At 63.1% G+C, this 57,671-nt stretch carries 45 protein-coding genes and 1 tRNA gene (2 of these 46 running past the window's edge); 31 read left to right on the top strand and 15 right to left on the bottom strand.

Annotation, left to right across the window (positions count from 1 at the left end; all coding sequences use genetic code 11):
* Positions 1 to 1,114, top strand: partial view of a methyl-accepting chemotaxis protein gene (locus tag ACMFWR_RS05675; RefSeq protein WP_413194035.1) — the 3' portion only. The gene continues 437 nt to the left of window position 1, outside the view; only the last 1,114 of its 1,551 coding nucleotides appear in the window; its start codon lies off the left edge, out of view; its stop codon occupies positions 1,112 to 1,114.
* Between the two features lie 50 nt (positions 1,115 to 1,164).
* Here the strand turns inward: ACMFWR_RS05675 and ACMFWR_RS05670 are convergent, their stop codons facing one another.
* Together ACMFWR_RS05670 and ACMFWR_RS05665 are read right to left on the bottom strand one after the other, a co-directional pair.
* On the bottom strand, positions 1,165 to 2,322 hold the full coding sequence (locus ACMFWR_RS05670; RefSeq protein ID WP_413194034.1) for an acyltransferase family protein: 1,158 nt from the start codon (positions 2,320 to 2,322) through the stop codon (positions 1,165 to 1,167).
* An 11-nt stretch (positions 2,323 to 2,333) separates the two neighbouring features.
* Positions 2,334 to 3,731, bottom strand: a complete 1,398-nt coding sequence (locus ACMFWR_RS05665; protein WP_413194033.1) for an undecaprenyl-phosphate glucose phosphotransferase — start codon at positions 3,729 to 3,731, stop codon at positions 2,334 to 2,336.
* 773 nt (positions 3,732 to 4,504) lie between these two features.
* On the opposite strand from ACMFWR_RS05665, the gene ACMFWR_RS05660 reads away from it, so the two are divergent.
* From ACMFWR_RS05660 to ACMFWR_RS05605, 12 genes are all read left to right on the top strand, one after another.
* Positions 4,505 to 5,521, top strand: a complete 1,017-nt coding sequence (locus ACMFWR_RS05660; RefSeq protein ID WP_413194032.1) for a helix-turn-helix domain-containing protein — start codon at positions 4,505 to 4,507, stop codon at positions 5,519 to 5,521.
* 114 nt (positions 5,522 to 5,635) lie between these two features.
* Positions 5,636 to 6,820: a polysaccharide biosynthesis/export family protein gene (locus ACMFWR_RS05655; protein ID WP_413194031.1), complete on the top strand. Its 1,185-nt coding sequence runs from the start codon at positions 5,636 to 5,638 to the stop codon at positions 6,818 to 6,820.
* A 115-nt stretch (positions 6,821 to 6,935) separates the two neighbouring features.
* Entirely contained in the window at positions 6,936 to 9,257 is a 2,322-nt protein-coding gene (locus ACMFWR_RS05650) for a polysaccharide biosynthesis tyrosine autokinase (protein WP_413194030.1), read from the top strand.
* A 1-nt stretch (position 9,258) separates the two neighbouring features.
* Positions 9,259 to 11,352 carry a right-handed parallel beta-helix repeat-containing protein gene (locus ACMFWR_RS05645; RefSeq protein ID WP_413194029.1) on the top strand — a complete coding sequence of 698 codons (2,094 nt, stop codon included), beginning with the start codon at positions 9,259 to 9,261 and terminating at the stop codon, positions 11,350 to 11,352.
* 72 nt (positions 11,353 to 11,424) lie between these two features.
* Positions 11,425 to 13,398, top strand: a complete 1,974-nt coding sequence (locus ACMFWR_RS05640; RefSeq protein WP_413194028.1) for an acyltransferase family protein — start codon at positions 11,425 to 11,427, stop codon at positions 13,396 to 13,398.
* A gap of 1 nt (position 13,399) precedes the next feature.
* Positions 13,400 to 14,878 carry a lipopolysaccharide biosynthesis protein gene (locus ACMFWR_RS05635; RefSeq protein ID WP_413194027.1) on the top strand — a complete coding sequence of 493 codons (1,479 nt, stop codon included), beginning with the start codon at positions 13,400 to 13,402 and terminating at the stop codon, positions 14,876 to 14,878.
* A 91-nt stretch (positions 14,879 to 14,969) separates the two neighbouring features.
* Entirely contained in the window at positions 14,970 to 15,965 is a 996-nt protein-coding gene (locus tag ACMFWR_RS05630; protein ID WP_413194026.1) for a glycosyltransferase family 2 protein, read from the top strand.
* Positions 15,962 to 17,191 (top strand): glycosyltransferase, encoded by a 1,230-nt coding sequence (locus tag ACMFWR_RS05625; protein ID WP_413194025.1) that lies wholly within the window; start codon positions 15,962 to 15,964, stop codon positions 17,189 to 17,191. Before ACMFWR_RS05630 ends, ACMFWR_RS05625 begins: the two co-directional genes overlap by 4 nt.
* 112 nt (positions 17,192 to 17,303) lie before the next feature.
* Positions 17,304 to 17,816 (top strand): acyltransferase, encoded by a 513-nt coding sequence (locus ACMFWR_RS05620; RefSeq protein WP_413194024.1) that lies wholly within the window; start codon positions 17,304 to 17,306, stop codon positions 17,814 to 17,816.
* Entirely contained in the window at positions 17,816 to 19,027 is a 1,212-nt protein-coding gene (locus ACMFWR_RS05615) for a glycosyltransferase (protein WP_413194023.1), read from the top strand. The genes ACMFWR_RS05620 and ACMFWR_RS05615 overlap by 1 nt, the downstream gene beginning before the upstream one ends.
* The gene (locus ACMFWR_RS05610) at positions 19,024 to 20,424 is read left to right on the top strand and encodes a glycosyltransferase (protein WP_413194022.1); all 1,401 of its coding nucleotides are present in this window, start codon (positions 19,024 to 19,026) and stop codon (positions 20,422 to 20,424) included. Before ACMFWR_RS05615 ends, ACMFWR_RS05610 begins: the two co-directional genes overlap by 4 nt.
* Positions 20,421 to 21,038, top strand: coding sequence for a hypothetical protein (locus ACMFWR_RS05605; protein ID WP_413194021.1), 618 nt, complete (start codon positions 20,421 to 20,423; stop codon positions 21,036 to 21,038). Before ACMFWR_RS05610 ends, ACMFWR_RS05605 begins: the two co-directional genes overlap by 4 nt.
* A 165-nt stretch (positions 21,039 to 21,203) precedes the next feature.
* Here the strand turns inward: ACMFWR_RS05605 and ACMFWR_RS05600 are convergent, their stop codons facing one another.
* From ACMFWR_RS05600 to gmd, 3 genes are read right to left on the bottom strand one after another with little or no spacing between them, the layout of a single operon-like run.
* Positions 21,204 to 21,917: a putative colanic acid biosynthesis acetyltransferase gene (locus tag ACMFWR_RS05600; protein WP_413194020.1), complete on the bottom strand. Its 714-nt coding sequence runs from the start codon at positions 21,915 to 21,917 to the stop codon at positions 21,204 to 21,206.
* Positions 21,918 to 21,938: 21 nt separating this feature from the next.
* A complete protein-coding gene (gene fcl, locus ACMFWR_RS05595; protein ID WP_413194019.1) occupies positions 21,939 to 22,913 on the bottom strand; it encodes a GDP-L-fucose synthase in 975 nt (324 codons plus the stop codon).
* 3 nt (positions 22,914 to 22,916) lie between these two features.
* On the bottom strand, positions 22,917 to 24,029 hold the full coding sequence (gene gmd / locus ACMFWR_RS05590) for a GDP-mannose 4,6-dehydratase (RefSeq protein ID WP_413194018.1): 1,113 nt from the start codon (positions 24,027 to 24,029) through the stop codon (positions 22,917 to 22,919).
* Between the two features lie 314 nt (positions 24,030 to 24,343).
* Here gmd and ACMFWR_RS05585 point away from each other — a divergent pair, with 314 nt between their 5' ends.
* The 6 genes from ACMFWR_RS05585 to ACMFWR_RS05560 all read left to right on the top strand — a co-directional run bounded on the left by ACMFWR_RS05585 (position 24,344) and on the right by ACMFWR_RS05560 (position 29,708).
* Positions 24,344 to 25,648 (top strand): glycosyltransferase WbuB, encoded by a 1,305-nt coding sequence (locus ACMFWR_RS05585; protein WP_413194017.1) that lies wholly within the window; start codon positions 24,344 to 24,346, stop codon positions 25,646 to 25,648.
* Positions 25,629 to 25,817 (top strand): hypothetical protein, encoded by a 189-nt coding sequence (locus tag ACMFWR_RS05580; RefSeq protein WP_413194016.1) that lies wholly within the window; start codon positions 25,629 to 25,631, stop codon positions 25,815 to 25,817. The genes ACMFWR_RS05585 and ACMFWR_RS05580 overlap by 20 nt, the downstream gene beginning before the upstream one ends.
* Positions 25,818 to 25,855: 38 nt before the next feature.
* Positions 25,856 to 27,262 (top strand): UDP-glucose dehydrogenase family protein, encoded by a 1,407-nt coding sequence (locus ACMFWR_RS05575; RefSeq protein WP_413194015.1) that lies wholly within the window; start codon positions 25,856 to 25,858, stop codon positions 27,260 to 27,262.
* 78 nt (positions 27,263 to 27,340) lie between these two features.
* A complete protein-coding gene (locus tag ACMFWR_RS05570) occupies positions 27,341 to 27,523 on the top strand; it encodes a hypothetical protein (protein ID WP_413194014.1) in 183 nt (60 codons plus the stop codon).
* A 1-nt stretch (position 27,524) separates the two neighbouring features.
* Complete coding sequence (locus tag ACMFWR_RS05565) at positions 27,525 to 29,021, top strand: mannose-1-phosphate guanylyltransferase/mannose-6-phosphate isomerase (protein ID WP_413194013.1); 1,497 nt, start codon at positions 27,525 to 27,527, stop codon at positions 29,019 to 29,021.
* Positions 29,022 to 29,192: 171 nt separating this feature from the next.
* Positions 29,193 to 29,708, top strand: a complete 516-nt coding sequence (locus ACMFWR_RS05560) for a GDP-mannose mannosyl hydrolase (RefSeq protein WP_413194012.1) — start codon at positions 29,193 to 29,195, stop codon at positions 29,706 to 29,708.
* A gap of 167 nt (positions 29,709 to 29,875) precedes the next feature.
* On the opposite strand, the gene ACMFWR_RS05555 is transcribed toward ACMFWR_RS05560, so the two are convergent.
* A complete protein-coding gene (locus ACMFWR_RS05555; protein ID WP_413194011.1) occupies positions 29,876 to 31,117 on the bottom strand; it encodes a hypothetical protein in 1,242 nt (413 codons plus the stop codon).
* Between the two features lie 395 nt (positions 31,118 to 31,512).
* Between ACMFWR_RS05555 and ACMFWR_RS05550 the strand changes: the two genes are divergently transcribed.
* The 4 genes from ACMFWR_RS05550 (at position 31,513) to ACMFWR_RS05535 (ending at position 37,909) form a co-directional block, all read left to right on the top strand.
* Positions 31,513 to 32,589, top strand: coding sequence for a flagellar brake protein (locus ACMFWR_RS05550; protein ID WP_413194010.1), 1,077 nt, complete (start codon positions 31,513 to 31,515; stop codon positions 32,587 to 32,589).
* Between the two features lie 307 nt (positions 32,590 to 32,896).
* Positions 32,897 to 34,465 (top strand): hypothetical protein, encoded by a 1,569-nt coding sequence (locus ACMFWR_RS05545; protein WP_413194009.1) that lies wholly within the window; start codon positions 32,897 to 32,899, stop codon positions 34,463 to 34,465.
* 405 nt (positions 34,466 to 34,870) lie between these two features.
* On the top strand, positions 34,871 to 36,304 hold the full coding sequence (locus tag ACMFWR_RS05540) for a purine-cytosine permease family protein (RefSeq protein WP_413194008.1): 1,434 nt from the start codon (positions 34,871 to 34,873) through the stop codon (positions 36,302 to 36,304).
* Between the two features lie 204 nt (positions 36,305 to 36,508).
* Positions 36,509 to 37,909: an FAD-binding oxidoreductase gene (locus ACMFWR_RS05535; RefSeq protein ID WP_413194007.1), complete on the top strand. Its 1,401-nt coding sequence runs from the start codon at positions 36,509 to 36,511 to the stop codon at positions 37,907 to 37,909.
* A gap of 141 nt (positions 37,910 to 38,050) precedes the next feature.
* Here ACMFWR_RS05535 and ACMFWR_RS05530 read toward each other — a convergent pair whose 3' ends face one another.
* The 5 genes from ACMFWR_RS05530 to ACMFWR_RS05510 form a co-directional block, all read right to left on the bottom strand.
* Positions 38,051 to 39,412, bottom strand: coding sequence for an NAD-dependent succinate-semialdehyde dehydrogenase (locus tag ACMFWR_RS05530; protein WP_413194006.1), 1,362 nt, complete (start codon positions 39,410 to 39,412; stop codon positions 38,051 to 38,053).
* Between the two features lie 41 nt (positions 39,413 to 39,453).
* Complete coding sequence (locus tag ACMFWR_RS05525; protein ID WP_413194005.1) at positions 39,454 to 40,341, bottom strand: sugar phosphate isomerase/epimerase family protein; 888 nt, start codon at positions 40,339 to 40,341, stop codon at positions 39,454 to 39,456.
* A complete protein-coding gene (locus tag ACMFWR_RS05520; RefSeq protein ID WP_413194792.1) occupies positions 40,338 to 41,471 on the bottom strand; it encodes a dihydrodipicolinate synthase family protein in 1,134 nt (377 codons plus the stop codon). Before ACMFWR_RS05520 ends, ACMFWR_RS05525 begins: the two co-directional genes overlap by 4 nt.
* Positions 41,472 to 41,662: 191 nt before the next feature.
* Positions 41,663 to 42,838, bottom strand: coding sequence for a Gfo/Idh/MocA family protein (locus ACMFWR_RS05515; RefSeq protein WP_413194004.1), 1,176 nt, complete (start codon positions 42,836 to 42,838; stop codon positions 41,663 to 41,665).
* A 346-nt stretch (positions 42,839 to 43,184) separates the two neighbouring features.
* Entirely contained in the window at positions 43,185 to 43,934 is a 750-nt protein-coding gene (locus ACMFWR_RS05510) for a TetR/AcrR family transcriptional regulator (protein WP_413194003.1), read from the bottom strand.
* Positions 43,935 to 44,175: 241 nt separating this feature from the next.
* On the opposite strand from ACMFWR_RS05510, the gene ACMFWR_RS05505 reads away from it, so the two are divergent.
* The 5 genes from ACMFWR_RS05505 (at position 44,176) to ACMFWR_RS05485 (ending at position 50,802) form a co-directional block, all read left to right on the top strand.
* Positions 44,176 to 45,711, top strand: a complete 1,536-nt coding sequence (locus tag ACMFWR_RS05505) for a sugar ABC transporter ATP-binding protein (RefSeq protein WP_413194002.1) — start codon at positions 44,176 to 44,178, stop codon at positions 45,709 to 45,711.
* Positions 45,708 to 46,730 carry an ABC transporter permease gene (locus tag ACMFWR_RS05500; RefSeq protein ID WP_413194001.1) on the top strand — a complete coding sequence of 341 codons (1,023 nt, stop codon included), beginning with the start codon at positions 45,708 to 45,710 and terminating at the stop codon, positions 46,728 to 46,730. The genes ACMFWR_RS05505 and ACMFWR_RS05500 overlap by 4 nt, the downstream gene beginning before the upstream one ends.
* Entirely contained in the window at positions 46,727 to 47,716 is a 990-nt protein-coding gene (locus ACMFWR_RS05495; protein ID WP_413194000.1) for an ABC transporter permease, read from the top strand. Before ACMFWR_RS05500 ends, ACMFWR_RS05495 begins: the two co-directional genes overlap by 4 nt.
* 168 nt (positions 47,717 to 47,884) lie before the next feature.
* Entirely contained in the window at positions 47,885 to 49,036 is a 1,152-nt protein-coding gene (locus ACMFWR_RS05490; RefSeq protein WP_413193999.1) for an ABC transporter substrate-binding protein, read from the top strand.
* A gap of 17 nt (positions 49,037 to 49,053) precedes the next feature.
* Positions 49,054 to 50,802, top strand: a complete 1,749-nt coding sequence (locus tag ACMFWR_RS05485) for a GMC family oxidoreductase (protein ID WP_413193998.1) — start codon at positions 49,054 to 49,056, stop codon at positions 50,800 to 50,802.
* 21 nt (positions 50,803 to 50,823) lie between these two features.
* Here ACMFWR_RS05485 and ACMFWR_RS05480 read toward each other — a convergent pair whose 3' ends face one another.
* Together ACMFWR_RS05480 and ACMFWR_RS05475 are read right to left on the bottom strand one after the other, a co-directional pair.
* Positions 50,824 to 51,942, bottom strand: coding sequence for a glycosyltransferase family 4 protein (locus tag ACMFWR_RS05480; RefSeq protein ID WP_413193997.1), 1,119 nt, complete (start codon positions 51,940 to 51,942; stop codon positions 50,824 to 50,826).
* A 324-nt stretch (positions 51,943 to 52,266) separates the two neighbouring features.
* The gene (locus tag ACMFWR_RS05475; protein WP_413193996.1) at positions 52,267 to 52,707 is read right to left on the bottom strand and encodes a hypothetical protein; all 441 of its coding nucleotides are present in this window, start codon (positions 52,705 to 52,707) and stop codon (positions 52,267 to 52,269) included.
* 255 nt (positions 52,708 to 52,962) lie between these two features.
* Between ACMFWR_RS05475 and ACMFWR_RS05470 the strand changes: the two genes are divergently transcribed.
* Positions 52,963 to 53,037: transfer RNA gene (locus ACMFWR_RS05470), tRNA-Gly, on the top strand.
* A 101-nt stretch (positions 53,038 to 53,138) separates the two neighbouring features.
* On the opposite strand, the gene ACMFWR_RS05465 is transcribed toward ACMFWR_RS05470, so the two are convergent.
* Positions 53,139 to 54,395: a Fic family protein gene (locus tag ACMFWR_RS05465; RefSeq protein ID WP_413193995.1), complete on the bottom strand. Its 1,257-nt coding sequence runs from the start codon at positions 54,393 to 54,395 to the stop codon at positions 53,139 to 53,141.
* Positions 54,396 to 54,774: 379 nt separating this feature from the next.
* Between ACMFWR_RS05465 and ACMFWR_RS05460 the strand changes: the two genes are divergently transcribed.
* The gene (locus ACMFWR_RS05460; RefSeq protein WP_413193994.1) at positions 54,775 to 55,152 is read left to right on the top strand and encodes an N-acetyltransferase family protein; all 378 of its coding nucleotides are present in this window, start codon (positions 54,775 to 54,777) and stop codon (positions 55,150 to 55,152) included.
* Positions 55,153 to 55,313: 161 nt separating this feature from the next.
* Here the strand turns inward: ACMFWR_RS05460 and ACMFWR_RS05455 are convergent, their stop codons facing one another.
* Positions 55,314 to 56,891 carry an amidase gene (locus ACMFWR_RS05455; protein ID WP_413193993.1) on the bottom strand — a complete coding sequence of 526 codons (1,578 nt, stop codon included), beginning with the start codon at positions 56,889 to 56,891 and terminating at the stop codon, positions 55,314 to 55,316.
* A gap of 260 nt (positions 56,892 to 57,151) precedes the next feature.
* Here ACMFWR_RS05455 and trmB point away from each other — a divergent pair, with 260 nt between their 5' ends.
* Positions 57,152 to 57,671: the 5' portion of a tRNA (guanosine(46)-N7)-methyltransferase TrmB gene (gene trmB / locus ACMFWR_RS05450; RefSeq protein ID WP_413193992.1), read on the top strand. 278 nt of this gene lie beyond the right edge of the window; 520 of the gene's 798 nt are visible here — the first part of the coding sequence; it begins with the start codon at positions 57,152 to 57,154; its stop codon lies off the right edge, out of view.

Below are 57,671 nucleotides of genomic sequence, written 5' to 3'. Positions count from 1 at the left end.
GCTGATCGCTCGTCAGCTGACAGGTCCCTACAACGACGTAGCCGATGGCATCGCCAAGCTGCAATCCATGCAAGAACGGCAAGCGAAAGCGCTCTATCAAGGCGCGCAGGACCGCTTCCATATGATCATGACGATCACGGGCGTCGGCTTGCTGGTGGGCCTTGCACTGGCCTTCTTCGCCTGGAGCACCCTGCGCAAGGCGATCGCCCAACCGCTCGACGCCGCGCTGGGCCATTTCCGTGCGATTTCCGCAGGCGACCTCACGCAGCAAGTCGACGTGCGTTCGCACGATGAAATGGGTCAATTGCTCGACGGCATCAAGGGCATGCAGCAGAAGCTGACGTCGACGCTGGTCGCCGTGCGCGACGGCGCGCAATCGATCGCCACGGCGACCGCGCAGATTTCCGCGGGCAACACCGATCTGTCGCAACGCACGGAAGAACAGGCGGCATCGCTTGAAGAAACGGCATCCAGCATGGAACAGCTGACGTCCACCGTGCGTCAGAACGCCGACAACGCGCGCCAGGCGACCGAACTCGCGCGCTCCGCATCGAATGTCGCGAATCAGGGCAGCACCGTGGTTTCGCAGGTCGTCGACACGATGGACGGCATCAACGGCAGCTCGCGGCAGATCGCCGACATCATCGGTGTGATCGAAGGCATCGCGTTCCAGACGAACATCCTGGCGCTCAACGCCGCCGTTGAAGCGGCGCGTGCGGGGGAACAGGGACGCGGCTTTGCAGTGGTAGCCGGTGAAGTGCGTACGCTTGCTCAGCGTAGCGCAACGGCTGCCAAGGAAATCAAGGCGCTGATTCACGAGTCGGTCGAGCGCGTGGGCAACGGCACCGAACTCGTCGGCCGCGCAGGCCGCACGATGAGCGAGATCAACGATGCGGTGCGTCGCGTGACGGACATCATGGCCGAGATCGCCGCTGCATCAGAAGAACAGAGCGACGGCATCGAGCAAGTCAACAAGGCCGTGACGCAGATGGACGAAGTGACTCAGCAGAACGCAGCGCTCGTCGAAGAGGCGGCTGCCGCAGCAGTTTCACTCGAGGAACAAGCGACGCGCATGACCGACACGGTCAGCGTGTTCCGCATGAAGGCAGCCTGATAAGGCATTGCCCCGATGTCCGGCGACCGCCGGACATCGCCTCGAAATCGTTACACGCCGGTACGTTCCGCCGCGACGACCGCAGGGTTCTGTCCACGCGAGGACGCCGGAAACAGCGCATCGCGCAGCCGCAGGAACGGGAACTCGATCGCACGCGTGGTCACGTAGCCGATCGTCACGCCAATCACCATCTGCGCCACCAGTGCGGCGATCCAGATCGGCACCGGCGAAAGGCCGGCTTGCGTCATGTGCGTGATCAGGGCCTGCCCTGGCGCAAGCGCCAGCGAATGCCACAGATAGATGCCATACGAATACACACCGAGCCATGCGATGCCGCGATACAGGCGCGCACGCGCCAGCGCGCCGCTATGCTCGCTGACCAGCACAATCAACGCGCTATAACCGACGGCCTGAATCGTGTAGCCGATGGTCTCGTTCCAGTCGGGCCGGCGATGCGCGAACGCGATCCACGCGACCGTCAGCGCGACCAGCACGCACAACACCACGCGCCGGTTCGCGAACGCCGCATAGGTGCGCGGCTTGAGCCAATACAATGCCGCGAGGATCACACCCGCAAGCAGGCTGTCGATCCGGTACTGCGTAAACATTGCCGCCGCATGCAACTCGCCTTCATAGACGACCACACAGCGCGCGGCGAGCACAACCGCGCAGACGCCGAGCAATGCCTTGATCAACGCAGATGACCCGACCCGCCACTTCGCTGCGAGCAGCAACACAGGCGGCAGGATCAGATAGAAATGCTCCTCGATCGCAAGACTCCACGTCTGCGTGATCGAAGAACCAAAGAAGTTCTGCACGTGAAACGCGTTCTGCCACAGGAACGAGTCGATCGGATGCCGTCCGGCGATCACGTGGAATATGAGCAGCACGTAGTACGCGGGCCAGATCTTGAAGATCCGCCGCACGATAAAGCGCCAGGCGTCGATCGTGCCCTTCTCGGCCAGTTGCTTGAGCAACAGACCGCCGACCAGAAAGCCACTGAGCGTAAAGAACAGATTGACGCCTTCGAGCCCGAACTCCCGGAACGCCACGTCGAACGCATCGAACACGGGCACGCCCGTCGACACGCTGACGAAGTGATCGAGCATCACCGCGAGGATCGCGAGACCCCGCACGAAATCCAGCTCGACCCGCCGGCCCTGCATATTGGGGCGCGTCAGACGCGCCGCGTCGGCTTCAATACTCATGGGCACCCGGCTCAATACGCATTGGCGCCGATAAACCCGCGAGCGAGCGTCATGAACACAATCTTGACGTCGAACCAGAACGTCCAGTTGACCATGTAATAGAGATCGCAAGCGACGCGGCCCGCCATCTTTTCGACGCGGTCGGTCTCCCCGCGAAAGCCGTTGACCTGTGCCCAGCCCGTGATGCCCGGCTTGATCCGGTACCGGTACATATAGTTCTGCACGAGGTCTTTATATTGTTCGTCGTGCTCGACGGCATGCGGACGCGGCCCGACCACCGACATGTCGCCCTTGAGCACGTTGATGAATTGCGGCAGCTCGTCGATGCTCGACTTGCGCAGGATCGCCCCCACGCGCGTAATCCGCGGATCGCCCTTGGTCGCCTGCTTGATCTTGCCGACTTCGGGCTTGTGCATGCGCATCGAACGGAATTTGTAGATCCAGAATTCATTGCCGTCGACGCCCTTGCGCTTCTGCTTGAACAGCACCGGGCCTTCTGACGACAGCTTGACCGCGATGGCCACCACCAGGAACACCGGCGCCAGCATCAGCAGCACGCACGCGGCGAACGCACGGTCGAACATGTCTTTCTGGATCAGGCTCATGCCCGAACGCGGCGCGGCGACCAGATTGATCGACGGCAGACCCAGCACGTCGACGGTGCCGAGATTTGCGAGTGCGAGGTGATCGAGGTCGGGCAGCAGGCGGATATTGACGAAGTCGTGCTTGAACTCGCCGATATAGCGATCGCAGGGGTGCGGTTCCGACGGACGCCCCGTGAGCCAGAGTTCCGTAATCCCCGATTCGCGGATCAGGCGCGTCAGCGCCTCCCAGCCGTTCAACACCGGCACACCCGCCGCTTCGGCAATCGCGCCATGTGTGTCGATGGCCGCTACACTCGCGGTTTCGTCGTAGATCGCCACCGGCAGGTAGCCGGCATGCGGTGCGCCGGCCATCCGCTGAACGAGACGGTAGGCATCCGGCGTCGAGCCGACGATCGCCACGCGCTTCTGGTTGTAGCCTGCGCTGCGCAGACGTCCCAGTGCGGTCGCGATGATCTGACGCGACACGATCAGCAGCACGCCCGTGAACACCGTCCACCAGACGAGCCACGCATGCGGCACATGGGAGACGCGATGAAGCATCGCGTAGGCCGCGACGCCGATGATTTGGGCAACGAACCATCCGGCCAGCGCAGGCACGCTCAACTGCAACGCAGTCTTGCCGCGCCACGACTGGTACGCGTTGAACATCGGGAAGATCAGCGTAACGAGCGCAGCATCGAGCGCGATCATCATGCCGCGGGCATCGATCAGGCGCGGATCGATATCAGGGACGAGCGTGTAGGCGATCAACGCACCCAGCACGACGATTACCAGATCTAGCAACTGGCGGACGGCGTCGAACATGACTCATTCTCCAGAAGGCCGGTCCGGTGGACCGGCGCCCCATCGGGCAGGCGAATGACAGCGCTCGGCGAACGAGACCTGGTTTGATCGACCTCCAACGAACCCCGACGGCCGTACCAAACGCATTTACTGTCTTATGCGTTGAATCATAACGACGCGGAATGCGGGCAAATTTGCCGTGACTGAATAAGCAGAGATGTTGGCGGAATGCGCAGCGCACCCAATTCAATTTACTCCCGCACCGCATCATTTTTCCGCCAGCTCGGCAAATTTACCGCTTATCAAACGTGCAACTTAAACAAGCGTGTTGGCGTATTACGACGATGTTGCGGCTATTACGTTTGGACATATCTTTTTCAGACGGACACGGAAGCGTTACGAGATGTGTGTGCCTTGCCCGGCGGCCCCCTCCGACACTTCAAACATGCGCTTTAACTGCCGATTAGTTATATCGATAGACAAATGCGAGACAGCGCTCAGGTATTTTTTGCGCGTTTTCCACCCCATGAACTTAGGAGCAGGAAGAATCTGCTATTTGGCAGTCCGATAGAGACTCCTTTCCCTCCCAGCACTAAATTTGGTAATTTCTTAGCTCTGCCACCTGAGCGACTTTTTGATGTGATATCCAGAAACCCTCACCCCCTCACAATCCGCCAACATGCCGTTCTAATCGGTCAGTTGGCGAGCGAAGGCGAGGCGGCTGAGTATGATGCAGTGCAACCTACAACAAGAAACTCAACAACATTCCGGGGAAACGTTTCTGAGGAAACGACATGCCGTTTGTTGCACACCTAGAACAGTCGGGCAGCTTCGTTCACCGCCTCTGCAGAGAGGTGGAAACGCTGTCTGGCCATGGCATCGAGTCCTCGACGCTGGCCGCCACACCGGCCCGCAAGATCGGGATCGTGCTATTTGAAGGTTTCTCGCTGCTGCGCGCGGGAGTGATCGCCGAGGTCTTCAATCGGGCGAATCTACTTGCCATGCGTCGGCCAGCAGGAAACTCCGTCTACACCATTCGCATGCTGTCGTTTTCGGGCGGTAGCGTGCCATGCTCGTCGGCCGTTCATATCTGGACCGAGCGTTTCGACGCCAGCCAGTATCAGAACTTCGACGCGCTGTTTATCGGCGGCGGCAAAGGCGCTCAACACGCCGCGCTCGACGACCGGCTGCTTGGCCGTATGCGCTTCGGTTACAACGATGCGTCGTTCCGTAACACACCGGTCACCCGACTCGCGCTGCTTAGCACGGGTTTGACGACCGGTATCGACGGGATGGGCATGAGCGGTCATACGCCGGGCTCGGAAGAAGACTGGTTTGCGTCAATGGCCAGTGCGCTGATGCTCGTCAAATGCGATCTCGGCATCGATATCGCACGCGAGATCGGCGAGCAGATGATGCCGGGCGCGACACCGCGTCTTGCGCCGCTGCTTGCGGATGCCGGCACGACGAGCGTGCGTGACAAGGTCCGTACTTCGGCACGCTGGTTGAAGGAAAACTGTGAGCGTCCGATCTCGGTGGCGGATGCCGCCCAGGTCGCTGCAATGAGCGAGCGCAACTACCTGCGACGTTTCAAGGATGAAATTGGCGTCACGCCATCGGAGTATTTGTTGCGCGCACGTCTTGACACTGTCTGCCGTCTGTTGATTGAAACCGATCTGCCCGTCGACAAAATCGCTCGACGCAACGGCATGGCCAATGGCGACCGTCTCGCCAAGATTTTCCGCAAGCGGATGCTCGTGTCGCCGACCGAGTACCGCGTACAGAACCGCCAGGCGCAAGCCGCGTACTGAGTTAAGCGCTCTATCCCGTACGCCGGCTGCGCACTGAGCGGTCGCCCATCTCTCCCGGGTTGATCCTCCGGTGGCCTATGTCCACCGGCGTCATGTCGTTTGGCTGCCAGAAAGATGAACATTTTAAAAACGCTTGCATCATCGTCGTCGATTGCGATGGCACTGACCCTCGCCGGCTGCGGTCTTGATCCGGGCCAGCATTACAGCAGCTCGGACATCGACAAGTACGGCCAGACCGTATCGGGCATGCCGGGTGCCGACCGGACGACCGGCGACAAGACCGTCGCCCCTGGAGATCAGCCTCCCCCCGGAGCGCTGACCGAAATCACGCCTGAGCTGATCCAGGCCGAACGCCGCGCCGAGCCCACCAATATCTCGCACGACGTACAGAGCTTGTTCGCCGACCCCGCGCCCTATCAGATCGGGCCGGGCGACGTGCTCTCGATCAATGTCTGGGATCACCCCGAACTGAATCTGCCGACCAACTCCGTGCAGACCGTCGGGATCGACTACACGGGTTCCGCTTCGGTCTCGTCGGGCTATACCGTCGATTCGAGCGGCATGGTCCAGTTCGCGTATGCGGGCGCCGTGCATGTGGGCGGCCTCACGGAAATGCAGGCGCGCGACGTGCTGACGGCACGACTCGGCGCCTTTGTGAAGAGCCCGCAGATCACCTTGCGCGTGCAGTCGTATCGCAGCCGTCGTGTCTATATGGATGGCGAAGTCCGCACGCCGGGCGTGCAGATCTTCAACGACGTGCCGATGACATTGCCCGAAGCGATCAATCGGGCAGGCGGCTACACACCCGTGGGTGACCGCGCCTCGATCGCAGTCGTGCGCGGCGGCAAGTCGATCATGGTCAATATCCAGGATCTCGTCGCCAAAGGCATCAACCCGAACCGCGTGATGCTCCAGAACGGCGACATGGTCCGCGTGATGGCGCGTGAAGACAGCAAGGTCTTCGTGCTCGGCGAAGTCACGCGTCCGACGACGCTGTTTATCCGCAACGGCGAACTTACGCTCAACGAGGCGTTGGGCGATGCAGGTGGCGTGAATCAGTCCACCGGTGACGGCAAGCAACTCTATGTCGTGCGCAATATCGCAAGCGACAAGCATGAGATTTTCCACCTTGATGCATCGAATCCGGCGTCCTACGCGATGGCGGAGAACTTCCAGCTCAAGGCAAAGGACGTCGTGTTTGTCGATACGGCCGCCGTCGTGCGTTGGGGCCGTGTGGTCAACAACATCGTGCCGAGCGCGCAGGCCGCGTACTTCGGCAAGGCTGCGGCCACTTACTGATGCCTGAATTCGGATAGGAATCCGAAGACCGGCGTCTGATACCCGGAAACCCGGCGGGAGCGCATACCGCGCGCGCCCGCCGGGCCTAGCCACTTACCGTTGCAGGAGCCGTACCGTGGATCGACCGAACAACCCGCCCGCCAAGCATCCTGGCCCGCAGGGGCGCACGCTCCGACCCATTACCTCTTCGCTTTCCGCTTCGAACGCCGGCGCCATTCCGATGGGGCAAGTGATCGATGTGACCGAACGCGGCCACATCGATGGCGGCGCCTTTGTGGACACACTCTACGATGGCCGCTATCTGATCGCGACCATCACCGTGCTCGCCGTGCTCGGCGGGATCGGCTACGCGATCTTCGCGCCGCCCGTCTACGAGTCGAACATCCTGATCCAGGTCGAGGACAACTCGAACTCGGCCACCGATCTGATGACGAGCATCTCGCAGATGTTCGACATCAAGACGGCCGCATCCGACGAAATCGACATTCTGAATTCGCGTCTCGTGCTCGAGACCGCGGTCAACCAGTCGCACCTCTATATCGTTGCCGAACCCAAGCGCTTCCCGATCTTCGGGCGCTGGTGGGCAGGCAAGCATGTCGGCATGTACACGCCGGGCTTCTTCGGCCACGGCGGGTATCTATGGGGTTCGGAAAAGATCGACGTCGCGCAGTTCGATACGCCAACCGATCTATACGACAAGCCCCTGGTCGTCACGGCGCTGGGTGGCGGCAAATACTCGATCGACAGCCAGAAATTCCATATCCATGCGACCGGCATGGCGGGCCAGCCGCTGACGGCGCAAAGCGATGTCGGGCCGTTCACGATCAATGTGTCCAACATCCAGTCCGCGGCGGGTGGCCAGTTCGCGCTCAAGCGCAAGTCGGTCATCGCGACGACCAATGCCCTCGCCAAGGCGCTCAAGATCACGCAGTCCAACAAGGACTCGGACGTCATCCAGGCGAGCCTGCAGGGCAATGACCCCGCACGCACGAGCGCGGTGCTGACGGCCATCGGCGAGCAGTACATTCACCAGAACATCGCACGGAAATCGGCCGAAGCCGACAAGTCGATCGCGTTCCTCGAAGCGCAGTTGCCGACCGTCAAGAAGAAGCTCGAAGCGTCGGAAGCTGCCTACAACGCGTTCCGCACGAAAAACGCGTCGCTCGACCTGACAGCGGAAGGGTCAGCCGTGCTTCAGCAATCGGTCGACGCCCAGAACAAGCTCGCCGATCTCGAACAGCAAAAGCAGGAGCTGAGCGCCCGCTTCACAGCGCAGCACCCGGCGGTGATCGCGATCCAGCAGCAGGAAGACGTCCTCAAGCAGCGCCTCGGCACCATCGATTCGAAGACGCGCTCGCTGCCCGACCTCGAGCAGAACGAGCTGCGCCTGCAACGCGACGTGCAGGTCAACAGTGATCTCTATACGAACCTGCTCAACAGCGAACAGCAGTTGCGACTCGCGAGTGCCGGTAAAGCGGGGAATGCACGGCTCGTCGACAAGGCCCAGGTCGCAGAACTCCCGGTCAAGCCGAATCGCAAGATCGTGGTGTTGCTCTCAGCGCTTGTCGGCGTGTTTGGCGGTTGCCTGATCGCCTGGATCCGCTCGCAGATGCATAAGAGCATCGTGCATGCACGCGATATCGAAACCACGACGGGCCTGCCGGTCTACGCGATCGTGCCGCACAGCAAGCAGCAGCGTCTGACCGACGGCCGGCGCTGGTCGCCCAAGCATGCGGGCCGGGTGGGCGTGCTCGCGCACGTGCACAGCGACAGCATTCCGATCGAGAGCCTGCGTAATTTCCGTACCGCGCTGCAGTTCGTGATGCTCAACTCGGCGAACAATATCGTCGTCGTGACGGGTGCAACGCCGGGCGTCGGCAAGACGTTCACGACCGCCAATATGGCGGCAGTGCTTGCCGCGTCGAACAAGACCGTGCTGCTCGTCGACGCGGACATGCGCAAGGGCGACGTCAGTCGCCATTTCGGACTGCCGCAGGGCCCGGGCCTCGCCGAGATGATCGGCAACGACATGCAGGTCGAGGAAGTCGTGCAGCGCGACGTGCTGCCGCGCCTCGACGTGATCACCTGTGGCAAGGTGCCGCCGCACCCGTCGGAACTGCTCTCGAGCCCGCGCTTCACGCGCTTCCTCGAAGGGGCGAGCGAGCACTACGACGTCGTGCTCATCGACACCCCGCCGGTACTTGCGGTGGCCGATGCCGGCATCGTCGGCAATCAGGCCGGCTCGGTGTTCCTCGTGACCAAGCAGGGCGAGACGACCTTCGGCCAGATCAAGGAATCGATCAAGCGACTCAGCCATGCGGGCGTGCCGCTCAATGGCGTGGTGCTCAACGGCGTGCGTGCGCGTCCGGGCGACAAGCAGTATGGCTACGGTCAGTACAGCTACCCGACCGTTCCGGCACGCGCATCGAGGGCTTGAGATGTTTCGCATGATCACGGCGGCGGGCGCGATGCTCTGCGTAGGCACGGCATCCGCGATGACGTTGCACGTCAGTGCCGCGATGACCAATACGGCCGCGGATGCGCAACTGGGCGCCCCTGCGGCATCTGGCGCCGCCGTCGCGGCAGCGCCGGCAGTGCCCGCGTCGCAAGGTGAAATGGGCTTGCGGGCGGCGCTTCGCGTGCTGGCGTCGCCTCGCGCCAAAGCCGCGGCAGCGGGCGGCGGTGAGAGCAACGCAGCCAACGCCTCGGCCGATCGCGTGGACATCGATCTCGGCCCCGGCACTTATCGCATCGAAGCGCCGCTGCGCGTGACGCTCGACCCGAGCTGGCGCGGTGCGGCCATCACCATCTCGGGAGCCGGTGAAGACAAGACGACGTTGTCAGGCAGCCGCGTGCTGAACGGTTTCCGCCCCGTCGACGCCGATGCGGCACGGCGTCTGCCCGAAGCCGCGCGCGGCCACGTGCTCGTCGCAAAGCTCGCCGACAGCGGCATCTCCGACATGGGGACCTTCGAGCGGCACGGCTTCGGCATTCCCCGCAAGCCAGAGCCGCTCACGCTGCTCTATCGCGACAATCCCGTGCAGATCGCTCGCTGGCCCGATACAGGCTACGCGACGATCGATACGCTGCCCGATGGCGAAAAGGGACTGAAATTCACTGTGCGCGATGCACCGTACGAAGCGCTGGCGAATGCGATGAAGACCTCGCACGACTTGCGCGCGTTCGGCTACTGGGCACGCGACTGGGCCGACACGACGCTCGAAGTCGACGCGGTCGATCCCGCATCGAAGGCGGTCACGTTGAAGGCACCTGCGCCGATGCTGGGCCTCAAGCAAGGCCAGCGCATGGTGTTCGAAAACGCGCTGGAGTTGCTCGACCGTCCGGGCGAGTGGTATCTCGACACGCAGGCAAAGGCGGTCTATTTCTGGCCCCCTGCCCCGCTCAAGGACGGCGATACCGAAGTGTCGATGGCCTCGGGCATGTTCGTGCTCGACAACGCGCCGAACGTGACGATCCGCAATCTCGCGATCGACGGCGTGCGCGGCAACGGCTTCCAGATCAATGGTGCGGCCAATATCGTTGTCGACCATGCAACCGTGCGCAATGCAGGCGGCGTCGCCGTGTGGTCAACCGCGGCCGACAGCCATTTCCGCTTCATGCATGTCTCGAACACCGGCGAAGGCGGCATCGTGATCTTCGCGGGCAACCGCAAGACACTGGCGCCCGGCAACACGTCCGTCGAAGACAGCGTGATCCACGACTACGCGACGCGTAGCCGGACCTACCGCCCCGCGATCGCCGTGTCGGGCGTCGGCGACCGTATCGAACGCAATCACATTTACGACGGACCGCATACCGCGATCATCTTCGCCGGCAACGACCATCGCATCGCAGGCAACGAGATCGACCATGTCGCGCGAGAAGTCGACGATACCGGCGCGATCTATTCCGGGCGCGACTGGACGTCGCGCGGCACGGTCATCGAAGACAACTTCATGCACGACATCGGCACCGCCGACCACCCGACGGCAACGATGGGCATCTACCTCGACGATCAGGCGGGCGGCACGACGATCCGGCGCAATCTGTTCTCGAAGGTCAATCAGGCCGTATTCATCGGCGGTGGCCGCGACAACGTGATCGAAGACAACCTGTTCGTCAATTGCACGCCGGCGATCCATGTCGACTCGCGCGGACTGACCTGGCAGCGCGCACTGGCGACATCGCCGAGCGGCCCGCTTCAGCAAGGACTTGCGCTCGTCAACTTCACGCAGCCGCCGTACTCGACGCACTACCCGTCGCTGGCGACCATGCTGACCGATGCGCCGGGCGCGCCCAAGGGCAACGTGATCCGTCGCAATGCGGTGATCAACGGCACGCCGACCGCCATCGACAACAAGGCACAACCGTATATCGATGTGCAACAGACCTTCGGTGCGGGCGAGGTGAAGTTCGCGAAAGCGATGCCCGACGAAGCACGCAGCTCGCTCGACGACCTGCGTCTCGCACCCGGTACGCCGGCTTTGCAGCAAGGCTTCGATGTGTCGACGTTCGCGCGTCCCGCACGCTGAAGCCTGACGACAACCCAGCACTCATTCAACCATTCATAACGGGCTGACTGCCCTTGCCCGGGGAGCGGGACCATGCGCTTCAGAAAAGACATCAATGCCCTGCGTGGCGTCGCGGTGACGCTCGTCGCGCTGTTTCACTTCCAGGCGTCCCATTTCCACGGGGGCTTCGCCGGAGTCGATGTGTTCTTTGTCATCTCGGGTTACCTGATGACAGCCATCGTCGTCGGCAAGCTCGACGTCGGCCGGTTCCGGTTGTGGGATTTCTATCTGGCGCGATTCACACGGATCGTGCCTGCCCTCGTGGGCGTCTCTGCCGCGTTGCTCGTCTTCGGCTGGTTCTATCTCGACCCGCATAGCTACAAATTGCTCGCCAAGCATGCGGGTTCGTCGATCACCTTTATTTCGAACTTTGTGTATTGGCGCGAAAGCGGGTATTTCGATGCCTCATCGCAGAGCAAGTGGTTGCTGCACACCTGGTCACTGTCGACCGAGTGGCAGTTCTACCTGATCTACCCGATCGTGCTGATGGCGGGTGCGCGTCTTTTTGGCGCGCGCCGGCCGGTCTTCCAGTGCCTGCTTGCCGTGATGGGCGTGGTGTCGTTCGCGCTGATGCCGGTCGTTGTCCGCGCGCATCCGGAAGCGAACTTCTTCCTGCTGCCCACGCGTGCGTGGGAAATGATCATCGGCGGCTTCGTCATGCTCAACGAAGACAAGCTCAAGCTCAGCAAGCTGGGCGCGACCGCCGTGCAGACGGCGGGTCTCGTCGCGATCATGATCGCCGGGCTCTTCTTCACGGATGGTCTCGACTGGCCGGGGTACTACACGGTCGTGCCGGTACTGGGCGCGGCGCTCGTCGTCCTCGCCAACGCGAACGACAGCTTCTTCTCGACGAACAAGCCGCTTCAGTTGCTGGGCCGCTGGTCGTATTCGATCTATCTGTGGCACTGGCCCGTGGTCGTGCTCACCCACTATCTCGACCTCAACACGCGCGACCCGCTCGTGATCACGAGCGGCCTTGCGTGCTCAGTCGTGCTCGGCTGGCTGTCGTATGAACTCGTCGAACGCCGCGCCGCGGGCTTGCGCGAACGCTTCGGCCCGCGCGGTCTCGGCACGCTGGCGACGGCTCCGGTCGTTGTGATCGCAGCCTGCGCAGCGATCGGCTTTGCCAACGGCGCGTCGGCGCGCCTGTCGCCCGAAGTGAAGGCCGTGTCGGCTGAAAGCAGCGACGTCGATCCGCGCCGCACCGAATGCCTGGTCGACAGCGTGCATCGGCTCGACAGCCCCGGCAGCGAGATCGGCTGCAAATACGGCGCATCGCCGAAGGTGGGCGCGATCGTCTGGGGCGACAGCCACGGCAACGCGGTAATTACAAGCGTCGCGCAAAGCGCTGCGCAGTCCAATGAAAGCGTGATGTTCTACGGCACATCCGGCTGCCCGCCGTTCGCCGGTGCGAGCCGCTTCGGCAAGCATACGGAAGAGCCGTGCCGGCGCTTCGCGAGCAAAGTCGTCGACGACCTGCGCCAATACCCGTCGACCGTGCCGCTGGTCGTCGTCGCGCGTTTCTCGGCGTACGTCGACGGCAAGAACAACGAGAACGATCCGACGATCCTGATCGGCTACAACGGCACGCGTCCGTCCGGCGATCCGGTTCAGCGTCGCACGCTCTACTCATCGTTCCTCACGCATGACCTGTGCGAACTCGCGCAGACGCGGCCGACCTATGTGCTGCTGCCGATCCCTGAAATGGATCACAACGTGCCCGACTACCTGTCGCGCCGGCTGATCCTTGGCCAGCACCCCGAGGATGTGTCGATTACGGAAGACGCCTACAACCTGCGCAATGTGACGGCCCATGCGGCCATCGAGCAAGCCGCTCAGCAATGCGGGGTCAAGGTACTCGACCCGACGCCCTATCTGTGCCGCGATGGCCGCTGCTATGGATCGGACTCGCTGATTCCGCTCTATATCGATGGCGACCACTTGAGCCGCCGCGGCAGCGCGCGCCTCGCTCCTTTGTTCCGTGATGTCTTCCACCAGGCAAGCTGATATGTCGACACCCCAGGCGTCTACCCCTCCGACGGCCTCGGCGCCCCCCGCGCCGTCCGTCGCGCGTAATGCCCGCTGGCTTGCCACTGCACAGATCGCCAAGAGCGTCGTTCAGCTCGTCGGTCTGTCGATCCTGTCGCGTCTGCTGAGTCCGACCGACTTCGGCGTGATGGCGCTCGCGACCGTCGTCACCAATTTCGCGGGCCTGTTGCGTGACATGGGCACCGGCCCCGCGCTGATCCGCAGCCGCGATATGTCGACGACACTCGCGAACTCGGTCTTCTGGGTCAACGTCACGGCGGGCAGCGTGATTGCGCTCATCGTCATTCTGTTCTCCGCACCGATCGCGCACCTGTTCAATTCCGCCGCGCTCACGCATGTGCTCTGGGGCCTCGCCCTGATCTTCCCGATCATGAGCTTCGGCGCGGCACACCAGGCCCTGCTCGAACGCGCTTCGCAGTTCCGCACGGTCGCGCGCGTCGATGTGATGTCGTACACGACCGGCATGTGCGCAGCCATTCTTTCCGCGCGCTTCGGTCTCGGTCTCTGGAGCCTCGTGATCCAGGCGATCGTGCATTCAACCATGTCGTCGGTCCAGTTCTACCTGGCCTCGTCGTGGACCCCGAGCTTCCGCTGGGACGGCAAGGAAGTGCGCAGCATCTTCGGCTTCTCGTCGAATCTGACGCTGTCGAACCTGGTCATCTACCTGAACCGCAACGCCGACTCGATGATCGTCGGCAAGGTGCTCGGCGCGATCGCACTGGGCCCCTACTCCCTTGCGTTCAAGATCATGCTGTACCCGCTGCAAAGCATCGCCTTCGTCGCGTCGAAGGCGCTGTATCCGGTGCTCAGCGCGAACCAGCACGACCCCGACAAGCAGCGCTCGACGTGGCTCGGCAGCGTGTCGTTCGTCGCGCTGATCACCGCGCCGCTGATGGGCGGCCTCGTCGCATTGCGTGAGCCGTTTATCGCCGTCGCTCTAGGGTCCAAATGGGCAAGCGTTGCCCCGCTGCTCGTCTGGCTCGCACCCGTCGGCTTCCTGCAGTCGGTGCTCAGCACCGCGCCGGCCGTCTTTATGGTGAAGGGACGCACGGACTGGCTGCTCTGGATGAACTTCGGCCTCGCGATGCTGCATATCGTCTGCTGGCTGCTCGGCGCGCGCTTCGGCCTGCAGGGCATCGCCGCGGGTTATCTGATCGCGACGCTGATCAGCACGCCGGTCAACCTGACCGTCACGTGCCGCCTGCTCGATCTCCCGCTGTACGCGCTGTTCCGTGCGCTGCGCTGGCAGGTCGTGCTCGGCTTTGGCGTGTGCGGCGTGGCCATGCTCGCGACCCATGTGATCGGACCGCTCGAGTGGCCCGCACTGGTGCGCCTGCTCGTGGCCGGTGTATTTGGTCTCGCGTATGGGCTGTGGCATATCGGGCGCTTCAACCCCGAGCAGATGTTTGCCCTGCGCCGTGCATTTCGCTTTGCCTGAGCGTTACCTGAGCCATGCCTGAATCCGCTGTCTGACGAAGTCATACGAAGTCATACGAAGTCATACGAAGCCATACGAATACGAGGACCCCATGACTGACACTCGCGCAGAACACCGCGAACCGTCCGAGCCGCTGCAGCCCCTCGTTACGGCGATCATTCCGACCTATCGACGCGCCACGATGGTCCGGCAAGCCGTCGAGACCGTGCTCTCGCAGGACTATGCATCGATCGAAGTCATCGTTGTCGACGACAACACCGACGTGGCCGAGCAGCAAGCGGTGCGCGCCGCGCTCGCCGACTTCGGCGAGCAGGTCGTCGTGATTCCGAACCAGCGCCAGAAAGGCGCGTGCGGCGCCCGCAACACCGGTATCGAGCGCGCCCGTGGCGATTACATCGCCTTTCTCGACGACGACGACCTGTGGCTGCCCGGCAAGATCCGCGAACAAGTCTCGTTGCTCGAGCGCACCGCGTACGTCGCGTCGTTTTGCGGCTATATCGACGTCGACATGGCGTTCAACCACGCACGGCGCTGCCGTTCGAGCCGGCCCGTGCTCAAGCGCGAGCATGCGCTGGCCGGCGAATGCCCGACGTCGACGAGTCTCGTGCTGATCCGCAAGTCCGTGCTCGTCGACGCAGGTCTCTTTGACGAGTCGCTGCCGAGCTTCCAGGACTTCGACATGTGGCTGCGTTGCCTGGAGAAGGGCGATTTCGGTTATGTCGACGAAGCGCTTGTCACGTTCGTCCAGCACGAAGGCGAGCGCACGAGTGTCAACCTGACGCGTCGCCTTGCGGGGCTCGCGGCGATCGAAGCCAAGTGGGGGCACGCGATGAGCGCCCAGGTGGATTTCGCGGCGTTCAAGCGTCGCGTCATCGTCGATGCGCTGATCGCGAATGGCAAGGCCCGCATGGGTGCGCAGTATGTCGCGTCGCTGGGCTTCTTTACGCGCGCGATGCTCGCCGACCGTCTGTCGAAGCGCACGGTGTTCTGGTTCGCCATCGGTGCGCTGGGCTCGACGGGTGGCAAAGCGCTCTACACGCGTCTGCTTGGCATGCGTCACGTCGAAACGGTTCCGGTGGCCGCATGAGCACATTGCCCATCTCCCCTCCCCTCACCCGGCGTCGCACATCGGCACGCCAGTTCTTCTTCGCGCCGATCGTGCTGCGCCGCTATAACGAGCGCACCGCCCAGAAATTCCAGGTCGGCGCGGCTTCGCACAAGGTGGCAGGCCTTGCCGCCGGTGTGCGCAGTCAGGCGCATGCATCGGTCGTCGTCAGTTCACCGATCGTCACGGCAAGCAACGGACCGCGCTGGTTCAAGGGCTTTATGTGCCGCGACGAACGGCTCGCGTGTGCGTACCTGCCCGCGATCAGTCTGCGCGGACTGAACCGCATCTTCGCCGCATTTGCCTATCTCGCGTTTGCCATGCGCCACGTACGGCCCGGCGATGGCGTGGTGTTCTACAACTTTTTCCCCGAGTACGTGCCCGTTGCGACATTTCTGCGCTGGCGCCTCGGCCGCGACAAAGTCGTGATGGACCTCGAAGACGGCCCGCGTGACGACGAGCGCGACCTGCGCGGCGTGATGAACCGGCTGAGCCTGCGCATGATGACGCGCGTCTGCAGCCCGCGCGCCATCGTCGTGTCGCGTCAGCTCGCCGACGTCATGCACATCGATGAGGCTTGCGTGGTCAACGGCGTTTCGCCTGAAACCATGCATCAGCGCGGCTCATTCGGCCGGCCCGTGACTTTTCTGTACGGCGGTTCGATCGAGACGAGCACCGGTCTCGACTTATTCTGCGCGGGCTTGCGCGAGCTTGCGCGTGCCAGGCCCGAGCTTGCTCCACAGGTCCGCTTTGTCGTGACCGGCTTCGGCGGCGGCGCGCAGCTCAACGCCCTGTCGGCCGAACTCGCGCAAGCAGGCTTCTCGCTCGATGTGCGGCAGGACATCGGTCCCGACGAATACCGGCGCATTCTCGCCAGTGCGGATGTCGGGCTTTCGCTCAAGATGCCCGCGAGTGCCTTCAACGCGACGACGTTTCCTTCCAAGGTCATCGAGCTTGCGAGTCTGGGCCTGCTGGTGCTGACGACCGATATCAGCGACATCTCGCTGCTGTTCGACGACACCTCCGCGGCGATCCTGCGCTCAGCCGATGCGCCGACACTCGCATCGTGGATCGCGGATATCGCGACGACGCCCGAGCACTACGCACGGATCGCCGAAGCGGGCCAGCACCGGATCGTCGAGCGATGCAGTCGTCGCGCGGTTGGCGCGCGGCTGGTCGAGTTTCTCGGCGTCGCCGCCGTGCCTTGATCCGGTTGCCCGGATTCACGATATGCGTTGAAGACGCAGCAGGCATTCGTTATCACCAGTTCACATTGTCATCACAGCGCCGCCCGGCCCACAGCATTTACGCGACACCACCATGAATCGCCTACTCGACCTGTTCAAGAATCCCCTCGCGAACTTCGCGATCGCGCTCTTGCCGGCCACCCGGTGTTTCGGCCTCAAGCGCGCGCTGCTCAACGCCCTCGGTTTCGAGATCGGCGTGGGCTGCAAGATCACCGGCGGCGTCAAGTTCTATGGCCGCGGCCGCATCGCGATCGGCGAAGACACCTGGATCGGACTGGGTTGCATGTTTATCGTCGCCCCCGATGCCGAGATCGTGATCGGCTCGCGCTGCGATATCGCGCCGCGGGTCATCTTCCATACCGGTTCGCACCGTATCGGCGATGGACAACGCCGCGCCGGCGAAGGCTACTCGTCGCCGATCACGATTGCCAACGGTAGCTGGATCGGTACCGGGTCGGTCGTGCTCGGCGGCTCGCATGTCGGCAGCGCATCGATTCTTGCCGCGGGCGCCACGCTGCTTGCGGGCGACTATCCGGCCGATACGCTACTCGCGGGCGTGCCGGCCACCGTGAAGAGGGCACTCTGATGGACATGCCCGTCTCGAACACGCCGGACCCGGCGGATGCCATGGCAAGCCGCCGGCCACACGATGCGCAGGCGACACCCGGCCGTGCGCCGGTGTATTCGCGTATCGTGTTCTGGGAGCCCTGCGTATCGCCACACAAGTCGGCCTTCATCAACGCGGTCGCTGAACGATTCGGCCCGTCGGTCGAAGTGCGCTGCGTGGCACACGAAGGCGTGCCCGATACGCGCCAGGCGCTCGGATGGGGCGACGGGTCTGCCGCCGCGCCGCCGACCGATGTCGCGCCGTCCCCCGAACGTATCGCCGCGATCATCGAGTCGGGTGGCGAACACTGCCTGCACGTGTTCTCGGGCATTCGCTGGTTCAGTACGCTGACCACCGCGCTGGATCTCGTGCGCGCGCAAGGCCGTGCGTTCGCGATCATGTCCGAGCCGCGCGATAACGCCGGCGTCAAGGGCGCGGTGCGCTTTATCCAGTCATGGCTCACGGAGTCGTGGCTACGACGCCGTGTTCAGTTCGTGCTGGCGATCGGCCGCCACGGCCCGCCGTGGTTTAAGTCGGTCGGCTACCGGCGCGATCGCGTGTTTCCGTTCGCCTACTTTCTGCCGCCGCCGTCGCCGCAAGCCGACACCGAACCCGGCGCACAAGCGTCGCTGCATATCGCCTATGTCGGCCGCCTTACGGAAAAGAAGGGCGTGCGCTATCTGCTGCCGGCGGTTCGCGCACTCGGACCGGGTGCACGCATCACGATCATCGGCGACGGCGAATTGCGCGAGCCGCTGCAACGTGAAGCGGCTCAGCTTGGCGTCGACGCCGTGTTCTGCGGTGTATTGCCGATCGAACAGGTTCAGCTGCGCATGCGGACCTTTGACGTACTCGTGCTGCCGTCCACCACCCGGGACGATGGCTGGGGCGCGGTGGTCAGTGAAGCCTTGATGGCAGGCACCGCCGTGGTGGCCTCTCATTGCGCGGGCGCGTCGATCCTGCTCGACACGCCGCGCAATGGCCGCGTCGTGCCGCCTGCGAATGCCGAGTCCATCGCAGACGCCGTGCGCGACCTCCAGCAGACCGGACAGCTCACCGCACGCGCGCGTCGCTATCGCTCGAACTGGGCATGCGACAGATTGACCGCACGCGCCGGCGCCTCGTATTTCGAACAGATTGTCCGGCATCGCGCCGGAGGGGCGCTGCGCCCCAAGGAGTTCTACCTATGAATCCCCACGATTATTTGCCGGAGGAGCCCGTACGGGAGCCTCTGGGCCGACGAGCGCCCATGGGCCATGTCCATGCACATGACACCATGCCGTTGCCCCCCGTAGCCGCGGTATTCGCCGAACGCCGCAAGGGCGTCATGTTTAACACGACGCAGACGGCCGATGCCGTGCCCCACCCCGGCATGCCGGTCACCACGGCGAACGCCGCATCGCGCGTGCTGCACGTCGTGCCCTCGCTCGACCCTCGCATGGGCGGCGTTGCGGAAGCCGTGGTTCAGTTGGCTCACCATCTCGCACCGCTCGGATGTGTGAGCGAGGTCGTTACACTCGATACCGACGAAGGCCCCGTGCCCGAGCGCATTCGGGCCATCGTGCATCGCGTGGGCCCGGGCCGCGGCTTTTACGGTCTCAGCCCGCGCCTGGTCAGCTGGATTCGAGCGAATCGCGCTCGTTTCGACGCCGTGATCGTTCACGGCATCTGGCAATTCCACAGTTTCGCGGCATGGACCGGCGTCGTCGGCACGCGCACACCGCTCTTCGTGTTTCCGCACGGCATGCTCGATCCGTGGTTCGAGCGCACCTATCCGGCCAAGCACCTCAAGAAGCGTGTGTACTGGGCATTGCTCGAGCGCTGGGTGTTTGACCGCGCCAACGGTGTGCTCTTCACCTGCGAAGAAGAACTCGAACTCGCGCGACGCCCGTTTCTCACGCCGCGACATCGGCTCGCAGTCAACGGATTCGGCATCGACTCCGTACCGGCCGATATCGATCCTGCGCGTGCGATCGACGCGTTCCGGCAGTCCTACCCGGATACACAGGGCAAGCGCGTGCTGCTGTTCCTGTCCCGCATCCACGAAAAGAAGGGCTGCGATCTGCTGATCGACGCCTACGCCGACGTCGCCGCGCGCGACCCGTCGCTGTTGCTCGTGATGGCCGGCCCGGGCGAAACGTCGCTCGTCGCCGCCCTCAAGCAGCAGGCGCAGGCACGCGGCGTGGCCGACCGAATCCTGTGGCCGGGCATGCTGAGCGGCGAGCTCAAGTGGGGCGCGCTCGCCGCCGCCGAGGTGTTCGTGCTGCCCTCGCATCAGGAAAACTTTGGCATCGCCGTGGTCGAGGCACTCGCATCGCGCACGCCGGTGCTGATCACGAACCGCATCAATATCTGGCGCGAGATCGAAGCGTCGGGCGGCGGCTGGATCTGCAGCGACACGCAGGACAGCGTGCGCGATCTGCTCGCACGCTGGGTGTTCGACACGACGCCCGAGCAACGCGACGCCATGCGTGCGAGCGCATTCGAGACCTTCTCGACGCACTTCCAGATCGAAGCCGCGGCGCGCGCCTTGCTCGCGCATGTGCAATCGAAACGCCCTTCGCGGCGTGAACGGGAGGCATCATGAAACCCACGCTCCTGCGCAATGTATCTGCCCTGGCCCTGGCACTCGGCGCCTGTCTTGTCTGGCCCTCGCTTGCATCGGCGCAATCGAACTCGAACGGTTCTGGCGGGACCGGAGGCGGCTTTGCATTGGGCCAGCGTCCCGGCATGGGATCTGGTCTCGGCCTGAACGGTGGCGGATCGATGGGCTCGGCGGGTTCGTCGGGCTCGTTCGGCGGTCTCGCGCCCGGGGGCTCCGGCATCGGCGGTGCTCAACGGCAAGGGACTGGCATGCAACGGCCCGGCGGCGGGATCGGAAGCAGCGGATCAGGAGGCCAATCCGGATCCGGCTCGACGTCCGGCGGCTCCGGCAACAACAGCGGCCAAAGCATCGGCGACGAGCTCAGCAAAGGCCCCTATTCGGGCTCGCGGCCGGGGGGGCTGTATGCACCCAAGCAGAGCGGCCAGTCGCAGGCTGCAAAGGCGCAAATGGCCTCCGCCGTCGCCTCAGCCGGCATATCGAAGCAGTACAAGTATTCGTACGGCGCCGAGAGCCTCGGCACCAAGGCGTCTTCGGTCTACAAGTCACCCTGGAAATCGACGACGGACAACTATCAATGGGGCGCGACCTCGCATTGATGGCATTGCACGAAGGCGCATTGAGTCGCAATCGGGCATGCGTGGAGCCCGGCGTCATTGAAGCGAGTTAACGACCTACGCCGCACGGCAATGCGAAGTCCGCACGCAATGACGAAGGCCACCCGAAGGTGGCCTTTATTTCATTCATGCCGATCGGCGTCGAGCTCAGTGCGAGCGGCTCGGCGGACGGCGCTTGACCGCACGCGCGGGGTTGCCGGCGTAGACGAATCCGCCTTCGAGCGAACGCAACACCGTGCTGCGCGCACCCACGACAACGCCGTCGGCGATCGTGACACCCGGTGCGATAAACACATCGGACGCGACCCACACCTGTGAACCGATACGAATCGAGCGTCCGCGGATCGTGAAATCGACTGCCTGATAATCGTGATCGCCGGCGCAAAGATACGACTTCTGCGAAACGACCGAATGCGCGCCGATCTCGATGTCGCCGAGCGAGTACAGCGTCACGTCGTCACCAACCCACGCGTGCTCGCCGATCGTCACCTTCCACGGATACGTGAAATGCGCCGAGGGCCGGATGATTGCGCCCTCGCCGATCTTCGCGCCAAACAGGCGCAGCAGCATCCGTCGCCAGCCGTAGGCGACCTGCGGCGAGTGCTTGAAAAACAGCACTTGCACGAGCCACCAGAGCTGCACATACCAGCCCGGGCGGCCACGAAAGCCTGCCGGCACACGGAATGTCGACAGATCGAGATACGTGCCGGGTGCCGCTGGCATGTCGACGTGGGATGCATCGCCCGCAGGCAGTCCACGCACCGGCGTCAGCTCCGCGATCGTTGCGTCGCTGTCGCCGGTCTCGTCGGACCATGATGCATCCACGACCTTGAAGGATTGCTCTCGATGCACGCGGCTCATGGCGTCCTCGCCGTCACGCATTTAGTGCGCGACAAGCGCCTCCGATTCGAGGAAGTCCGAGTACGCCGACACCAGACCTTCGTCGAGCGTCACGCGCGGCTCCCAGCCGAGCGATGCCAGCTTGGCGCTGCTCATGAGCTTGCGCGGCGTACCCTCGGGCTTGGACAGGTCGTGCTCGATCGTGCCGTCAAAGCCGACTGTGCGCGCGACCTTCTCGGCGATTTCACGCACGGTGTAGTCCACCGACGAACCGACGTTCAGATGCGAGCAGCGTTCGCTGGCGATCGAGTAGTAGACGTCCCTGGGCAGGTTCATCGCCAGCACGCACGCCGCAGCGAGGTCGTCGACGTACAGGAACTCGCGGCGTACCTTGCCCGTCCCCCAGATCACAGTGCTGTCCGCACCGCTTTCCTTGGCCTCGTGAAAACGGCGGATCATCGCCGGAATCACATGGCTGTTGACGGGGTGATAGTTGTCGCCGGGACCATACAGATTCGTCGGCATCACGCTGCGATAGTCGACTTCGTACTGACGGTTATACGACTCGCAGAGCTTGATGCCCGCGATCTTGGCCAGCGCATACGGCTCGTTCGTCGGCTCCAGTTCCCCGGTCAGCAGCGCTTCTTCAACGATCGGCTGCTGCGCGTGCTTCGGGTAAATGCACGAAGAACCCAGGAACATCAGATGCTCGATGCCCGCCTGACGCGCCTGATGAATCACGTTCGACTGGATCATCAGGTTCTCGTAGATGAACTCGGCCGGATACGTGTTGTTCGCGTGAATCCCGCCGACCTTGGCCGCTGCGAGATACACATGATCGATGCGCTCGTTGCGGAAAAAGTCGCGCACCGCGGCCTGGTCTCTGAGATCGAGCTCGGAGGACGTACGCACCACGAGCTCGACATCGCCGTCGCGCTTGAGATGGCGCACGATCGCGGAGCCGACCATGCCACGGTGTCCTGCGACAAATACGCGCTTCTTTGCGATCGTGACCATGGCTTACTCCTGGCGTTCGAAGACAGGAAAGCCGTGCTTCTTGACAAGCGCATCCTTGCGCGCGTCGGCGAGATCCTTCGTAATCATTTCAGCGACGAGCTGTTCGAACGTGATCTTCGGCGTCCAGCCAAGCTTCGCCTTGGCCTTGGCCGGATTGCCGAGCAGCGTTTCGACTTCGGTCGGGCGGTAGTAGCGCGGATCGACTGCGACGACGATGTCGCCGATGTTCACCTTCGGATCGAGCCCTACGTCTGAAACGATACCGACCTCCTGGTCTCCCTTGCCTTCCCAACGAAGCTCGATGCCCACGTGGCGCGCTGCGCGATCGACGAATTCGCGCACGCTGTGCTGAACGCCCGTGGCAATCACGAAGTCTTCAGGCTTGTCTTGTTGCAGCATCATCCATTGCATCTCGACGTAGTCCTTTGCGTGGCCCCAGTCGCGCAGCGAATCGAGATTGCCGAGGTACAGCGTGTTTTGCAGGCCCAGCGAAATCCGTGCGAGTGCGCGCGTGATCTTGCGCGTCACGAACGTTTCGCCACGCAGCGGCGATTCGTGATTGAACAGAATGCCGTTGCATGCGTACATGTCGTACGCCTCGCGGTAGTTCACCGTCATCCAGTACGCATACATCTTTGCCACAGCGTACGGGCTGCGCGGATAGAACGGCGTCGTTTCCGATTGCGGAATTTCCTGCACCTTGCCGTACAGCTCCGACGTCGATGCCTGGTAGAAGCGCGTCTTCTTCGTCAGGCCGAGCAGGCGGATCGCTTCGAGGACGCGCAACGTGCCCAGACCGTCGGCATTACCCGTGTATTCGGGTTCTTCGAACGAGACACCCACGTGGCTTTGCGCCGCGAGGTTATAGATCTCATCCGGTTGAATTTTCTGAATGATGCGAATGAGACTCGACGAGTCGGTCATATCGCCATGGTGCAGGAAAAAGCGACGGTTTTCTTCGTGCGGGTCCTGGTAAAGATGATCAATACGTTCCGTATTGAACAGCGACGTGCGTCGCTTGATGCCATGGACTTCATACCCCTTGTTCAGGAGGAATTCGGCCAGATACGAGCCATCCTGGCCCGTGATACCTGTGATCAGCGCGATCTTCGACATGGGGTGTTCTCTCAGTTGAAGGAGGGGTTGTTCCGTGGCTCCAGTAAAGCAAGGCGACGAAGGCAGAAGCAAGCGCATTCAAAAAGAATGGCGAAGAACAACGTAGTTTTGGCGCGCCAAGGCTGCTCAGGACGAGCACGATGTGTCCTTAGCAACAAATGGCGGAACGCGACGATATCCTGGCGGAACCGTGCACTGCAGCAAGGGCAAGATGCCAATCACTATGTATCGCACTACGGCACATATCGCGCTCTGCATGCTCTGCATTTCTTGAGAATCGCATGACGCGAAGTGTCGTCACTCCGCGAGGACTCATGAAGATTCTTGTGTACGGCATCAACTACGCGCCGGAACTGACAGGGATCGGGCGCTATACCTCCGATATGGCCGCATCGCTCGCGGCCGCTGGACACGACGTTCGCGTCGTCACCGCGCCACCCTACTACCCCGCCTGGCAAATCGCTCCGGGTTTCTCGGCCCGGCGCTATGCGACGGAAAACAGCGACGGCGTGTCAATCTGGCGCGCACCGTTGTGGGTGCCTTCGCAACCGAAGGGTGCCCGTCGGCTCTTGCATCTCGCCAGCTTTGCGGTGTCGAGTCTGCCCGTGATGATTCGCCAGCTCTTCTGGCGTCCGCAAGCGGTGCTGAGCATTGCACCGAGCCTGCTCAACGCCCCGGCCGGTTGGCTCGTTGCACGCCTGAGCGGCGCGCATGCGTGGCTGCACGTGCAGGACTATGAGGTCGATGCCGCGTTCAAGCTCGGCATGCTCAAGGGCTCCTGGAAAAAGCGCCTCGCGCTCAAGTTCGAACGCACGCTGCTGCGTCGTTTCGACACGGTGTCGACGATCTCGGGAAAGATGATCGAGCACGCGCTGAACAAGGGCGTCGAGCGCCGGAACATCGTGCACTTTGCAAACTGGGTCGATACGTCGTCGATTCATCCGCTCGACCGGCGCAGCCAGCTCAAGGCCGAACTCGCGATCCCCGAGCATGCGACCGTCGTGCTCTATTCCGGCAACATGGGTGCCAAGCAAGGGCTCGAAGTGCTTGCCACCGCAGCCGTTGCATTGCGTGAGCGCGAAGACATCGTGTTCGTGTTCTGCGGCGATGGTCCCGGCCGTATTGCGCTGCATACCGTATGCGGCGACATGAAGACGTGCCGCTTCATTCCGTTACAGCCGACCGAGAAACTCAACGAGTTGCTGAACCTGGCCGACATTCACGTGCTGCCGCAGCGTGCAGACGCCGCCGACCTCGTGATGCCATCCAAGCTCACCGGCATGCTCGCTAGCGGCCGCGCAGTGATCGCCATGGCCCATCAAGGCACTGAGCTGCACGCGACGGTATCGCCGCGCGGCGTCGTGGTGCCCCCCGAACAACTCGAGCCGCTCGTCAAAGCGATTGAAACGCTCGCCGGCGATCCCGTGCGCCGGGAGCGGCTCGGCCGCGCCGGCCGCGAATTCGCACTCGCCGCGCTGTCGCGCGACAGCGTGCTCGGCACGTTCGAGCAGACGCTGCGCGTGCGCTGCGCCGATGCGCAGCAGTCGCCCGGCACGGACGCGCAAAGCAAGGGCTTCAAGGATGTCTATGAAGACATCTATGAGCGCGACGAAGCGTGACAAGCGTGAGCGCACGCATCTGACGCATTCGTCCGGCGCACTCGCCTGCGTCACTGATCTGCCGCATTCGGCGGGCGCGCTGCCTGACGACTGCACGCGCAACGTACACGAACGCACGTCGTCGCTCGCTCTGCACGACTCAACGTTACTGAACACTCAACGTTACTGAACACCACGTACGCATCCACGTAGAGGACACGGAACACTATGAAAATCACGATCGTCGGCACCGGATATGTCGGTCTAGTCACAGGCGCATGCCTCGCGGAAATCGGCAACGATGTGTTCTGCCTCGACGTCGATCAGAAGAAGATCGATGTGCTCAACAACGGTGGCATTCCGATCCATGAGCCGGGGCTCAAGGAAATCATCGACCGCAGCCGTGCCGCAGGACGCCTGCAGTTCTCGACCGATGTCGAGGCGAGCGTTGCGCACGGTGATATCCAGTTCATCGCTGTGGGCACGCCGCCGAGCGAAGACGGCTCGGCCGACCTGAACTATGTGCTCGCCGCCGCGCGCGATATCGGTCGTCATATGAACGGCTTCAAGATCATCGTCGACAAATCGACCGTGCCGGTCGGCACCGCACAACGCGTGCGCGACACGATCGCCGCCGAACTCACGCGCCGCGGCGCAAAACAAGGGTTCAGCGTGGTGTCGAATCCGGAGTTCCTCAAGGAAGGTGCGGCGGTCGAAGACTTCATGCGCCCCGACCGCATCGTGATCGGCGTCGAAGCCGATGACTCGGGCAATCGCGCACGCGAATCGATGAAGCGTCTGTACGCACCGTTCAATCGTAACCACGACCGTACGCTTTACATGGACGTGCGCTCGGCCGAATTCACCAAGTACGCGGCCAACGCGATGCTCGCCACGCGGATCTCGTTCATGAACGAACTCGCGAACCTCGCCGACAGCGTGGGCGCCGATATCGAAGCGGTGCGCCGCGGCATCGGCTCCGACCCGCGCATCGGCTATCACTTCCTGTACGCCGGCGCGGGCTACGGCGGTTCGTGCTTCCCGAAAGACGTGCGCGCCCTGATTCAGACCGGATCGGAAAACGGCCACACGTTGCGCATCCTCGATGCTGTCGAAGCGGTCAACGATGCGCAAAAGCAAGTGCTGATCAAGAAGATCACCGAGCGCTTCGGCGAAGACCTCACCGATCGCACATTTGCGGTCTGGGGCCTCGCGTTCAAGCCGAATACCGACGATATGCGCGAAGCGCCGAGCCGCACGCTGATCCGCGGACTGCTCGAACGCGGCGCACGCGTGAAGGCTTATGACCCCGTGTCGATGGACGCCGCACGCGCCGCGTTTGCCGAGGATCTCGCCGATGCGCCCGACGCTCAGGCACGCCTGTCGTTCGTGCGTACTGAAGGCGAGGCACTGCCGAATGCGGACGCCTTGCTGATCGTGACCGAATGGAAGGCATTCAAGAGCCCGGACTTCAATGCACTGCGTGAAGCCCTGAAGACGCCCGTCGTGTTCGACGGCCGCAACCTCTACGAACCCGGCGCAATGCTCGAAAACGGCTTCGAGTACTACGCCATCGGCCGTGCGCTGCCTCCGGAAGCTGCACGCCGCCCGCAGTTGCGCGTCGCACAGGGCTAAGTACTGGGTACGCAGACCCAGCAGTACTCAGACCCGGCAACGCTCTGCAGGACACACACGATCGTCAAGAAGGCAGATATGCCCGACACAAGACTTGAAGTGCGAGGCGCGCGATCGTCGAACCCGCGCCCCGCCCTTTCGGAACTAATCCTGACCCTGTTCGCAGGGCCGTTTGTGCTAGCCGCGTTGATGCTGTCGTTTATCGTCGTTGCATTCAACGTCTGGCCCACTTTTCATCGCATCAGCGAATGGGGTGACTGACATGAATATCCGCCACTCGAGCTTTGACGTCGTAACCGACGCGCTCAATACGAATCTCCAGGTCCACGCGGTGATCCCCGCGGGCGGCTCGGGCACGCGTTTGTGGCCCTTGTCGCGCAAGGAATTCCCGAAGCAGCTGATCGGCCTCGTCGGCGACGACTCGCTGCTCCAGCTCACGGCCAAGCGCCTGCAAGGCCTCGCATCGAGCCATCCGCTCGCATCAGCGAGCCTGATCGTCTGCGGCGAAGAACACCGCTTCATGATCGCCGAGCAACTGCGCAAGGCCGATATCCGCGCGCGCATCCTGCTCGAGCCGGACGCACGCAACACGGCGCCGGCCCTGACGCTGGCCGCCCTGTCCCTGGTCGACGAGCACGATGACGCCATCATGGTCGTCATGCCGGCCGACCACGCCATCACGGACAACGCGGCATTCCAGGAAAGCGTGTCGACGGCCATTCGCTACGCCGCCGACAACCGCATCGTCGCGCTGGGCATCGTACCCACCCGCGCCGAAACCGGTTATGGCTACATCAAGGTCGGTGCAGACCTCGACGCGCAAGGCGGACGGCGTCTCGACAGCTTTGTCGAAAAGCCGGCGCGCGAAATCGCGGAACGCTATGTCGACTCGGGTCAGTACTGGTGGAACAGCGGTCTGTTCGTGCTGCGTGCATCGGTCTGGCTCAATGCAATCGAAAAGTACGAGCCGGGCATCTATGCGGCCTGCGTGAACGCATTCGAAGGACAGAGCAAGGATTCGGACTTCCAGCGCGTCGACGGCGATCGTTTCGACGCATGCCCGTCGCAGTCGATCGACTACGCGGTCATGGAACGCGTCGTGCACCCGGACTCGGGTTTCGCAACCGCAGTCGTGCCGCTAAGCGCCGGCTGGTCCGACGTCGGTTCGTGGGACGCCGTGTGGGATGTGATGCCCAAGGACGACTCCGGCAACGTCTCGCATGGCCGCGTGATGCTTGAAGGCGCGAACAACACCTACGCGCACTCCGAGTCGCGCCTGGTCGCGTGCGTCGGCACCGACGATCTCGTCGTCGTCGAAACGCCGGATGCCGTGCTGGTCGCCAATAAATCGGCCGTGCAGGACGTCAAGGCTGTGGTGGCCCGCATTCGCAGCGAAGCCGGCACCGAAGCCACGTATCACCGCAAGGTCTATCGTCCGTGGGGCTACTACGACTCGATCGATGCCGACACCAACTTCCAGGTCAAGCGCATCGTCGTCAAGCCGGGCGGCGTGCTGTCGCTGCAAATGCACCATCACCGCGCCGAGCACTGGATCGTCGTCAAGGGCACCGCACGCGTGACCCGTGGCAAGGAAAGCTTCCTGTTGTCGGAAAACCAGTCGACCTATATCCCGCTGGGTGAAGTCCACCGGCTCGAGAACCCGGGCAAGACACCGCTCGCGATGATCGAAGTCCAGTCGGGCTCCTATCTCGGCGAAGACGACATCGTGCGCTTCGAAGACACCTACGGACGTTCGTGATCTTGCACGCCTGCTCGTGGGATTGCGCCGCTTGCCGCTGGCTGCCGATGCCGCGCGGCGGGTGGGCTAACGCGCTTCCCCATGACGTACGCCGCGCCGTTCGCGGCGCACGTCATGGCGCCGACGCGCACAACGCGCGCTGGCGACATTCCAATAACAAGAGGATTCCGCATGACTAAGCTCGCGCAGCGCGACTTTCTCGGCGTGGTCACGCACACGCCGCTGGTCTCGATCGATCTGATCGTGCGTGACATCAAGGGCCGCTATCTGCTCGGCCGACGCGTCAACAAACCCGCACAGGGTTCGTGGTTCGTACCCGGCGGACGCATTCAGAAGAACGAGAGCCTCGACGCCGCGTTCGCGCGCCTCGCTCAGGAAGAGCTCGGCATCACCACACTTGAACGCGCCGATGCCACCTTGCTTGGCGTGTACGAACACTTCTACGAAGACAATTTCAGCGGCGCCGAGGGCATCAGCACGCACTACGTCGTGCTCGGCTACCGCGTGCGGTCCGCGCTCCATCTGCCGCATCTGCCCGTCGAACAGCACTCGGACTATCGCTGGGCCACGACAGACGAAATTCTCGAGGACCACACGGTCCATCAAAACTCGCGCGCGTATTTCGAACATGAAGACGCGCACGTACAGCCTCACACGCACGCGCCGCAGATCGTGCTGTCGAATTGACGATGAACGCCTCCGATACGTGCGTCTCCAAAGGCGTGCGCTGATCTTGCGAAGATAGAAACAATAAAGGCCTCGTCGAACGACGAGGCCTTTTTCCTGGGTCTGCCGAATCAGGCGATCCGGCAACTTCCACCGTAAAACCTAGCGACTCCGCCAGACTCAAACCTTCACACCGTGACCGGCTCCTCGACCTCCTCGGAGCGGAATCGCGGCATGCACATGGCGGCCGCGATTTCCTTCTGGCGCTGCATGGCGCCACGCGCGATATGAATGCCGAAGGTCAGCATAAAGATCTTGTCGTAGTCGAGCGATGCGCCGTTCTGGCACATCAACAGCAACAGGAACAGCGCGCAAATCGGACTGCCTGTGGCAGCGAGCAGCAGGCCAACCACGACAAAGCCCGGCCATCCGTACGAGAAGATCAGGTTAAGCGCGCCGTTGTGGAACGGCACGTCTTCGAATCGCACGATCAGGCCGCGCTGTTCGAAGAACTCCTTCGCGAGCGACTGCGGAATCCCGAACGGATCGTGTGCGAGCACATACCCCAGCAACTCGAATGGCTGGGTGACGCGCAATCCTGTCGACACATCCCGGCCGGCCAGAATATTTTCGAGACGTCCCGGTTCGGCGGCGAACAACGGCAGCGCAAACAGCGAGAGCGCGACCATCGCCACGGAAATGATGAGCATCTTGTCGATGCGCCGATGGTGAAACGCGACGGTCACTGCGACATTGGCCAGCGCACCATAGAACGTCTGCGCGGCAGCACACGTCGCAATGGCGGCCAGGCTCGCCACCATCCGCCGACGCCCCTCGAGGGTGTACAGACAGATGAAATTGAGCAGCAGGCTCACTCCGCCGAGATACGACGGCTCGGAATAAAACGCCGTCGGACGAATGCTGAAGTCATAGCCGTGCTCGTGAGCGTGTTCAACCCACGCGCCGGCGAGCATGCCGTCGTCCTTGTTGACGTAGAGCCCCTTGGGCATATACAGCGAAATGCCCTTGCGACCCGCCACGTTCTGGACGGCTGCGAACAGGAACAGGCCGCAGAGCATCAGCAACGCCCAGTTCCCGTTGACGCGCGTCACATCATGCCGCGGCGAACCGGCAATCAGCCAGAACATCAACACCAGGTCCACGCCGAGCCGGAGCTCGCGCGACAGGATGGGCACTTCGGGCAGGAACAGCGCGGCCCACAGCAGGCTCATGCTGACCGCGATCACACACACGGCTGTCGCAAGCGGCAGAATGCGCACGCGCGTGTAGTAAATGATCGCCAGACACAGCAACATTTCGACGGACGCGAACAGATTGGCGCCGTACTGGATCAACGGCAGCAACAGGATCGCGCCGTGGGCAAAGGGATTGGCTCGAATATCGTCGAGCGCGCGGCGCACGAGCGTCATACTGAAATCCTCGGTGCGTTTCTGGAAAGACAGGCAGCGCCATAGACGCGACCTGCCGCGTCAGCCGAGCATACCCCGGTACCACAGCCGGCCCGCGCCGCTTGTCGGAATTCGACGCCATCTTGGCGGATGGATCACCGAAACCCCGCTGCGACACCACCTTCCAATTCCTTTACATTTCGCCCCGAAGGGCTGTCGTGACCTCTGCGGGGCCAGAACCGCGCTTTTCGACGTTTTGAAATCAAACGATCGTTTCTATACTCACGCGCGCAATCGCATGAGCGGTGTGCCGTCGAATCGCAATTGCATCGCAGTCGAGTTGCTGACGAATTGCAGCCGAATCGCGGTCGAAATGCAGTCGAGTTGTTGTCGAATGAATGGCTGAAAAGAATTCCATGATCCTCACCGACCTGTATCCGTCGGATATCGAACCTGGACAACCACTGCGGCATTCGGTGTTTGACCAGGACAAGAATCTGTTGCTCTCGCGCGGCAATATCGTCAGCGCAGCGCTCCACGAGAAGCTGCTGAGGCTCGGCGCTTACAAGCTCACGCTCGGACCCGCCGACGAGCACGCTTCCGCCGCGTTTCCCGTCGCGGTGGCTCAGCCGATTCACGATGGCGCCCCGGCCGATCCTGGCCAGCCCATTTCGTGGCCTCGGGCGGACACGACGATCGTGACGGAACCGGCCGCCCGAGAGCGCGAAACCCCTTCGTCGCTTGGGTATGCCGCTGCCGCGGCCCCGGGCGAGCCCCTGACGCCTGCTGCATGGCGCACGTGTACCGCCGTCGCCCCCTTGCCGGGCAAACCCGTGCGCTCGTCGACCACGCCTGCCGAACTGTTCGAGCGCTGGATCGATTTCATGCACATCACGGACCGCGCGAGCGGCCAACCCGTGAGCTGCCGGCTCTCGCTGCTTGGCGTGATCGACGATACGGCCCTGATGGTGACCAGCGCGACGCTCGAGCGCGACTGGCTGTCGATGCAGCCGGGGCGTCAGTTCAACGCCACCGTATTCGACGGACGCCGCATCTTTACGTTTGCCACGAGCATCGTCAGCCGATTCCAGCAGCCGTTCCGGTATCTGCACCTGTCGTTCCCCGGCGAACTCTCCGAGCGCCCCCCTCGCCGGACGCTGCGCGCGCCTGTCGAGCTGGAGGCCGTGCTCATGCATGACGGCGAGCGCACCCGTGAGGCGACGAGCGCCACCATCGTCAACCTGAGCACGACCAGCGCAGGTGTACGCACGACGTACCTTCGCCTTCCTATAGGCGCGCAGGTGTTGCTCGTGTTCACATTGCATGCTGGCGAAGGCGACGCGATGCCCGTGCGTGTTCCGGCCACCGTGCGCCGCCAAAGCATCGATGCGAGTACCGCCCTCGCGACGTACGGGCTCGAATTCATCGATGTCCCACCGCTCGTTCGCACGCACCTTGAAACGTACGTCGCGCTGGCATCGAAGCCGCTGTGACACCCGCCCGGCAACACGCCGGGCGTCCGGTTCGAGCGGCGCCCTTCCCGGCGCTTCTTCCCGCCGCGCCCCGCCGCTTGTTCAGCCGTTCGTGCAGGCACTCATTCGGTGACTCGTTCAGCCGCCCGCTCAGAGACACACCGCACAGAGGGGCAGCCCCGCTCGGCTTAACCTTATGCAAGCAGTGCGATAAGCGTCTCACCCCGACCGCCCGGACAACGGCCAGCGGCACGCCGCCCGCGAGCGGCAGGGTCGTGCAGCCCGATCGCACTCCCGTTGGCGGAAACACGCTGCCCGAGGTGAATCGATGGCCGATCGACGCAGGCTCGTCGCCTACGTATTCGCGTTCTTTGCCTGCCTGTTCGTGCTAATCGCGAGCGGGCGGCTCGGCAGCGCCGATGCGGGCAGCGAGCTGACGGCGGCCAACGATCTCGTACTCCGCGGCACGCTGGGCGCCGACCCGTCACCCGACTTGCCAAGCTGGCCTCGGGCACCGAACGGCAAGGTCTACGATGGACACGACATCGGCGCCGTCATTCTGATGCTGCCAAGTGCATGGGCCGGGGCGCGCGCCTCGCACCTCACGCACTCGAGCCCTGTAGCAAGTGTGCCGGTGGTCACCAAAGTCGCGGCCGACCTCACCTATGCCGTCGTCTGCGCCATCGGCTGTGCGTTTCTGTTTGCATGCCTGGCCGAGTGGTATTCGCCGCGCGCGGCCTTTCTGCTCTCCGTGGTGTTCGCACTGGGCACGTTCTTCGTGGCCTATGCGCGTGTCGCGTGGGATGTCGCACCGGCCGCCTGCGCGGTATGTGCCGTGCTCTATGGATGGTCACGCATCCTTCGGGGCGATCCCTCGATCTGCACGTTCGCGCTGACGGGCCTCGCGCTCGCGACCGCTTGCGCGTTTCACTTCGCCCTCCTCCCGCCGCTGACCTTGCTCGTCGCGAGTCTTGTCACACTCGGAGCGTCACGCTGGCGTGCTGGCGTCGCGCTGATTGCCGTGTGCCTGCTCGGGCTTGTTCCGACCTTCGCGTACAACTTCGTGCGCACCGGCTCGCCCTTGCACGGCGCCGTCCCGCTCGATTACTACGTCGACGGATTCAACCCGTATGACGGTTCCTTGTTCAACGGCTCATTGGGGCTGCTGTTTAGCGGCAATCACGGGCTGTTTATGTACGCCCCGGTCGCCTTGCTGTGCCTTGGACTGCCCGTCGTCTGGCGAGGACTGAGCAGTGCGCAGCGCACGCTCATCGCGTTCACGCTCGCCAGTGCGACGGTGTATTTCATGTCGCTGGCGAGAGAGGTGAACTGGAGTGTGTTCGGATGGGGACCGCGCGAATTGCTGCCCGTGTTGCCCTTCGTGTTCTTCGCAGCGGCGGCGGTGCTCATGCAGATCGGGCGTCGATACGCAGGCGTCGCGATCGCGATCGGCATCGTCGTGGTCACGATGAATATTGCCCCTGCGCTCACGAACTGGAACATCGTCGAAGACGACTACCCGCCGGCTGCCAATCCCGATGCCGGCGTTCCCTACGCACTCTCGGGAACATGGATCGGCTTGATGGAGGGTCTGCACGGCCAACCGCTGCACTTCGCAGCGAGCGATCCGAAGTCCGTCGCCGACGATCCGTCGCGGCGCTTCCCCGACATCTGGACCGCACGCTTGTCCGAAACCTCGCACAAGGGACGCCTTGCTGCGATCGCCATCGTTATCGTCCTCCTCGCAGGCTTGCTCGGCTCGCTGCTGCGCATCGTCGCGCTGAGTCGCGCGGCGGTGCCTCAGCGTTCATCCGATGCCCGGTCGTCGCCTTCAAGCGATCCGGCGTCTCCCCCGGCACCGGCTCCCGATACCCAGGGCGCGGCAATCGAACTCTGAGTCCGGTTGGCGTCTCCAGCACGTTGCCGGTGCCCCGCTCGTCCGGCGCGCGCGCTCGCCGCATTTCCCTTGGGAAACAGTCATCGTCGAGCGCCCTTCAGCCGCCGCCCCGCTCAGGCTCTCAGCCCCTCACCCCTGCGTCGCCCGCCCCGAAAGCGGATTGTTGTATAGACAGGCACCATCAACGAGGTGCCCCAATTCGGCCTCCGGCCTCGCTCCAGCGGGAAATCCCCAATATCAAGACAAGTTGTCTATACAAGATGATACGAAGTACGGCGCAGGCATCGAAGGACGATTTGACTCAATCCGTCGTCCGCGACGACCCGCGCCTGACGCAGCGGCCCTGCCGCCCTGACTCAGCCTGACGCCGTTCCGATTCGGCGCGCAGCATCCGGAGAATCTGCAATGGGAAGTTCGCCTGACCGCGCCGCTGGCGCGTCGTTGATCGAAACACGGTCAATCGACTACATCCCCGATTCCGAGCGGCATGGCAGTCTGTGGAGCCAGTTCACGCTCTGGCTCGCCGCGAATCTGCAGATCACCGCCATCGTGACCGGCGCGCTTGCCGTCGTGCTCGGCGGCGACGTGTTCTGGTCGCTCGTCGCGCTTGCGCTGGGCCAGATCGTCGGCGGCACCGTGATGGCGCTGCATGGGGCACAGGGTCCTCAGCTGGGCCTGCCGCAGATGATTTCCAGCCGCGTGCAGTTCGGCGTCTTCGGCGCGGTCATCCCGATCGCACTCGTCTGCATCATGTATGTAGGCTTCTCGGCGAGCGGATCCGTGCTGGCCGGTCAGGCTGTCGCGCAGCTGCTGCACGTCGACGACGCAATCGGTATCGCGCTGTTCGGCCTTGTCATCATTGCGCTGACCATCTTCGGCTACCGCACGATTCACGCGGTCGGCCGCATCGCGAGCGTGGTCGGCATCTTCGCGTTTATCTACATGTTCGTGCAGCTGTTTGCGCGACACGATATCGGCGCGCTGCTCGACAACCGTCATTTCTCGCTCGCGAGCTTCCTGCTGTCGATGTCGCTCTCCGCTTCGTGGCAAATCGCTTTCGGGCCGTACGTCGCCGACTACTCGCGCTACTTGCCGCGCACGACTTCATCGGTCGCAACGTTCCTGGCCGTCGGGCTCGGTTCGGTGATCGGCGCACAGGCATCGATGGTGTTCGGCGTCTTTGCCGCCGCACTCGCCGGCGGTCAGTTCGCGCATCACGAAGTCGCCTATATCGTGGGGCTCGGCGCAACCGGCACGGTGGCCGCCCTGCTGTTTTTCAGCATTGCGTTCGGCAAAGTCACAGTGACCACGCTCAACGCATACGGCAGCTTTATGTCGATGGTCACGATCGTGAGCGGCTTCCGCGGCACACGCGTCGTCTCCACGCGCAGCCGCCTGATCTATATCGTCGCGATGGTCGGCTTGTCGACCGTGATCGGGCTGCTCGGGCGCCACTCGTTTCTCAAGGAGTTCTCGGCGTTCATCCTGTTCCTGCTCGCGTTCTTCACGCCGTGGAGCGCGATCAATCTGGTCGACTACTACTGCTTCACGCGCTCGCGCTACGATGTGCCGGCACTGTCCGATCCGAATGGCCGCTACGGTCGCTGGAACATGACCGCGATCCTGATCTACGTGATCGGCGTGGCGATCCAGATGCCGTTTATCTCGACGAGCTTCTACACGGGGCCGCTCGTCGCGTCGCTCGGCGATACGGATATCTCGTGGATCATCGGGCTCGTCGTACCCGCCGTGCTCTACTACGTGTTCGCGAAAGGATCGTTCGCACGGATTCCCGATCGACTGATCCTGCCGAAGGACCGCTCGCAAGTTCAGGGCTAAAGCAGCAAACCGGGCGTATCACCAAGCCCGATCGTTCTCTCCCTACATCCTCTCCTAATGCGCGCAGTGCGTACGATCCGCTACGCCGCGCGCAGGTTCCGCTCTTCACGCCGCGGAATCCGCAATAACCTTCCCCGTTGTTTACGCTTCGCCTACTCGCTTCTTTAATGGAGTGTGCCGAGGCCCTCTCGGCGGGAGGTAACTATGGCCACTCTCACCGGCGTAGCGATCGAGCCGATCGTCGACACACTCAAGTCCAAACTACGAGGCACACTGATTCAACCTGGCGACGCTGCGTACGACACCGCGCGTCAGATCTGGAATGCGACGATCGACCGGCGCCCCGCGTTGATCGTCCGATGCGCGGGCGTCGCGGATGTCGTCGAGACCGTGCGCGCGGCGAACGATAGCGGTTTGCCGCTATCGATTCGCGCAGGCGGTCACAACATCGCCGGTAGCGCGCTATGCGACAACGGGATCGTGCTCGACCTGTCGATGATGAAATCGGTGCGCATCGACCCCGTGTTGCAAAACGCGTATGTCGAACCCGGCGCGACACTCGCCGACTTCGATCACGAAGCCCAGCACTTCGGCCTGGCGACACCGCTGGGGATCAATTCGACGACCGGCGTCGCAGGATTGACGCTCGGCGGCGGATTCGGATGGATCAGCCGCAAGTTCGGCACGACCATCGATAATTTGCTCGCCGTCGAGATGGTGACCGCCGATGCCAAACGTGTCCGCGCCAGCGCGAACGAGAATCCGGATCTGTTCTGGGCGGTGCGCGGCGGAGGAGGCAATTTCGGCGTCGTGACGCTGTTCGAATTCCGGCTGCATGCTGTCGGGCCGGAGGTCTATGGCGGACTTGTCGTTTACCCCTTTGAACAAGGCGCCGACGTGTTGCGCCGTTACCGGGCGGTCGTCGACGCAGCGCCCGATGATCTGAGTGCGTGGGGCGTGCTTCGCCCCGCCCCTCCGTTGCCCTTCGTGCCCGAACATACGCATGGCAAACCCGTGATCGTGATCGCGAGCTGCTACGTTGGCGCCCTCGCGAACGGGCAAGCCGCGGTCGAGCCGCTGAGGCATCTCGGCACACCTTTGGGCGAGCATCTGGGACCGATGCCCTTTGTCGCGTGGCAGAAGGCGTTCGACCCGCTGCTTGCACCCGGTGCACGCAACTACTGGAAGTCACACAACTTCACGGAACTCACGGACCCGCTGATCGATACGATCCTGCCGTTCGCCGCCAGGCCGCCATCACCGAACTGCGAAGTCTTTATCGGCAGTCTTGGCGCACAGATCAACCGCATTCCGGTCGAGGCAACGGCGTATTCGAGTCGCGATGCGCGCTATATCGTCAACATTCATGGCCGTTGGACGGACCCTGCTGACGATGCGAAATGCATCGCGTGGTCACGTGATCTGTTCTCGGCGATGACACCTTTCGCGACAGGCGGCGTCTACGTGAACTTCATGACCGAGGAAGAAGACGCGCGCGTGAGCGCCGCTTACGGGCCGAACTACGCGCGCCTCGTGAAGGTAAAGACGGAATATGATCCGCGCAATCTGTTCCGTAGCAACCAGAACATCAAACCTGCGGCGTAAGGCGCGGATCGCATAAGGAGAGCGCTGCGGCGTCGTTACGGTGCCGTCGTTCGGGTGCCGTCGTGAGGTGCCGTCGATACGACACCTCGGCCAACACGAAGGGCGCGCCTGCTTTGCTCCAACGGCGCGCCCGGCCCGGGCTCAGCCGCCCGTAAACACCAGCTTCGCGTTCGTGAGCTCGCGTGCACCCAGTGCACCGAGCTCGCGGCCGAAGCCGGACCCCTTGACGCCACCGAACGGCGCACGCGGATCGGAACGCACGAAGTCGTTGATAAACACCGCACCCGCGTGAATGGACGAAGCGACCCGGTTCGCACGCGTCGCATCCTGACTCCAGACCGCGGCGCCCAGGCCAAACTCGGTCGCATTCGCAAGGCGGATCGCTTCGTCTTCGTCCTTGAACGTGAAGAACAAGGCGACCGGGCCGAAGAACTCCTCCTGCACGATCGGCGCTTCAGGCGCGAGACCGGTGATGACCGTAGCGGGATAGAAGTTGCCGCCGCCTTCAGGCACTTCGCCGCCCGCAAGCAGCTTGCCGCCTTGTTCGATTGCCGTCTGCACCTGACGGTGCACGTTGTCGCGCAAATCCCGACGCGCGAGCGGCCCGAGCTGCGTCTCGGGCTTCAGAGGGTCACCCACGCGCAATGCGGCCGCCTTTTCCACAAAGGCCTTTTCGAAACGATCCGCAATCGATTCGGCGACCAGAATGCGCTTGGCCGCGATGCAACTCTGCGCATTGTTCGAATAGCGCGACGTGACCGCGCACTGCACCGCACGGTCGAAGTCCGCATCTTCGAACACGACAAACGGGTCGGAACCGCCGAGTTCGAGCACGGCCTTCTTGCCGTGCGATCCCGCCGCTTCCGCGACTGCACGGCCTGCGCCGACGCTGCCCGTCACTGTCACGCACGCCACGCGCGGATCCGCGACGATCGCCGCCACCGCGTCGCGCTCGACGGCCAGATTGAAATAGAGGCCTTCGGGGCCACCCGCATCGAGCACGAGCTGCTCGATGGCACGCGCGCATCCCTGAACCGTCTCGGCATGCTTGACGAGCACCGTATTGCCCGCGAGCGCGGTCGGAATAAAGAAACGGAGCACCTGCCAGAACGGCAAGTTCCACGGCATGATCGCAAACACGGGGCCGAGCGACTGATACGCGACACGCGCGTTGAGACCCTCGATCGGCGTCGGCGCAAGGTACTCCGGACCCTTCTCCGCAAAGTGTCGCGCACCCAGCGCCGCTTTTTTGACCTCGCCGATCGCTTCGCCAATGGGTTTGCCCATCTCGAGCGTGATCAATCGCCCGTACTCTTCCGCGCGTTGTTCGAGCAGTCCGGCGAGGCGCAGCAGGAACGCCGTGCGCTCCTCGATCGATGTTGCCGACCAGCGCTTCCATGTCGCCCACGACGTCGCGAGGCGTGCATCGATATCGCCGGCCTGATGCGCGGGATACGTCTCGAGGACTTCACCCGTCGCCGGATTGCGTGACTCAAAGCTCATGATGTCTCCTTATGTGTGTACCGTTTCCTCTTACACGTTGCTCAGCATACGGTGTTGAAACGTTCGATACACGTCGACAGCACCACATCGCCCGGACGTTTCCACCAGTCGCGCGACGAGAATATCTCGACTTCCTGCGGCCCGTCGTATCCCGCTGCTTCGACCACGGACCGGATCCGGCGCAGATCGATGACGCCGTCGCCCATCATGCCGCGATCGAGCAGCAGATCACGCGTGGGCACGAGCCAGTCGCAAATGTGATGCGCAAAGATGCGGCCCGCCGCACCAGCCCGCGCAATCTGCTGCTCGAGCTTCGGATCCCACCAGACGTGATACACGTCAATCGCGACGCCCACGCCATCACCGAGCAGCTCGCAGATATCGAGGGCCTGCTCGAGCGTGTTCACACAGGCGCGATCAGCCGCATACATCGGATGCAAAGGCTCGATGGCAAGGCGCACACCGTTGGCTCTCGCATAGGGCAGTAACCGGCCAATGCCCTCGGCCACCATGTCGCGCGCCGCGCGAATATCCGTCGAACCTTGCGGCAGGCCACCGACGACCAGCACGAGGCAATCCGCATGCAGTGCCGCGGCTTCGTCGACGGCGCGCCGATTGTCTTCAACAGCGGCCGCGCGACGCTCCGCATCGGCGGCCGGAAACATGCCGCCGCGGCAGAGGCCCGTCACCCGCACCGCGTTCGACTCGACAATACGCGCCGCCTCGCTGAGGCCGATATGCATGACCTGATCACGCCACGGCGCGATCGCGTTGATGCCATGCGCAAGACAGCGGTCGACCGCCTGCGCGAAATCCCATTGCTCACGCACGGTCGCCAGATTGATCGACAGCCCTTCAGCGCGTGCCGTCGATGCGCTCGATGCCCGGTTCGGCACCGGGTTCGTCTTGTCGTGCTTCGTGACGCTCATTGAACGATCCCCCCGAGCGTGAGCAACGAGCGCATGCGGGCCGTCGCCAGTTCGGGATCGCGCAGCACACGCGCGTCGTCGGCGAGCCGGAACAGTTCGGCGAAATGCAACAGCGAGCGCGCGCTTTGCTGGCCGCCGACCATCTGGAAGTGATCCTGAAGACCATTGAGCCAGGCGAGGAACACCACGCCTGTCTTATAGAACCGCGTTGGCGCCTTGAAGATATGCCGCGACAATGGAACCGTCGGCGCGAGAATCCGGTGAAACGCTTCGGTATCGCCTTTGGCGAGTTCCGCGAGTGAGGCTGCCGCAGCCGGCGCGATCGCATCGAAAATGCCGAGCAAGGCATGCGAGTAACTGTGCGCGTCGCCTGCGATCAGTTCGGCGTAGTTGAAGTCGTCGCCCGTGTACATCCGCACACCGGCCGGCAGGCGGCGGCGCATCGCGATTTCCTTTTCGCTCGAGAGCAGCGAGATCTTGATGCCGTCGATTTTCGAGGCGTTGGCTTCAATGATCGACAGGCATACGTCCATCGCCGCCGTGTGATCGGCCGCTCCCCAGTAGCCCTCGAGCGCGGGGTCGAACATCTCGCCGAGCCAGTGCAGAATCACGGGCTCGCGCACCTGCGACAGGATCCGCGAATAGACTGTTGCGTAGTCGTCCGGGCTCTTTGCGATGCTGGCGAGCGCGCGGCTCGCCATCAGGATGATGCGGCCGCCGAACTGCTCGATCGTTTCGACCTGGTGCTCGTACGCGCGGATCACGTCGTCGAGCGTGACAGGTTCTCGCAGGTCCAGATGATCGGTGCCCGCACCGCTTGCGATCATCGCCCCCGGACGTCTGCGCGCGGCGCCGACTGAGTGCCGGATCAATTCGCGTGCGTGGGTCCATTGCAATCCCATGCCACGCTGCGCGGTATCCATGGCTTCGGCCACGCCGAGGCCGAGATCCCACAAGTACTCGCGAAACGCGAGCGTGCGCTCCCAATCGATCGCGACGTCGATCGCAGGGTCGATATCCGCCAGCGGGTCGGTGACGACGTGCGCAGCCGCGAATGCCACGCGATTGAAAACGGGTTGGCCCGTATCGGGTTGGCCCATATCGGGTCGACCCGTATTGGGTTGGCCCATATTGGATTGCCCCGTCGCCGGCTGGCTCGTATTCGAATGCCCCATCGCGGTCCGATCCGTGCCGCGCTGAACGGTTTCGCGATTTCCCGCATTCGCGCCACGTACATCCAGCGGCTGGTGACGCACCGTATAGCCCGCAATGCTGCCGTCGTCGTAAGGCAATTTCAAATGGAGCGGCGAGGCGACATGATTCATGCGGCGCTCCGCACGGGTTGCTCGACGTCGAGGCGCGGGACATCGATCCAGCGTCGCTCAGCCCAGCTGCGCAGACCCAGCTCGGCGAGCTGCACACCCTTCGCGCCCTGCATGAGGTCGAAGTGCCACGGCGTGCCGGCGACCACGTGACGGATAAAGTCTTCCCACTGCACCTTGAAGCCGTTGTCGTAGACCTGGTTGTCGGGCACGGGCTCCCACTGCGAAGCGAAATCCATCGTCTGCGGCTGGTCGGGATTCCACACGGGGCGCGGCGTATTGACGCGATGCTGCGTAAAGCAGCGCGTCAGGCCCGCGACGGCTGAACCATGCGTGCCGTCGACATGGAACGTCACGAGATCGTCACGCTTGACGCGCGTGACCCATGACGAATTGACCTGGGCGATCACCCCTCCTTCAAGCTCGAAGGTCGCATACGCGGCGTCGTCGGCGTCCGCCTCATAGGCGTGACCGCGTTCATCGACGCGCCGCGGAATATGCGTGGCACCGAGGCAGCTTACGGACTTGACCTCGCCGAACAGGTTGTCGAGCACATAGCGCCAGTGGCACAGCATGTCGAGGATGATGCCGCCGCCATCCTTCTTGCGATAGTTCCAGCTCGGACGCTGCGCGGTTTGCCAGTCGCCTTCGAACACCCAGTAACCGAACTCGATGCGCACCGACAGGATGCGCCCGAAGAATCCGGCATTGCGCAGCATCTCGATCTTGCGCAGGCCCGGGAGCGCGAGCTTGTCCTGCACGACGCCATTACACACGCCACGTTCGCGAGCAAGCCGTGCGACCGCGAACGCATCGTCCAGCGTCTCGGCAATCGGCTTTTCGCAGTAGACGTGTTTGCCCGCTTCGATCGCGCGGGTCAGCAGTTCGGCTCGCATCTGCGTCGAGCCGGCATCGAAGAACACCGTGTCGTCACGATTGGCCAGCGCGGCCTGCAGATCCGTCGTCGTGCGTTCGATGCCGAGTTCACGCGCGATGCGCTCGATCTTCTCGGCGTCGCGCCCCACGAGAATCGGGTCGGGCATCACGCGCGAGCCGTCCGGCAACAGAACTCCGCCCTGTTTGCGAATCGCGCAGATCGAGCGCACAAGGTGCTGGTTGTACCCCATGCGGCCCGTGATGCCGTGCATGACCAGGCCAAGTCTTTGCGTTGCCATCGTGCTGTGTCTCCGATATCGGTTGTCGAACAGATCTGCGTCGTCGACTTGTGTTGTGGCGCAGCGAACGCTGCGACCGAGCTTGATGTAACCAACTGGTTACTATGAAAGCACACGCGCCAGAGAGCGTCAAGACGCGGAATTCAGCAGAAGCTCACAGCAAGAGCGACAACGGTGGCGAGCGAAGACGGCGATGCCCGCCGGGTGGAGGCTTGCACTTTGGTTGGTGCTTTGATTGGTGCTTTGGTTGGCACGATCGTTGGCCGGCGACCGGGGCACGGTCACCGGCGCTTCGACGGCGTAGCCCCACGACAACAACCAAGTCGGGACGCGCGCCGCTGCGGCACTACGGTCGCAGATACGACAGGATCACATCGACGATATGCTCGCCCCAGCGGTCGAGCTCGTCTTTCGCACCGAGATCGCGGCGGAACGTGGTCGTCAGCGTGTAGCGATTGGAGAGATAGAAGAAACCCAGCCCCGCAATGCTCAGATAGACATCGAGCGCGTCCTGTCCCGGGCGGAACTTCCCGTCCGCTTCGCCGCGACGCAGCAGTTCCGAGAGCGTCGAAATCAACGGCGAATTGAGGTCGAAGATGCGTGCAGAGCGCTTGAGAAACTTGGCCTTGAGCAGGTTTTCCGTGCCGAGCAGGCTCAGGAACTCGGGGTGTTCCTGGTAGTAGCGCCACGTAAAGAGCACCAGCTCGCGCACGCCCGCCACCGGATCGAGGTCGGCCAGATGCAAGCGCGTTTCGGCCGTACGAATCGAGATATACGCGCCTTCGAGCACAGCGAGATACAACGCATCCTTGTCGCCGAAGTAGTGATAGAGCATGCGCTTGTTGATATTCGCGCGCTTGGCGATCGCATCGATGCGCGCGCCGCCATAGCCATGCTCCTTGAACTCCTTGACCGCCGCCGCAAGGATGGCCGCACTCGTGCGTTCCGGGTCGCGCGTCGTCGCCGTGCGCGCCTTGCGCGCGGCTGGTGCGGGTGCCGTATCGAGAACATCGGACGCCTGCCCGGTTTCGTCTGCCGGCGCCTGGGCCAGCGCTACCGCCGCCGAGGCGCGCGTCGTGCGCGAACGTGTTGCCATGGTTCTCCCGGACCAAAGAAATGTCGAATTCTAATCGTGCTGATCCCGCCACAGAACCAGCATAGTGCGTCGCGCGTCATTCACCCACATCCCGATGATCGGGAAATACGCGTGCTTGACGTTCGAAAATTCGCACGTATAGTATGTAACCAAACGGTTATAAAAACCAGAAACGACGCAACGGGCCCGAGCCTGCATCCTGCGTCACGGAGACAGCCTGATGGCACGTTTGGATCGCAGCATGAATGCTCAAGTCCCTGCCTCGCGGCCGTTGCTCGATATGCGGAGCATCGGCAAGGCGTTCGGGCCCGTTGTCGTTCTCGACGACGTGAGCCTGAGCTGCGCGGCCGGCGAAGTGCATGCGATCTGCGGCGAGAACGGCGCAGGCAAATCGACGCTGATGAAAATCCTCGGGGGCGTCTATACGCCCGATCAGGGCGAGATCGTCCTCGACGGCATCGCGCAATCGTTCGCCCATCCGATCGACGCACGCGAAGCTGGCATCGGCATCATTCATCAGGAACTGAGCCTGCTGCCTCACCGTACCGTCGCCGAAAACATCTTCGTCGGCCGCGAACCTAGTCACGCAGGACGGATCGACCGCGCCGCGTTGCGCCGGCAGACGCTCGATGTGCTCGCGCGTGTCGGCTCTTCGATCGATCCGGATACTGAATGCGGGCGTCTGTCGATCGCCGAGCAACAGGTCGTCGAAATCGCAAAAGCGTTGTCGCTCGACGCACGCATCCTCGTGCTCGACGAACCGACGGCACCGCTCGACAACGTCGAATCGGCCAAGCTGTTCCGCCTGATCGACGAGCTGCGTGAACATGGTGTGGCGCTGCTGTATATCTCGCACCGCATGGCCGAAGTCTTCGATGTCGCCGACCGGATCACCGTGCTCAAGGACGGCAAACGCATGGGCGTGATGCCCGTGGCTGAAGCGAGTGTCGATCAGGTCGTGCGCATGATGGTGGGCCGGGATGTACGTGATTTCTATCCGCCACGTGCCTCCACACCGCCGGGTCCCCCGGTCATCACCTTGCGCGGCGCTGGCAACGACACACTCTTCGATATCGATCTCGAGATCCATGCCGGCGAAATCGTCGGCATCGCGGGGCTCGAGAGTTCCGGCAAGATCGCGCTGGCTCGCGCCCTGTTCGGCGAGACGCCCTTCACACGCGGCGAAATCCATTTCATCGACGGCGGGGGTGCACCACGCCATGCACGTGAAGCGACACGTCGCGGCATCGGTTACCTGCCGGACGATCGCAAGCGCGACGGACTCGGGCTTCGCCAGTCGTTGCGCGACAACGCGGCGCTTGCCGTGCGCTCGATGGCCCGCGCACTGTCGAGCCCGACGCGACGTTCAGCGAGTCACGACGCCATCGATGCGCTGCTCAAACGCGTCGACGTTCGAGCGGCGCATTTCGGGCTCCCCGTCGAAGCACTGTCGGGCGGCAATCAGCAGAAGGTCGTCATCGCCCGATGGCTCGCGCGCGAACCGAAACTCTGGATCGTCTGCGAGCCGACGCGCGGTATCGACGTGGTCGCCAAAGCCACGGTCTACCGGATCCTGCGCGACTACGCGGATGCGGGCGGCGCGGTGCTCATGGTCTCGTCCGACGTGACCGAGGTCATCGGCCTGAGCGACCGTATCGGCGTGATGGCTGCCGGACGTCTTGTCGCCATGCTGCCCGCGGGTGCGAGCGAAGAAGCGGTCATCGCCCACGCCGTGCAAAGCCATCAGAGCCTGGGCGAACCGGAGGCGATGCAATGACCCACCCATCGTCCGTGGTCCTCACACCCGATCAAAACCCGCGCGCGGCACGCCCTGCTCGCCGTCGTTCGCCGCTGCGCGACGCGTGGTTGCCGATCACCCTCGTCGGCCTGTCGGCAGCGGTGTATGCCGCCGCAGCGATCTACACCGGACAGTTCGCCCAGTTGTCGTTCGGCGGCATCATGGGCCTGCTCCAGCGTATGGTCGCACTGGGCCTCGTTGCGATCGGCCAGAACTTCGTGATCATCGCAGGCTCGATCGACCTCTCGGTCGCGAATCTGATCAGCGTCTGCGCGGTCATGGCGTCATACCTGATGCAGGGAGATGCGCACGCAATCGTCTATGGCGTGGTGCTGACCCTCGTCATCGCCGCGCTGGTCGGCGCGGTCAACGGCCTCCTCGTCACACGGCTTTCCGTGAGCCCGCTGATTGCGACGCTCGGCGTCGGCATGGTCTTGCAGGGCGTGCTCTCGGTCGCCTTCACGACTTTGCGCGGGGCCGTGCCCAAATCGTTCCAGACGATCGCCTACGGCAGTGTCGTGCAGATCCCTTATGCCGTGCTGCTGCTCGCCGCAGCGCTCGGCATCGCAGGTTACGTGCTCACGCGAACCGTGTCGGGTGCACGCCTCTACACAGTAGGCGGCAACGCGCACAGTGCACGGCTCGCGGGCATCCGTACTGCCCGCGTGATGATCGGCGCGCATGTCATTGGCAGCCTGATGGCCGGCATCGGCGGTCTCTACCTCGCGAGCTGGCTCGGAGCCGGCACACCGTGGGTCGGACGGGACGGTGGCTACGGCCTCGACTCGATCGCCGTCATCGTCATCGGCGGCACCTTGCTCGCAGGCGGTCGTGGCGGTGTCGCCGGCACCATCGCCGGCGTGTTCGTGTTCGCGACGCTCGACGCCGTCTTCAACATGCTGCAGATCGATCCGTTCCTGAGCCAGGTGCTGCGCGGCGCGATCGTCATTCTGGCCGTCGGCGCCTACACGTTCCGCCACAAAGGACACGTCGCATGATCTCACTCGCCCGCTCGACACCCGGCGAGCCTCCACGCCCCGCGCTGTTGCGCCGCGTGAGCCCCTGCGCACTCGTGCTCATCGCGCTGCTGATCGCGATCTGCTCGATCAGCCCGCTTTACCGGACACCCGCAGGCCTCATGGCTTTTCTGCAGCGTGCCACCCCGCTTGTCGTGCTGACGTGCGGCCAGGCGTTCGTCCTGATCGTCGGCGGCTTCGACCTGTCGGTCGGCTCGCTGATCACGCTCGTCGTCATCGGCAGCGCGATGATCGCCAACGGTGATCCCGCATTGACGTGGCAGGCAATCGCGGTCGCTTACGCCCTCGGCCTGGTCGTCGGCCTGATCAACGGAGGCGTCGTCGCGTATCTCAAGGTGCCGTCCATCATCGCCACGCTCGGCACGCTGCTGTCGGTCAAAGGCGCGGCGATGATGTGGTCAGGCGGTGCCCCCTCGGGCTATCTGCCGCAGAACTACCGCTATTTCGGACGCGGCGTTATTCGCAATCTGCCCGGCATCGAGACCCTGCCGATTGCAGTGATCGTTCTCGTCATCTGCATTGCGCTGTGTGCGTGGCTGCTGCATCGGACCAATTTCGGCCGGCTCGTCGTCATGATCGGCGACAACCCGAATGCCGCCGAACTCGCCGGTGCGCCGGTGCGCCCCGTGCGCATCGCGGCCTTTGTGATTTCCGCGCTGTCCGCCGTCACCGCGGGCATCGTGCTCGGCGGATTTTCGGGCGTCTCGGTCGACGTGGGCACGGGCTACGACTTGCAGGCGATTGCAGCGGCCGTTGTGGGCGGCGTCGTGCTGCTCGGCGGCAGCGGTTCGATCGCGGGTGCCGCGATCGGCGCGTTGACGCTCTATGCACTCTTTACGCTGTTGAATCTCGTTGGATTTCCCGAGCCGCTGCGAGTCGCCGTGCAGGGGCTGATTCTGATCGGAGCCGCCGCCCTGAGCGCGCGGCGCCATATGCGGCGAACCTGAACCGATCCTGATCTGTACGTCCGACGGTTGCGTTTATTGACGCCAGCCGGTGGATACGCTCGCCCGGCGCACGACGCCAGCGAACAGGATCGACAACGACATGCATCGTGTCGCGTAACCCTTTCACGCGCGATCGACGCAGACAACGAAGTCAAACCGGAGGAGACAATGAAGTTCCCGACATGGTTCAAACTGGTCGTGCAAGGCGCCGTCGCAGCCGCCTTCGTCATCACGCATTCGCTTGCCGCGCAGGCTGCGGAATTTGACGATCAAAAGGAATACGACGCCGAAGCCAAGATGATGACCGAAACACCCAAAGGCCCGGCGGATCAGCCCTGGATCCAGCATATCGGCGACGGCATGGTCGATACGGCGAAATACAAGAAGGCCGGCCCGTATCACGTGTGCTTCTCCAACGCGAGCACGAACAACCCGTGGCGCGTGGTCGGATGGAACACGATGCAGGCCGAGCGCGATCTTCACAAGAGCGACATCGCGAGCTTCGACTACGCCGACGCCCAGGGCAAGGACGACAAGCAGATCTCTGATATCCGCTCGTTCGTCAACAGCGGCAAGTGCGACGTGCTGATCGTGTCACCCAACACGACCGCCGCGCTGACACCGGTTGTCGAGGAAGCCTGCAAGAAGCTGCCTGTCGTGACGTTCGACCGCTTTGTCGATACGAACTGCCCGGTGACTGCCGTGCGTACGATCGGCGGTTACGCATGGGGCATGGTCGGCGCGAAGTATGTTGCGGCGAATATCCCCAAGGGTGGCAAGGTGCTCGTCCTGCGCACCGCACCGGGCATCGACGTGTTCGAGACGCGATGGTCAGCCGCCAAACGCGTCTTCGAACAAGCAGGCATCCAGCCAATCGGCGTCGAATTTACGGGGGCTGACCGCGCAAAGAGCAAGGCGGTGGTGGCCGACTACCTGAGCCGCGTCGGCAAGATCGACGCCGTATGGGTCGACTTCGGTGCCATGTCCGTTGCCGTCGCCGAAGCGTTCGAAGACGCAGGCCAGCCCTATCCGGTCATCACGGGTGAAGACCAGGAAGACTATCTGCAGGCGTGGAAGAAGGAAGGCTTCAAGGGCATCGCACCGACGTATCCGGCCTACCAATGGCGCACGGCCTTGATCGCCGCACTGTCGATCGTCAAGGGCGAGTCGGTGCCGGGCCCGGTCTGGACGCTGCCGCAGCCCGTCATCACCGACAAGAATCTCGCGCAATACGTCAACGACAAAATGCCGCCGTTGCACTACGCTACGTGTGGCTGCGACAAGATGCCCGGCTATCCCCAACGATGGGGCGGCAAGTAAAGTAAGCAGGAGACGCGATGATCGACTATCTGATTCTCGGGGGCGGCACAGCAGGTTGTGCGCTTGCCGCCCGGCTCTCTGAAGACGCGGACAAGCAGGTCGTGCTCGTCGAAGCCGGGCGCGATCTGCGCGCGGATGCGTTGCCCGACAATATCCGCACGCGGTATCCTGGGCTCGCCTATCTCGACGCGAACAACGTCTGGACCGACCTCAACGTGACCGTCAGCGGCGCGCCGACGCAAGCGCCGAACCGTACCCAGCGTCGTTACGAACAGGGACGTGTGCTCGGCGGCGGCTCCGCGATCAACGCGATGGTCGCCAACCGGGGGGCACCCGGAGACTACGACGAATGGGCTGAGATGGGCGCGCAGGGCTGGAGCGGCGATATCGCGCTCCAGTATTTCCGCAAGCTCGAGCGCGACTGCGACTTCGACAACGCGTATCACGGCCGTACGGGTCCGATCACCGTACGGCGCCATCACCCTGAACGCACCTCGCCGTTCATTGCCGCGGTCTGCCGCTCCCTCGTCGAGCGCGGTTACCCCGCGCGTGAGGACCAGAACGGCGAATGGCAGGATGGCGTGTTTCCCGCGGTCATTGCGACGACGGACAACGGCGAACGCATTCCTGCCTCTATCGCGTATCTGACACCCGAGGTCAGGCAGCGCCCGAACCTGAAGATCCTGACGGACACCGAAGTCGACGTGCTGCGCTTCGAAGGCGCCCGCGTCACGGGTGCGACGATCGTTCCGGCAGGTTCAGGAGGCGCGACACCGCAGACGCTTCAGGCGCGGCAGACGATCGTCTGTTGCGGCGGGATCCATTCGAGCGCGTTGCTCATGCGTAGCGGTATCGGGCCGGCCGCCGATCTGGCAAAGCTGGGCATCCAGGTCAACGCCGACCTGCCGGGTGTCGGCGCCAATCTGATGGAACATCCGTTGATCGCCGTGTCCACGTACCTTCCGCCGGAGTCGCGGATCAAGGACCTCAGCGAGCACCACGATCAGGCACTGTTGCGCTATTCATCGAACATCGGCAACGCACCGCCGGGTGACATGCACGTCGCGATGATCGGCCGCACCGCGTGGCATGCGGTCGGACAACGGATGGGCACGCTATTGATCTGGGTCAACAAGTCGTATTCGCGCGGCAGCGTCAAGCTGCGCTCGGCTGACTATCGCGTCGAGCCCGAGGTGGATTTCAAGCTGCTGTCCGATCCGCGCGATTTCGACCGGCTCAAGGACGGCTTCCGTCGCGCCGCCGATATCCTTCGGCATCCATCGCTCGACGGCGTGCGGGGCCCGGTCTTTCCGACGAGCTATTCGGAACGCGTGCGCAAGGTGTCCGCGCCCGGCACGTTCAACACGATCCAGATGAATACGTTTGGCGCCATGCTCGATCACGCGGGCTCGAAGGTCGACGCGTTGATCCATACCGTCATCACGCTCGGGTTGCGTATCGAGGATCTGCTCGCCGACGATGCCAAGCTCAGCGAGTTCGTCGGCAACGGCGTTGCCGGCGTGTGGCATGCGTCGGGCACCTGCCGCATGGGCGCAGCCGACGACCCGATGGCCGTGACCGACGGTGCGGGTCGCGTGCGCGGCGTGCCGGGATTGCGGGTCTGCGATTCGTCGATCATGCCGACGATTCCGCGCGCCAACACCAATATGCCGACGCTGATGCTGACCGAGCGGATCGCCGATCTGATCAAGGAAGAAGCGCGGGCTGGCGTAACGGAATCGGGCAGCGCAGTACCCGCGCATTAAGAAGGTCGGGGCGTGCCAGGCTCAGCTTGATTCAAGCACGGGCCGCGCACGCCGCCGATATTTCTGGCGAAACGAGTTGAGCGCGTCGGCATAGACCGCCATGTACTCGTCGGTCACACGTCGCACCGAAAACTTCTCGATGTCCTCGCGCCCGCGTTGCGCGTAGTCATTGCGCAGTGCATCGTTCGCGAGCAACGAGCCGATCGCTTCGGCAAGCTTCTCCGGAGCGCGGGCGGGAACCAGCAACCCCGCTCGGCCGTGGTCCAGCATTTCCGGAATGCCGTCGACATTCGTCGCCACGATCGCGCATCCGGCCTCGCGTGCCTCAGAAAGCACGAGCCCGGCAGGCTCTCTGTGTGACGCCAGCACGAACACATCCGTCTGCGCGAGCCACGGCGAGGGGTTGGGCACGAAGCCCGTAAAGTGCACGCGCTCCCCGACTTGAAGCTCCTTCGCGAGGGCCGCCAGCGCATCTCTGTCCGGTCCCCCGCCGACGATGTAGAGCGAGGCATCGGCGTGTGCCGTACCGAGCTGCGCAAACGCGCGTACCAGGTCCTGAATGCCCTTGCGTTCATACAAGCCCGCGATCGTCACGATCGAAGGACGGCTGACGGCAGGCAAAGCCTGCGCCGCCACGTCGGCAGAACTCTCGAGGCGCGGCGTGCCGAGCGTGCCGTTGAGGACCGTGCACATGCGCCCTGCGGGAACGCCGCGCCGGATCATCGCCATCTCGACCGCTTTGGTCACGGCGACGACGCGATCACCGAACCGCATCAGGCTCGCGCTGCGCTGGAATTCGTTATGCACGGTCGTGACGAGCGCGAAGCGTCGCCGCCACGTGCCGAAGCGCGCGATCATCGTGCCCGTCATCATGTGGGCGTGGACGACGTCCGGGTCGAACTCGCGCAGCAGGCGATTCAGGCCCCGGACCATCTTCGGCATTTTGAGGGGATCCCGCGATTGATCGAGCAGGACATGGCGCACGCCATGCTGCGCCAGAAGCGGCTCAAAGCTGCCGCCCGACGACGCGACCACGACTTCGTGGCCCGCGTCAGCTTGCGTGCACGCCAGATCGACCATCACGTTGACGATTCCGTTACCGATTCGCTCGACGTGATTGGCGAGGTGAACAATTCTCATGGATTCTCCGAACCATCGGCCGACGCGGAGGTGCCCCGCCCATGGGGAAACCGCCGGCATTTCGCCGTCTATCCATGCTATGGGGTTATCCCTGCCGGGACTGTGCGGTGGCGCGCGCTGACTGAGGGTCAAACGCTGGTAAGTCGTTCGCGTTTCGCGCGCGAGCCGGCAAGAACTGCCGGGCTTTGGGAGTGTTTGAGAGAAATTGCTCGGGAAATCGCTTTGTTCTCAATGGCGGGGTGACACCGGCCATCGAGAACATCGCCCCGGGTTATCCGACTCGCGTCGGTCGGCGCTGCAGGAACCAGGGCGAGCGAAGACGCGTTAAAACCACTGAGCGTCGTCGAGGAAGTCGGGATCCGCGTCGCGCGACGTAGCGACAGCCTGTTCGTATGTCGTGTAGCAGAGCGCGGTGCCCGGCATGCGCATCGTGCCATCCGAATGGGAGAGGAAACGCTTGAGCAAAGCGAGGCGCGGATCGCTGTCGTCGCGATGGATATCGACATAAATCTGGCCGCGATAGGTGCCGTCGTCGCCCGATTCACTAAACGAGCGGCACGACTTCCAGGGAATGTCATTGGCCTCGAGCCAATCGACGAGTTGCCGGCGCTGCGGGAGGCTGCGCCAGTCATCGCGTTCGAGCGCCTGCAGGGTAATCCTGTGTCCTTCCTGGATCACCTTCTCGAAAGAGATAAACAAGACATCACGTCCAACGAGTCTCGCGATTGCGTCGATCGCCTGAATCTCATCGTCTGCCATATTCATGACGTTTCCTGTGCGCCTTTTACTTTTTATGGGTAGGTGGTCTCAATCCCGGGAGAATCATGCCTCAATCATCATGAGAATTAAAGGCGTGAGGAAAAAAACAAATCGAAGAATCCCAGATAACGGCAGCGCTGCGGTCGCACAAATTCACCCGCGCCTCATTCGCGCGTGGGCCTGTCTGCGCTTGCCTTCGGGTCGCCCGAATGTCCGGCCGATTGCGTCAAAACAGAAAACCCGCGTAGAATCGCCGACTGCGCGGGCGTCGTATAACGGCTATTACCCTAGCTTCCCAAGCTAGAGACGTGGGTTCGACTCCCATCGCCCGCTCCAGTCTTCTGTTCCCAGCCGTCTCCGGGCAATTCCAGATCAAAGGTTTAAGACCTTTCCCGGACAGTGCGCAGCTTCGCACTGCCGTGACGGGCACCGAGGAATTACTGGGGCCGCCCTGCATTGATCCACCGCTCGACGTCCACCGAACGCAACCAATAGCGAGTCGCTTTGTAGACGTCGAGCATGTGTATCGCCTCGGCAAACATCGGGCGGAACAATGCCGCGTCCTCCGGGGAAAGCTTGAGCGCGTCAACAGCCTGATCAAAAGTCCGCGCGTCCGCGACAACGCTTCTCACTGCAAACTTCAAATCTTCTCGAAAACGCTCTCGCACGGGGTCCGGCCGCCAGCTTTTCAGCGCGGCAGAATATTTTCCGATGGAACGGCGATAGGCGTCCTCGAACAATTCGACGGCCAGCGACACGTCGCGGCATTCGTAGACACCGATCATGGCGAGCGCGTATTCGTTCGCATCGACTTCGAGAAAGGACAACGGTGCAGCGTTGTACAGCATCAACGGTATGTTTGCCGCCAGACGACTCGTCCGTTTGTTTCCGTCTTCGAATGCCTGCAGATACGCGATGTTGACCAGCAAAAAGAATGCGGCTTCAACCGGATTTTTGATTGCGCCGGCCTTTGCCACAATGTGTCCGAACATCTCCTCGAGCAGCGAAGGAATATGTGTCGGCACATATGTCGAATGGCTGATGCTAACAACTTGCTGGCGTATGCAGCCCAAAGCCGCCGTGTTCTCCAACAACCCGTCCATCAGCACGTGGTGCAAATTGCGCGCCAGCATCGTCGTCAGTCCGTGCATCGGCACGCTTTCGACCAGGAACTCGATGGCGTCTTTGTGGTTCAGCAGCATGATCGAGTCAAGGTCATCGCCGCGCCGGCGGCTCTCGAACAGCTCTTTCGTGCCAGGCAACGTATAGCTGTTGCCTTCGAGACGCGACGACGACCAGGAGAGATCGATCAACAACGGTTCGAGTACTTTCCGTGCGTACGTCCCAGCGGGTTGCTGTCCTTTCATCGTGCCGAGCGACATCAGCTCCTCGGCAAGGGACGCCGGCAACAAGCTGCTGTAGTTGGGTATGTAGTTGTCGACGAACTCTCGTTGATAGCTCACACGCTTACGCGTCAACAATGGTCTGGCGAGGTGCTCGCGTAACACAGCGCTATCACCTTGCCACGGCGAACGTGGCTGCTCGGCGAGCCATACCGGTTGCACAAAGCGTGAGTAAAGGTCATAAGCTGCACCGGAGCGCCCACGCTCACCGCCCTCTAAAGAGGTAGTTGGGCTGCCGTATGTTGATGCCTCGGCATCGGACGTTGCGAGGAGATCTGTTGTCGCATCCATTTTCGCGCCTCAAAAGTATTTCCAGACCAGCGACGTTAGCTGGCAGAAACGCTTTTGGGGAGCGTCTTTGAGGTCGCGCAAGCGGTCTTGATCGGTTTGTGCAAAGACTGAGGCGCTAGCAGATTCGACCCACCGACTTGATGAAGCAGAAGGTCCGAAGGTATCGTGCCGTATCCCCTATCGGACATGTCCCATGGCTCAGTCGGATCTTTCATCCGTAACGCGCGAGATCACACTGCGAAGTGCAACTGCGGCGGATGCATTCGATATCGCGTCGATACATGTTCGCGCGTGGCAAGCAGCGTATCGAGGCCTTGTCCCTGATGCGTACCTAGCGTCGCTTTCTATCGAGAAGCGGCACGCGTACTGGAGCGAGGTCTTGTCCAATCCGCTGCAGGACGCAACGAAACTCACAACGACAGTCGCCATCGAGCACGACCGGGTTGTCGGGTGGGTCGCTACCTCGGCCTCGAGAGACAAAGACAATGGCGCGGGGTGGGGCGAAATCCAGGCGATCTATCTCGAACCCTCTGTTCGCCGACAAGGCATCGGATCGCGTCTGACGCGCGAAGCGCTGACGGCCCTGGCTACCGCCGGCTACACCCACGCTTCACTGTGGGTGCTCAGCGAAAACACAGCCGCCCGCCTGTTCTACGAACGCATGGGCCTTGCCGCCGAGCAAGCATCGCAAAAGACTTTCAAGCTCGGCGAAGCGGAGCTGAGCGAAATCCGTTACGCCATCGCTCTGACGGGCTAACGCACTCGACGGCCACAAAACGTAGCCAAAAAGGCTACGATCGTCGCAATTGAGCTACGACTTGCGCCGTCCCGGCAGATCGTTCGGGCATAAACGATCTGCATTGCTCATTCGGAAGCACGCTCACTGCGACCACGACGCGAGCACGTGGCCTTTCACGCCTAAACTACCGGCACGCTTGTGCGCTCCATGAACTTTGGCTCTTGTCGCCACTGCGTGGCCTGTTCGAACGCATAGCCGAAACCGAGCAAGCGGGCTTCGCTCCATGCGGGGCCGACGAATGACAGGCCGACGGGCAAGCCGCGGACGAGGCCGGCGGGTACGGTCAGGTGCGGGTAGCCCGCCACCGCCGCGGGTGTCGAAAAACCCCCGCCGCCGCTGTCGCCGTTGATGAAGTCGGTGAGCCAGGCGGTGCCGCCTGTCGGTGCGACGATTGCGTCGAGGTGGTTGTCGGCCATGACTTTGTCGAGGCCCTCATCGCGCGACGCTGTGCGACACGTAGCGAGTGCCTTCACATAGACGTCGCTATCGAGCCCGCCCAACGCCTGCGCCTGCAGAAATAGCTCTTGTCCGAAGTAAGGCATCTCGGTGGTGCGATGCGCGTCGTTGAACGCGATGACGTCCGCCAGATTGCGGACCCTGGCATGGGGTGCGAACGTGTCGAGCCACACAGCCAAATCATGCTTGAACTCGTGCAGCATGACAGCCAGCTCTTCGTTGTCGTACGTGATCTTCGGCAAGTCGACCGGGTCGACCACGTCGGCACCGAGCGCTTTCAGTTGCGCGATCGCTCGCTCGATCTGTGCATCGACTTCGTCATGCCCTGAAAAGTAGTTGCGCGCGACACCGATCCGCGCGCCACGCAACGCGTTCGCATCGAGTGCGGCAAGGTAATCAGTGGGCAACGGTGCGTCATGGGTCGCCGAGTCGTTCGCATCCTTCGCCGAAATCACCGACATCAGCACCGCCGCATCGCGCACGGTGCGTACGATGGGGCCCGCTGTGTCTTGCGTGCGCGAAATCGGAATGATGCCGTCACGACTCACGCGTCCGACGGTCGGCTTCAGGCCGACCAGCCCGTTGATCGAAGCCGGGGAAGTAATCGACCCGTCGGTCTCCGTGCCAATCGCCATCGCGGTCAGCCCGGCCGCAACGGCAGCTGCCGACCCTGAACTCGAACCGCTTGTCGTGCGGTCGAGCGCATAGGGGTTGCGTGTCAGGCCACCGACACCGCTCCAGCCACTCGTCGAACGTGTCGAACGGATATTGGCCCACTCCGACAGGTTGGTCTTGCCGACGATCACTGCGCCGGCCTCGCGCAGACGCTGAACCAGAAACGAATCGCGCTTCGCGCTGATTTTGTCGAGCGCGAGCGAGCCTGCGTTCGTTGCCATCCGATCGCCCGTCGCGATGTTGCCCTTGATCGCCACGGTTACCCCATGCAGCGGCCCTCGAACCTTTCCGGCCTTGCGCTCGGCATCGAGCGTGCCGGCAATCGACATCGCGTCAGGATTCAGTTCGAGCATGCTGCGAACCTGCGGCCCGGCGCGATCGATGTCCGCAATCCGCTTGAGGTAGTACTGAAGCGCTTCGGTCGCGCTCGTGGACGCGGTCGGTGTTCCGACCACCGGCTCAGTGGCCGCTGAGGCCGACGCAGCAGGCGACGCCGACAACGCGCTGCGCGACGACACCATCGAAGCAATCACACCCATCGAAGCAAAGAAACGACGTCGCTGCATAGCGTCCACACAGGGCCAGTATTTAAAGTTGCGCGAGCATACCTCGACAATAGATCGCGCGACAGCGAAGAGACGGACCGCCGCGCCAGCGCAAGCCTCACTAAGAACCCGAACGTCGATAGCATTCGCCTTGACGCGCAAATGGCGCCCTAACTGCACTGGCTGGCCAGGACGCGTCGTCGCTAACGTCCTGCCGATCTCCAGCCGATTGGCCGCCCGGTATAATCCGCCCCATTCCGCCTGACTTCAACGCGCTTCAGATGCATCCCGATACGCCCGACACCCCCGAGAACGCCAAGCCCCAAGACAACGCACAGACCGAAGCCGGCCAGAGTTCGTCCGAATCGCAAGAAACCGGAGCGAACGCACCCGGCAGCGAAGTCCCGGAGCAGTTCCGCCGCCGCATTCGCAGCTTCGTCACGCGCGCAGGACGCGTATCGACGGGTCAACGTCGCGCACTCGATGAACTCGGCCCGCGCTTTGTGCTGCCGTTCGACGGTCAGCCGCTCGACTGGGAAAAGACGTTTGGCCGCATCGCCCCGCGCGTGCTCGAAATCGGCTTCGGCATGGGCGCGACGACGGCCGAGATCGCCGCGCGGCGTCCTGGCGACGATTTTCTGGGAATCGAGGTGCATGAGCCTGGCGTCGGCGCCCTGCTCAAGCTGATCGAAGAACAGCAGCTCACCAATATCCGGATCATCCAGCACGACGCCGTCGAAGTGATCGAACAGATGCTGCCCGAGAACAGTCTCGACGGCGTGCATATCTATTTCCCGGATC

It is taken from the genome of Pararobbsia alpina (assembly GCF_965118125.1).
Taxonomy (GTDB): Bacteria; Pseudomonadota; Gammaproteobacteria; order Burkholderiales; family Burkholderiaceae; genus Pararobbsia; species Pararobbsia alpina_A.
The sequence above is the reverse complement of the archived record's forward strand: the minus strand, read 5'-3'. Positions and strand labels throughout refer to the sequence as shown.

Excerpts from the sequence above, each read along its gene's own strand:
- ACMFWR_RS05670 (WP_413194034.1), bottom strand. The coding sequence starts at position 2,322 with ATGAGTATTGAAGCCGACGCGGCGCGTCTGACGCGCCCCAATATGCAG.
- ACMFWR_RS05665 (WP_413194033.1), bottom strand. The coding sequence starts at position 3,731 with ATGTTCGACGCCGTCCGCCAGTTGCTAGATCTGGTAATCGTCGTGCTG.
- ACMFWR_RS05660 (WP_413194032.1), top strand. The coding sequence starts at position 4,505 with ATGCCGTTTGTTGCACACCTAGAACAGTCGGGCAGCTTCGTTCACCGC.
- ACMFWR_RS05655 (WP_413194031.1), top strand. The coding sequence starts at position 5,636 with ATGAACATTTTAAAAACGCTTGCATCATCGTCGTCGATTGCGATGGCA.
- ACMFWR_RS05645 (WP_413194029.1), top strand. The coding sequence starts at position 9,259 with ATGTTTCGCATGATCACGGCGGCGGGCGCGATGCTCTGCGTAGGCACG.
- ACMFWR_RS05640 (WP_413194028.1), top strand. The coding sequence starts at position 11,425 with ATGCGCTTCAGAAAAGACATCAATGCCCTGCGTGGCGTCGCGGTGACG.
- ACMFWR_RS05635 (WP_413194027.1), top strand. The coding sequence starts at position 13,400 with ATGTCGACACCCCAGGCGTCTACCCCTCCGACGGCCTCGGCGCCCCCC.
- ACMFWR_RS05630 (WP_413194026.1), top strand. The coding sequence starts at position 14,970 with ATGACTGACACTCGCGCAGAACACCGCGAACCGTCCGAGCCGCTGCAG.
- ACMFWR_RS05625 (WP_413194025.1), top strand. The coding sequence starts at position 15,962 with ATGAGCACATTGCCCATCTCCCCTCCCCTCACCCGGCGTCGCACATCG.
- ACMFWR_RS05620 (WP_413194024.1), top strand. The coding sequence starts at position 17,304 with ATGAATCGCCTACTCGACCTGTTCAAGAATCCCCTCGCGAACTTCGCG.
- ACMFWR_RS05615 (WP_413194023.1), top strand. The coding sequence starts at position 17,816 with ATGGACATGCCCGTCTCGAACACGCCGGACCCGGCGGATGCCATGGCA.
- ACMFWR_RS05610 (WP_413194022.1), top strand. The coding sequence starts at position 19,024 with ATGAATCCCCACGATTATTTGCCGGAGGAGCCCGTACGGGAGCCTCTG.
- ACMFWR_RS05605 (WP_413194021.1), top strand. The coding sequence starts at position 20,421 with ATGAAACCCACGCTCCTGCGCAATGTATCTGCCCTGGCCCTGGCACTC.
- ACMFWR_RS05600 (WP_413194020.1), bottom strand. The coding sequence starts at position 21,917 with ATGAGCCGCGTGCATCGAGAGCAATCCTTCAAGGTCGTGGATGCATCA.
- fcl (WP_413194019.1), bottom strand. The coding sequence starts at position 22,913 with ATGGTCACGATCGCAAAGAAGCGCGTATTTGTCGCAGGACACCGTGGC.
- gmd (WP_413194018.1), bottom strand. The coding sequence starts at position 24,029 with ATGTCGAAGATCGCGCTGATCACAGGTATCACGGGCCAGGATGGCTCG.
- ACMFWR_RS05585 (WP_413194017.1), top strand. The coding sequence starts at position 24,344 with ATGAAGATTCTTGTGTACGGCATCAACTACGCGCCGGAACTGACAGGG.
- ACMFWR_RS05580 (WP_413194016.1), top strand. The coding sequence starts at position 25,629 with ATGAGCGCGACGAAGCGTGACAAGCGTGAGCGCACGCATCTGACGCAT.
- ACMFWR_RS05575 (WP_413194015.1), top strand. The coding sequence starts at position 25,856 with ATGAAAATCACGATCGTCGGCACCGGATATGTCGGTCTAGTCACAGGC.
- ACMFWR_RS05570 (WP_413194014.1), top strand. The coding sequence starts at position 27,341 with ATGCCCGACACAAGACTTGAAGTGCGAGGCGCGCGATCGTCGAACCCG.
- ACMFWR_RS05565 (WP_413194013.1), top strand. The coding sequence starts at position 27,525 with ATGAATATCCGCCACTCGAGCTTTGACGTCGTAACCGACGCGCTCAAT.
- ACMFWR_RS05560 (WP_413194012.1), top strand. The coding sequence starts at position 29,193 with ATGACTAAGCTCGCGCAGCGCGACTTTCTCGGCGTGGTCACGCACACG.
- ACMFWR_RS05555 (WP_413194011.1), bottom strand. The coding sequence starts at position 31,117 with ATGACGCTCGTGCGCCGCGCGCTCGACGATATTCGAGCCAATCCCTTT.
- ACMFWR_RS05550 (WP_413194010.1), top strand. The coding sequence starts at position 31,513 with ATGATCCTCACCGACCTGTATCCGTCGGATATCGAACCTGGACAACCA.
- ACMFWR_RS05545 (WP_413194009.1), top strand. The coding sequence starts at position 32,897 with ATGGCCGATCGACGCAGGCTCGTCGCCTACGTATTCGCGTTCTTTGCC.
- ACMFWR_RS05540 (WP_413194008.1), top strand. The coding sequence starts at position 34,871 with ATGGGAAGTTCGCCTGACCGCGCCGCTGGCGCGTCGTTGATCGAAACA.
- ACMFWR_RS05535 (WP_413194007.1), top strand. The coding sequence starts at position 36,509 with ATGGCCACTCTCACCGGCGTAGCGATCGAGCCGATCGTCGACACACTC.
- ACMFWR_RS05530 (WP_413194006.1), bottom strand. The coding sequence starts at position 39,412 with ATGAGCTTTGAGTCACGCAATCCGGCGACGGGTGAAGTCCTCGAGACG.
- ACMFWR_RS05525 (WP_413194005.1), bottom strand. The coding sequence starts at position 40,341 with ATGAGCGTCACGAAGCACGACAAGACGAACCCGGTGCCGAACCGGGCA.
- ACMFWR_RS05520 (WP_413194792.1), bottom strand. The coding sequence starts at position 41,471 with ATGGGCCAACCCAATACGGGTCGACCCGATATGGGCCAACCCGATACG.
- ACMFWR_RS05515 (WP_413194004.1), bottom strand. The coding sequence starts at position 42,838 with ATGGCAACGCAAAGACTTGGCCTGGTCATGCACGGCATCACGGGCCGC.
- ACMFWR_RS05510 (WP_413194003.1), bottom strand. The coding sequence starts at position 43,934 with ATGGCAACACGTTCGCGCACGACGCGCGCCTCGGCGGCGGTAGCGCTG.
- ACMFWR_RS05505 (WP_413194002.1), top strand. The coding sequence starts at position 44,176 with ATGAATGCTCAAGTCCCTGCCTCGCGGCCGTTGCTCGATATGCGGAGC.
- ACMFWR_RS05500 (WP_413194001.1), top strand. The coding sequence starts at position 45,708 with ATGACCCACCCATCGTCCGTGGTCCTCACACCCGATCAAAACCCGCGC.
- ACMFWR_RS05495 (WP_413194000.1), top strand. The coding sequence starts at position 46,727 with ATGATCTCACTCGCCCGCTCGACACCCGGCGAGCCTCCACGCCCCGCG.
- ACMFWR_RS05490 (WP_413193999.1), top strand. The coding sequence starts at position 47,885 with ATGAAGTTCCCGACATGGTTCAAACTGGTCGTGCAAGGCGCCGTCGCA.
- ACMFWR_RS05485 (WP_413193998.1), top strand. The coding sequence starts at position 49,054 with ATGATCGACTATCTGATTCTCGGGGGCGGCACAGCAGGTTGTGCGCTT.
- ACMFWR_RS05480 (WP_413193997.1), bottom strand. The coding sequence starts at position 51,942 with ATGAGAATTGTTCACCTCGCCAATCACGTCGAGCGAATCGGTAACGGA.
- ACMFWR_RS05475 (WP_413193996.1), bottom strand. The coding sequence starts at position 52,707 with ATGAATATGGCAGACGATGAGATTCAGGCGATCGACGCAATCGCGAGA.
- ACMFWR_RS05465 (WP_413193995.1), bottom strand. The coding sequence starts at position 54,395 with ATGGATGCGACAACAGATCTCCTCGCAACGTCCGATGCCGAGGCATCA.
- ACMFWR_RS05455 (WP_413193993.1), bottom strand. The coding sequence starts at position 56,891 with ATGCAGCGACGTCGTTTCTTTGCTTCGATGGGTGTGATTGCTTCGATG.